Annotated in this window: 48 protein-coding genes and 1 pseudogene (2 of these 49 running past the window's edge); 30 read left to right on the top strand and 19 right to left on the bottom strand. The window is 70.7% G+C overall.

Annotated elements, in window-relative coordinates:
* Together ACFYR3_RS05985 and ACFYR3_RS05980 are read right to left on the bottom strand one after the other, a co-directional pair.
* On the bottom strand, positions 1 to 22 hold the beginning of the coding sequence (locus ACFYR3_RS05985) for an Ig-like domain-containing protein (RefSeq protein ID WP_389281701.1). The gene continues 1199 nt to the left of window position 1, outside the view; the window shows 22 of its 1221 coding nt (coding positions 1-22); its start codon is at positions 20 to 22; its stop codon lies beyond the left edge, outside the window.
* A gap of 285 nt (positions 23 to 307) precedes the next feature.
* Positions 308 to 1069 carry a 2'-5' RNA ligase family protein gene (locus tag ACFYR3_RS05980; RefSeq protein ID WP_389281699.1) on the bottom strand — a complete coding sequence of 254 codons (762 nt, stop codon included), beginning with the start codon at positions 1067 to 1069 and terminating at the stop codon, positions 308 to 310.
* Between the two features lie 400 nt (positions 1070 to 1469).
* Between ACFYR3_RS05980 and ACFYR3_RS05975 the strand changes: the two genes are divergently transcribed.
* Positions 1470 to 2216, top strand: a complete 747-nt coding sequence (locus tag ACFYR3_RS05975; protein WP_356782096.1) for an SGNH/GDSL hydrolase family protein — start codon at positions 1470 to 1472, stop codon at positions 2214 to 2216.
* Between the two features lie 248 nt (positions 2217 to 2464).
* On the top strand, positions 2465 to 5245 hold the full coding sequence (locus tag ACFYR3_RS05970) for a SpoIIE family protein phosphatase (protein ID WP_389281697.1): 2781 nt from the start codon (positions 2465 to 2467) through the stop codon (positions 5243 to 5245).
* Positions 5246 to 5296: 51 nt separating this feature from the next.
* Here ACFYR3_RS05970 and ACFYR3_RS05965 read toward each other — a convergent pair whose 3' ends face one another.
* The gene (locus ACFYR3_RS05965; protein WP_355849930.1) at positions 5297 to 6181 is read right to left on the bottom strand and encodes an ABC transporter substrate-binding protein; all 885 of its coding nucleotides are present in this window, start codon (positions 6179 to 6181) and stop codon (positions 5297 to 5299) included.
* 662 nt (positions 6182 to 6843) lie between these two features.
* Here ACFYR3_RS05965 and ACFYR3_RS05960 point away from each other — a divergent pair.
* The 5 genes from ACFYR3_RS05960 to ACFYR3_RS05940 all read left to right on the top strand — a co-directional run bounded on the left by ACFYR3_RS05960 (position 6844) and on the right by ACFYR3_RS05940 (position 14380).
* Positions 6844 to 9069 carry a DUF262 domain-containing protein gene (locus ACFYR3_RS05960; RefSeq protein ID WP_389281695.1) on the top strand — a complete coding sequence of 742 codons (2226 nt, stop codon included), beginning with the start codon at positions 6844 to 6846 and terminating at the stop codon, positions 9067 to 9069.
* Between the two features lie 640 nt (positions 9070 to 9709).
* Positions 9710 to 10963, top strand: a complete 1254-nt coding sequence (locus ACFYR3_RS05955) for a DUF3500 domain-containing protein (protein ID WP_389281693.1) — start codon at positions 9710 to 9712, stop codon at positions 10961 to 10963.
* Positions 10960 to 12384, top strand: coding sequence for a HupE/UreJ family protein (locus ACFYR3_RS05950; protein ID WP_355849936.1), 1425 nt, complete (start codon positions 10960 to 10962; stop codon positions 12382 to 12384). Before ACFYR3_RS05955 ends, ACFYR3_RS05950 begins: the two co-directional genes overlap by 4 nt.
* Before the next feature lie 332 nt (positions 12385 to 12716).
* On the top strand, positions 12717 to 13268 hold the full coding sequence (locus ACFYR3_RS05945) for a carbonic anhydrase (RefSeq protein WP_355849939.1): 552 nt from the start codon (positions 12717 to 12719) through the stop codon (positions 13266 to 13268).
* A 248-nt stretch (positions 13269 to 13516) separates the two neighbouring features.
* Complete coding sequence (locus ACFYR3_RS05940; protein ID WP_355849942.1) at positions 13517 to 14380, top strand: acyl-CoA dehydrogenase family protein; 864 nt, start codon at positions 13517 to 13519, stop codon at positions 14378 to 14380.
* Positions 14381 to 14447: 67 nt separating this feature from the next.
* Here ACFYR3_RS05940 and ACFYR3_RS05935 read toward each other — a convergent pair whose 3' ends face one another.
* Positions 14448 to 15137: a GntR family transcriptional regulator gene (locus tag ACFYR3_RS05935; RefSeq protein WP_355849945.1), complete on the bottom strand. Its 690-nt coding sequence runs from the start codon at positions 15135 to 15137 to the stop codon at positions 14448 to 14450.
* Between the two features lie 386 nt (positions 15138 to 15523).
* On the opposite strand from ACFYR3_RS05935, the gene ACFYR3_RS05930 reads away from it, so the two are divergent.
* From ACFYR3_RS05930 to ACFYR3_RS05910, 5 genes are all read left to right on the top strand, one after another.
* On the top strand, positions 15524 to 16003 hold the full coding sequence (locus ACFYR3_RS05930; protein ID WP_355849948.1) for an NAD(P)H-dependent oxidoreductase subunit E: 480 nt from the start codon (positions 15524 to 15526) through the stop codon (positions 16001 to 16003).
* Positions 16000 to 17613, top strand: coding sequence for an NADH-quinone oxidoreductase subunit NuoF (locus tag ACFYR3_RS05925; RefSeq protein WP_355849951.1), 1614 nt, complete (start codon positions 16000 to 16002; stop codon positions 17611 to 17613). Before ACFYR3_RS05930 ends, ACFYR3_RS05925 begins: the two co-directional genes overlap by 4 nt.
* Positions 17610 to 20504: a formate dehydrogenase subunit alpha gene (gene fdhF, locus ACFYR3_RS05920; protein ID WP_389281689.1), complete on the top strand. Its 2895-nt coding sequence runs from the start codon at positions 17610 to 17612 to the stop codon at positions 20502 to 20504. Before ACFYR3_RS05925 ends, fdhF begins: the two co-directional genes overlap by 4 nt.
* Position 20505: 1 nt before the next feature.
* Positions 20506 to 20718, top strand: coding sequence for a formate dehydrogenase subunit delta (locus tag ACFYR3_RS05915; protein WP_355849956.1), 213 nt, complete (start codon positions 20506 to 20508; stop codon positions 20716 to 20718).
* A gap of 122 nt (positions 20719 to 20840) precedes the next feature.
* Entirely contained in the window at positions 20841 to 21773 is a 933-nt protein-coding gene (locus ACFYR3_RS05910) for a LysR family transcriptional regulator (RefSeq protein ID WP_389281687.1), read from the top strand.
* A gap of 106 nt (positions 21774 to 21879) precedes the next feature.
* On the opposite strand, the gene ACFYR3_RS05905 is transcribed toward ACFYR3_RS05910, so the two are convergent.
* Entirely contained in the window at positions 21880 to 23469 is a 1590-nt protein-coding gene (locus tag ACFYR3_RS05905; RefSeq protein ID WP_389281685.1) for a FadD7 family fatty acid--CoA ligase, read from the bottom strand.
* Positions 23470 to 23764: 295 nt separating this feature from the next.
* On the opposite strand from ACFYR3_RS05905, the gene oxc reads away from it, so the two are divergent.
* Together oxc and frc are read left to right on the top strand one after the other, a co-directional pair.
* Positions 23765 to 25516, top strand: a complete 1752-nt coding sequence (oxc, locus tag ACFYR3_RS05900; RefSeq protein WP_355849964.1) for an oxalyl-CoA decarboxylase — start codon at positions 23765 to 23767, stop codon at positions 25514 to 25516.
* Positions 25517 to 25594: 78 nt separating this feature from the next.
* Positions 25595 to 26851 (top strand): formyl-CoA transferase, encoded by a 1257-nt coding sequence (frc, locus tag ACFYR3_RS05895; RefSeq protein ID WP_389281683.1) that lies wholly within the window; start codon positions 25595 to 25597, stop codon positions 26849 to 26851.
* A gap of 167 nt (positions 26852 to 27018) precedes the next feature.
* Here frc and ACFYR3_RS05890 read toward each other — a convergent pair whose 3' ends face one another.
* A complete protein-coding gene (locus ACFYR3_RS05890; RefSeq protein WP_389281681.1) occupies positions 27019 to 27459 on the bottom strand; it encodes a PAS domain S-box protein in 441 nt (146 codons plus the stop codon).
* Positions 27460 to 27602: 143 nt separating this feature from the next.
* Between ACFYR3_RS05890 and ACFYR3_RS05885 the strand changes: the two genes are divergently transcribed.
* Positions 27603 to 28004, top strand: coding sequence for a hypothetical protein (locus tag ACFYR3_RS05885; RefSeq protein WP_355849973.1), 402 nt, complete (start codon positions 27603 to 27605; stop codon positions 28002 to 28004).
* Between the two features lie 65 nt (positions 28005 to 28069).
* Here the strand turns inward: ACFYR3_RS05885 and ACFYR3_RS05880 are convergent, their stop codons facing one another.
* Positions 28070 to 29761: a protein kinase gene (locus ACFYR3_RS05880; RefSeq protein ID WP_389281679.1), complete on the bottom strand. Its 1692-nt coding sequence runs from the start codon at positions 29759 to 29761 to the stop codon at positions 28070 to 28072.
* 180 nt (positions 29762 to 29941) lie between these two features.
* Entirely contained in the window at positions 29942 to 30520 is a 579-nt protein-coding gene (locus tag ACFYR3_RS05875; RefSeq protein ID WP_355849979.1) for a helix-turn-helix domain-containing protein, read from the bottom strand.
* A 407-nt stretch (positions 30521 to 30927) separates the two neighbouring features.
* Here ACFYR3_RS05875 and ACFYR3_RS05870 point away from each other — a divergent pair, with 407 nt between their 5' ends.
* Positions 30928 to 32427 (top strand): MFS transporter, encoded by a 1500-nt coding sequence (locus tag ACFYR3_RS05870; RefSeq protein ID WP_389281676.1) that lies wholly within the window; start codon positions 30928 to 30930, stop codon positions 32425 to 32427.
* A 128-nt stretch (positions 32428 to 32555) separates the two neighbouring features.
* Here the strand turns inward: ACFYR3_RS05870 and ACFYR3_RS05865 are convergent, their stop codons facing one another.
* Both ACFYR3_RS05865 and ACFYR3_RS05860 read right to left on the bottom strand, forming a co-directional pair.
* On the bottom strand, positions 32556 to 34181 hold the full coding sequence (locus ACFYR3_RS05865; protein ID WP_389281674.1) for an aromatic amino acid ammonia-lyase: 1626 nt from the start codon (positions 34179 to 34181) through the stop codon (positions 32556 to 32558).
* Between the two features lie 99 nt (positions 34182 to 34280).
* Complete coding sequence (locus tag ACFYR3_RS05860; RefSeq protein ID WP_356782077.1) at positions 34281 to 35240, bottom strand: ABC transporter substrate-binding protein; 960 nt, start codon at positions 35238 to 35240, stop codon at positions 34281 to 34283.
* Positions 35241 to 35584: 344 nt separating this feature from the next.
* On the opposite strand from ACFYR3_RS05860, the gene ACFYR3_RS05855 reads away from it, so the two are divergent.
* Genes ACFYR3_RS05855 through ACFYR3_RS05835 form a run of 5 tightly spaced genes read left to right on the top strand, consistent with a single transcriptional unit; the run spans position 35585 to position 40000 of the window.
* A complete protein-coding gene (locus ACFYR3_RS05855; RefSeq protein WP_389281672.1) occupies positions 35585 to 38161 on the top strand; it encodes an ATP-binding protein in 2577 nt (858 codons plus the stop codon).
* Positions 38162 to 38163: 2 nt separating this feature from the next.
* Positions 38164 to 38637: a roadblock/LC7 domain-containing protein gene (locus ACFYR3_RS05850; protein WP_355850068.1), complete on the top strand. Its 474-nt coding sequence runs from the start codon at positions 38164 to 38166 to the stop codon at positions 38635 to 38637.
* 58 nt (positions 38638 to 38695) lie between these two features.
* Entirely contained in the window at positions 38696 to 39127 is a 432-nt protein-coding gene (locus ACFYR3_RS05845; protein WP_355849993.1) for a DUF742 domain-containing protein, read from the top strand.
* Positions 39078 to 39689 (top strand): ATP/GTP-binding protein, encoded by a 612-nt coding sequence (locus tag ACFYR3_RS05840; RefSeq protein WP_389281670.1) that lies wholly within the window; start codon positions 39078 to 39080, stop codon positions 39687 to 39689. Before ACFYR3_RS05845 ends, ACFYR3_RS05840 begins: the two co-directional genes overlap by 50 nt.
* Positions 39690 to 39733: 44 nt before the next feature.
* Entirely contained in the window at positions 39734 to 40000 is a 267-nt protein-coding gene (locus ACFYR3_RS05835) for a hypothetical protein (RefSeq protein WP_355849996.1), read from the top strand.
* 87 nt (positions 40001 to 40087) lie between these two features.
* On the opposite strand, the gene ACFYR3_RS05830 is transcribed toward ACFYR3_RS05835, so the two are convergent.
* The 5 genes from ACFYR3_RS05830 to ACFYR3_RS05810 form a co-directional block, all read right to left on the bottom strand.
* On the bottom strand, positions 40088 to 40762 hold the full coding sequence (locus ACFYR3_RS05830) for an ABC transporter permease (RefSeq protein WP_355849997.1): 675 nt from the start codon (positions 40760 to 40762) through the stop codon (positions 40088 to 40090).
* Positions 40759 to 41469, bottom strand: coding sequence for an ABC transporter permease subunit (locus ACFYR3_RS05825; protein ID WP_355850000.1), 711 nt, complete (start codon positions 41467 to 41469; stop codon positions 40759 to 40761). Before ACFYR3_RS05825 ends, ACFYR3_RS05830 begins: the two co-directional genes overlap by 4 nt.
* Positions 41466 to 42605, bottom strand: coding sequence for an ABC transporter ATP-binding protein (locus ACFYR3_RS05820; RefSeq protein WP_355850003.1), 1140 nt, complete (start codon positions 42603 to 42605; stop codon positions 41466 to 41468). Before ACFYR3_RS05820 ends, ACFYR3_RS05825 begins: the two co-directional genes overlap by 4 nt.
* A gap of 161 nt (positions 42606 to 42766) precedes the next feature.
* Positions 42767 to 43648 (bottom strand): DNA-3-methyladenine glycosylase 2 family protein, encoded by an 882-nt coding sequence (locus ACFYR3_RS05815; RefSeq protein WP_355850006.1) that lies wholly within the window; start codon positions 43646 to 43648, stop codon positions 42767 to 42769.
* 212 nt (positions 43649 to 43860) lie between these two features.
* On the bottom strand, positions 43861 to 44658 hold the full coding sequence (locus ACFYR3_RS05810) for a CDP-alcohol phosphatidyltransferase family protein (protein ID WP_355850009.1): 798 nt from the start codon (positions 44656 to 44658) through the stop codon (positions 43861 to 43863).
* 108 nt (positions 44659 to 44766) lie between these two features.
* Here ACFYR3_RS05810 and ACFYR3_RS05805 point away from each other — a divergent pair, with 108 nt between their 5' ends.
* The 5 genes and pseudogenes from ACFYR3_RS05805 to ACFYR3_RS05785 form a co-directional block, all read left to right on the top strand.
* On the top strand, positions 44767 to 45747 hold the full coding sequence (locus ACFYR3_RS05805) for a zinc-binding alcohol dehydrogenase (protein WP_389281666.1): 981 nt from the start codon (positions 44767 to 44769) through the stop codon (positions 45745 to 45747).
* Positions 45748 to 45884: 137 nt separating this feature from the next.
* Positions 45885 to 46283, top strand: a complete 399-nt coding sequence (locus tag ACFYR3_RS05800; RefSeq protein ID WP_355850014.1) for a 6-carboxytetrahydropterin synthase — start codon at positions 45885 to 45887, stop codon at positions 46281 to 46283.
* Positions 46280 to 47503, top strand: coding sequence for a glycosyltransferase family 4 protein (locus tag ACFYR3_RS05795; RefSeq protein WP_355850017.1), 1224 nt, complete (start codon positions 46280 to 46282; stop codon positions 47501 to 47503). The genes ACFYR3_RS05800 and ACFYR3_RS05795 overlap by 4 nt, the downstream gene beginning before the upstream one ends.
* Before the next feature lie 47 nt (positions 47504 to 47550).
* A complete protein-coding gene (locus ACFYR3_RS05790; protein ID WP_355850071.1) occupies positions 47551 to 48435 on the top strand; it encodes a class I SAM-dependent methyltransferase in 885 nt (294 codons plus the stop codon).
* A pseudogene (locus tag ACFYR3_RS05785) lies at positions 48354 to 49508 on the top strand (lysylphosphatidylglycerol synthase transmembrane domain-containing protein); the annotation flags it as partial. The gene ACFYR3_RS05790 and the pseudogene ACFYR3_RS05785, both read left to right, overlap by 82 nt.
* Positions 49509 to 49597: 89 nt before the next feature.
* Here ACFYR3_RS05785 and ACFYR3_RS05780 read toward each other — a convergent pair.
* Positions 49598 to 50359: a creatininase family protein gene (locus ACFYR3_RS05780; protein ID WP_355850074.1), complete on the bottom strand. Its 762-nt coding sequence runs from the start codon at positions 50357 to 50359 to the stop codon at positions 49598 to 49600.
* 39 nt (positions 50360 to 50398) lie between these two features.
* Between ACFYR3_RS05780 and ribA the strand changes: the two genes are divergently transcribed.
* The 3 genes from ribA to ACFYR3_RS05765 all read left to right on the top strand — a co-directional run bounded on the left by ribA (position 50399) and on the right by ACFYR3_RS05765 (position 53500).
* Entirely contained in the window at positions 50399 to 51106 is a 708-nt protein-coding gene (gene ribA / locus ACFYR3_RS05775; protein ID WP_355850020.1) for a GTP cyclohydrolase II, read from the top strand.
* Positions 51103 to 52089: an ornithine cyclodeaminase family protein gene (locus tag ACFYR3_RS05770; protein ID WP_355850023.1), complete on the top strand. Its 987-nt coding sequence runs from the start codon at positions 51103 to 51105 to the stop codon at positions 52087 to 52089. The genes ribA and ACFYR3_RS05770 overlap by 4 nt, the downstream gene beginning before the upstream one ends.
* Before the next feature lie 172 nt (positions 52090 to 52261).
* Positions 52262 to 53500 carry an MFS transporter gene (locus ACFYR3_RS05765; protein WP_355850026.1) on the top strand — a complete coding sequence of 413 codons (1239 nt, stop codon included), beginning with the start codon at positions 52262 to 52264 and terminating at the stop codon, positions 53498 to 53500.
* Between the two features lie 34 nt (positions 53501 to 53534).
* On the opposite strand, the gene ACFYR3_RS05760 is transcribed toward ACFYR3_RS05765, so the two are convergent.
* The 3 genes from ACFYR3_RS05760 to ACFYR3_RS05750 all read right to left on the bottom strand — a co-directional run bounded on the left by ACFYR3_RS05760 (position 53535) and on the right by ACFYR3_RS05750 (position 56884).
* Entirely contained in the window at positions 53535 to 54761 is a 1227-nt protein-coding gene (locus tag ACFYR3_RS05760; protein WP_355850029.1) for a serine hydrolase domain-containing protein, read from the bottom strand.
* A gap of 30 nt (positions 54762 to 54791) precedes the next feature.
* A complete protein-coding gene (locus tag ACFYR3_RS05755; RefSeq protein WP_389282010.1) occupies positions 54792 to 56219 on the bottom strand; it encodes an MFS transporter in 1428 nt (475 codons plus the stop codon).
* Positions 56220 to 56302: 83 nt separating this feature from the next.
* Positions 56303 to 56884 carry a TetR/AcrR family transcriptional regulator gene (locus tag ACFYR3_RS05750; RefSeq protein WP_355850032.1) on the bottom strand — a complete coding sequence of 194 codons (582 nt, stop codon included), beginning with the start codon at positions 56882 to 56884 and terminating at the stop codon, positions 56303 to 56305.
* 114 nt (positions 56885 to 56998) lie between these two features.
* On the opposite strand from ACFYR3_RS05750, the gene ACFYR3_RS05745 reads away from it, so the two are divergent.
* Positions 56999 to 57380 carry the 5' portion of a PPOX class F420-dependent oxidoreductase gene (locus tag ACFYR3_RS05745; protein WP_355850035.1) on the top strand. It continues 68 nt past the right edge of the window, so 382 of the gene's 450 nt are visible here — the first part of the coding sequence; the start codon lies at positions 56999 to 57001; its stop codon lies off the right edge, out of view.

The raw sequence follows: 57380 nt of genomic DNA, 5'->3' as shown, positions 1-57380 counted from the left end.
GTCGCTTGCGTACGGTGATCAAACGCTTCTCCCATGCCGCTGGTCGTTGAATCCCTCGAGCTGGTTGCCGAATGGGGACAATCAGCTCCAAAGAAGCATTTTTACGCATTGGTTCGCTTGGATGGGGTGGATTGTGGCGAGTTTCACGCGTTATGCGTGGGTCGTCGAGGCTCCGCTCGACGGCCGGACGGCGCGTGATCGATCAGCTCTCGCCGATCGGTGCGGGCCGTACGGTGATACGGAGGCGAGGGGTCCGGCGTGACCGGCTGGTGGTTATCTTTTCTCTTTCGCCACACCTGGCCGTGGCTCACCTGTCGGAGATCTCGGAGAGCCATGCCGTGTCCTCCGGGCCGGGCGCTTCGAGGCCGGGTGCGGGGAGCCGGCGGACCTCGCCCGTGCGCAGGGCGATCGTTGCGCGTGGCTGCATCGGCCCCTGACCCCTGCGCGAGAGCAGGACGAGTTCCCATACTGTCGCCGTCATGGCGTCGAGGCGGGTGGCGCAGTCGGCGCTGACGCGCCGCGGATCCCGGGTCCGGCCCAGGGACAGATGCGGAGTGAAGTTCTTGGCCCGCCCACGGCAGAGTGGAAACCGCTGCCGCAACACGTGGTGCAGGTCCTCCCACGGTGCCTTGCCGGCTGCCGTCGGATCGAGCCACACGGTGGCGTATGCCCTGTGCCGGAAGGTCCGCACCCCGTCCAGCAGGGCGGCGAAGGCCGGCGTCTCGGCCGTCGCCGCGGCGAGCAGCGGGGCGGCTCGCTCGAAGTCGGACTCGGGCACGAAGGGGAAGAGGACATTGACGTGCGGCGGCCAGCGGTGGATCTGCGGATCGTAATCCCGGCGGATGTCCTGGATCGGCGGCCACAGCTCTGCGGGCGGGATCCAGGCCACCGCTGTGCGGGCCGTCGGGGGCAGGCCGAGGACGCCGACGGGTTCTCCCCGGCCGAAGGCCGGGTCCGCTCGCGGGTTCCGCATCCGGCCGGCGCGCGATGCGCCGATGCGGTCCACCCCTGCCGCCCGGTCCCGCGGGTCCCGGCGGCCCGGTTCACCGATCTCGTCGCTGCTTCGCATCACGCGTCCTCTCCCGCCGTCACACCCCCTCCTCCAGGGTGCCGTTGGTCCTGTCCTTGACGGTTGCCCCTCACGCACCGCGATGGTTCTGGTGTGGTGCGTGACGAAGCTGCGGGCTCGCGGCTGGAGCGGCGGTTGCGTCGACTCGCGGCAGCGGTACCCGAGAGGGCCACGACCTTGCGGTCGCGGTACTCGTTTCGCCTCACGCCTCTCCCTTGCCCGGCGTCCGTGCGTGTTTCCGTGACGTTAAACGTGATGTTGAATACGGAAGCAGTTTTGACATGAACACTTCCGTTAGGTGGTTGCCTGTTGTACCAAATGAGGGCCAGCTTTTCCCGCTCAGGGAGGTCCTGTGAGACGCGTCAAATTGCGATCCACGCTTGTCGCCTTCGGTCTCGCGATGATGTTCGGCCTGGTGCTGACCGGACCGGCGCACGCCGCCGGGTCGGCCTATGTCGCGCTGGGGGATTCGTACTCGGCCGGCAACGGCGCAGGGAACTACGACAGTTCGAGCGGAAGCTGCCACCGCAGCCTCAGCGCCTACCCCTACCTGTGGAAAAACGCCCACGCACCGGCCTCGTTCGCCGACACTTCCTGCTCCGGCGCGGTCACCACGGATGTCACGAACGGCCAGCTCGCCCCGCTGAACTCCTCCACCGGCCTCGTCTCGCTCACCATCGGCGGCAACGACGCCGGTTTCTCGGACGTCATGACCACCTGCGCGACCGGCTCGGACACCGACTGCGTCAACCGGGTGAACACGGCCGAGAGCTACGCTCAGAACACCCTCCCCGCCCGCCTGGACGCCACCTACGACGCCATCCGCGCCAAGGCGCCCAACGCCAAGGTGGTCGTTCTGGGCTACCCGCACATGTATACGCTCAACGTCTTCTGCGTCGGCCTCAGCGCCACCAAGCACAGCAAGATCGACGAGGCTTCGGACGTCATCGACAGTGTCATCGCCGGCCGTGCCGCCGCCCACGGCTTCGTCTTCGGAGACGTCCGCACCGCGTTCGGCGGCCATGAGCTGTGCTCCAGCGACGGCTGGCTGCACTCCCTGGTGATCTCGCCGAGCTGGGAGTCGTACCACCCCACCGCCACCGGCCACGCCAGTGGCTACTACCCCGTCCTCAACGCCAACAGCTGACCTCCCCTGGGGCGAGTCGTCCGGGCTCGCCCCCGGACCTCCGCCGTCGAACGGCGGGCCGGACCCGGTCGGCCGTTCCGGCGGCCGGCCTCTGCGGAAAAGGCACGAATCGGCACTCGGACGAGTGCAGGCGGGGCGCGATCGAGATCGTGCGGTCGTCGGGTCGGGACGGTGACGACGCCGCTCGGGAAACCGGGATCGGCCGGTCCTGAGCCGCGCCGACCGGGCCGGTCACTGATACTGGGAAAATGGGCAAACTCGGGCGATTCGTCCCAGCGAGCCGAAGGGGCGACCGCGTGCCACCGAAGGCCGGGCCGCCGGAAGTCGGCCCGAAGGCCCGTCACCATTCGGCCGGCCGACGTGTGCTCTCGTGGCGGAAGCCGCGCAGCGTCGCCGGTCAGGTCTTCCTGCTGCAACTGGTGGTCGTCCTGCTCCTCATCGCCACGGCCCTGGTGGTGCTCGTGATCCAGGACCGAAACCGCGCGATCCAGGAAGCCGCCGACCGGTCACTGGTGGCGGCCGAGTCGTTCGCGAACGCCCCGGGCACCGCGGACGCGATGAAGAGCGATGACCCGACGGCGGCACTCCAGCCACATGCCGAGGCGGTGCGCAAGAAGACCGGCGTCGACTACGTCGTGGCGCTGAGCCCCTACGGCTTCCGGTGGACCCACCCGGACCCGGACCAGATCGGGAAGCACGTCTCCACCTCCTACGGCCAGGCGCTCGAAGGTGAACCCCACCAGACCACGTTCGACAGCAGTCTGGGGAAGGCGGTCGACTCGACGGTGGCCGTCTTCGACGAGAAGGGGACCGCGGTCGGCCTCGTCACCGTGGGGGTCACGGTGGACAAGGTGACCAGTGTGGTGCAGCGCCAACTGCCGGTGATCTTCGCCTCCGGTGGTGTCGCGCTGCTGCTGGCCGCGGGTGGGTCGGCACTGGTCAGCGGGCGCTTGCGGCGCCAGACCGGGGGCCTGGGGCCGGTGGAGATGACCCGCATGTACGAGCATCACGACGCGGTGCTGCACGCGGTCCGTGAAGGCGTGATCATTCTGGACGGTGACGGAAGGCTGCTGCTGGTCAACGACGAGGCCCGCCGGCTGCTCGCACTACCGCCGGAGGCCGAGGGCAGGCCGGTCACCGGACTCGGGCTGAACCCGGCCCTGGCCGGACTGCTGGGATCGGGTCGGGCGGCCACGGACAAGGTCTTCCTGGCCGGGGACATCCTGCTCGCGGTCAGCGTGCGGCCGGTGGGCCTGCAGGGGGGCAGCGTGGCCACCCTGCGGGACACCACGGAGCTGCGCGCCCTCGCGGGCCGGGCGGACGTGGCGGGCGGGCGCCTGCGACTGCTCTACGAGGCCAGCACGCGGATCGGCACCACCCTCGACATGAAACGCACCGCCGAGGAGCTGACCGAGGTGGCGGTCCCGCGCTTCGCCGACTTCGCCACCGTCGAGCTGGTGGAGGCCGTGCTGCAGGGTGGTGAGCCGACGGGGGCGAGTATGGAAATGCGCCGTGTCGCAGCCGCGGGTATCCGCGAGGACGCGCCCCTTCACAATGTCGGGACGCTTATGCGCTACGTGCCCGGCAACCCCGTGGTCATCGGTGTGACCACCGGCCGGCCGGTCCTGGTGGAGCAGCTCGCCATGGCCGACGGATGGCGGGCCCAGGACCCGGAGCGGGCCCAGGAGGTCATCGAATTCGGTATCCACTCCATGATCTCGGTGCCGCTCCGGGCCCGAGGCGAATTGCTGGGGGTCGTCGAGTTCTGGCGTTCCGAGCAGGACCCCTTCGAGCCGGACGACCTGTCCCCCGCCGAGGAACTCGCCGCCCGGGCGGCCGTGTGCATCGACAACGCGCGCCGGTACACCCGCGAGCACACCACGGCCGTCACCCTCCAGCGCAGCCTGCTGCCCGGCACGCTCCCCGAGCTGTCGGCGCTGGAGGTCGGGCACCGGTACCTGCCCGCCCAGGCGGGAGTGGGCGGTGACTGGTACGACGTCATCCCGCTGCCGGGGACCCGGGTGGCCCTGGTGGTCGGCGACGTCGTCGGACACGGTCTGCACGCCGCCGCGACGATGGGTCGCCTGAGGACCGCGGTGCACAACTTCGCCGCCCTGGACCTGCCTCCGGACGAGCTTCTCGCGCACCTGGACGACCTGATCACCCGGATCGACCAGGACGCGGCAGCCGTGGGCGACACCGAGGCCATCACGGGTGCCACCTGCCTGTACGCGGTCTACGATCCGGTCTCCGGGCGGTGTGTTCTCGCCCGGGCCGGTCATCCCGGTCCGGCGCTGGTCTCGCCCGACGGCTCCGTGACCTTCCCCGACATCCCCGTTGCCCCGCCACTCGGCGTGGGAGGAGGTCTGCCGGTCGAGACGGCCGAACTCCGGCTGGCCGCCGACAGCCGGCTGGTCCTCTACACCGACGGCCTGGTCGAGGCCCGCGGCCGCGACATCGACATCGGGCTCGGCATGCTGAAGGAAGCGCTCGCCGATACGGACGGCGCCACCCCGGACGACACCTGCCGGGTGGTGCTCGACGCGATGCTGCACACCAGGGCGAGTGACGACGTCGCCCTGCTCGTCGCGCGCACCCGGCTGCTCGACCCGGAACAGGTCGGGGAATGGGAGGTACCCGACGACCCCGCGGCCGTCCCCCGGATCCGCGCCGAGGCCACCCGCAGGCTGGAAGCCTGGGGGCTCGGCGAGGCCGCCTTCACGACCGAGCTGATTGTCAGCGAACTGGTGACGAACGCCATCCGGTACGGAGGGGGCCCCATCAGTCTGCGGCTGCTGCGCGACCGCGACAGCCTGATCTGCGAGGTCGCCGACGGCACCAGCACCTCCCCGCACCTGCGCCGCGCAACCCTCACCGACGAGGGGGGCCGTGGTCTGTTCCTCGTCGCGCAGATGTCCCGCCGCTGGGGGACCCGGTACACCGACCGAGGCAAGATCATCTGGGCTGAGCAGGCGCTGGACGCCGGAGCCGCCGGGGACCTGAGCGGTCTCCTGATGGCGGACCTGTGAAGCGGGACGGAACCGGACCGCCGCCCCGGCGGGTGCGTACGCCCGGCGCGTTCAGGAGCTGTTGTCGACCGTGAAGTACGGGATCTTGGCCGGGTCCTGGCCGAAAGCGGCCCCGAGGTAGACGGCCGACAGTTTGGTGAGCGTTCCGTCGTCGATCAGCTGCCTGATGACCCGGTCCAGCTCCTTCTTGTTCGCTGACCCCTTCGGGTACAGGGCGCCGTAACCCTGGTCGGTCCTGTACTGGCCCACGAGGCGCACCCTGCCCTCCCGCTTCTGGGGATACGCCAGCAGAATCGTCGTGTCGTGGACGACGGCGTCGATCTGTCCCTTCTCCAGCGCCGTGACCATGTCCGGGTCGTTGGGGAAGGCGGTGACGGGCTTGGTCGGCTTGAGGCGCTTCTTGACGAACTCCTCGCCTGTGGTGCCCTCGGCCACTCCGATGCGGACGTCACGGATGTTGTCTCCGTTGATCTTCTCGCCGTCCCTGATCAGCACTCCCAGGGTCGAGGAGAGGTAGGGCGGGGAGAACTCGGCGACCTTGCTCCGTTCCGGGGTGATCGTGATCTGCGCCAGTGCCAGGTCGAAGTCCTTGGTCCGGCCGGACACGACCTCCGGGAAGGGGGCGTTCTCCACCTTCACCCGGTCGAGTCCGGACCGGTAGGCGATGTTGGCGGCCATGCAGTACTCGTAGCCGCTCTTGATGGAGTCCGGTGTGTTGCCGCCGTTCCACCAGCCGGGCGCCGGCAGGGTCGTTTTGACCGTGAGGGCGCCCGCCGTTCTGGGGGACAGGTGAAACTCCCCGTGATGTCCCGAGACCGGGCAGTCGCCGTAGTGGGCCTTCGACGACGTCGAGCCGCCCTGGTCACAGGCCGATGTCGCGACGGTGAGCGCCACGCCGACAGCCAGAGAGACGATCGCTGCCGCGGCGCGCATCATTGCACCTCCGGTAGGGGCATACTCCTTGAGTCACCATAAAACACCCCGAACCATACGACCGCCGGAGCCACGTGGGAGGACCTCCGGGCGCGGGTCGGGTCACCCGTCTTCCGGCGGCGTCGCAGCGGCGGGCCGGAAGCGCGAGCCATTTCCCGGCCGCGCCGTGTCCCGTCCGGCTTGTGTCCCGGTCGTGCCGGACCCGGTCGCGCCGTGTCCCGGTCGTGCCGGACGCCGGTGTGATGAGCCGGGCGGCTGCCGGAAGAGGTCACGGAGCGGGGCTCCTCGGCGCTCCGCGACGAGGTCGCTTCTGACACTCTGCGCGCGCACCCTTCGAGGTCGGGACAGCGCTGACCGCGCTCAGCGTGCGCGGCGCCGCTGCGGCGCACGGTGTGCGCCGTCCGATCCGGTGCCGGTACCGGACCGGGCGGATCGCCGTTGAGGTACGGGGCGGCTTCGGGTTCCGGGATCGTACGGGTGACGGACGGGACTCCCGGGCCGGCACCGGCACTCTCCGGGCGGGCACCGGCGCTCTCGGGGCGGGCTCGTCCTGGCCGGGCGCTCCGGAAGTCCGGAGGTGTGGGTGACGTCATCCGGCCGTTCGGGAGGCTACGGCCGACCGGAAGGCGCGAGCGGCGGCCGACCCGGAGGTGCGGGCGGCGGCCGTGCTCAACAATGTGGACAACTTCGGGATCGTCTTCGACAAGGTCTTCGTGGACGAGATGGCCGACCGCTTCGACACCATCGCAGGGCATGGACCTGGACCAAAGTGGTCGGTGGGTGAAGGGAGTTCACCACCGGCCATCGAGCAGGAGACCGCATGCTCGTACGTGTGCCCGAGACCGGCCCAACTCGTGCCGTCGGCTGATAACTTCGTGCAATCGGTCGGACACGTTCTGGCGCGGAATGTCGCCAGGACCGGATGGACAGGCTCAACGACGGTGCAGATTTCGCAGGTCCTGGACAAGGTGGACGCGGGAGACATCGCGCTTCCCGAGTTCCAGCGTGGCTACGTCTGGACGCGCGACCAGGTGCGCGGGTTCTTCCAGTCCCTCTATCGCGGATACCCCATCGGCGGCTTCCTGACCTGGAGCACCAAGGCTGAAAGTGTCCAGACGCGGGGCGGGGGCTCGGGCCGGGACGGCTCGATCCATCTGTTGCTCGACGGTCAGCAGCGCGTCACCACTCTCTACGGAATCACCCGCGGCAGAGCTCCGGGCTTCTTCGAGGGCAACGCCTCGGCGCTGACAGGACTGCACTTCAACCTCCAGACGGAGGTCTTCGAGTTCTACGCTCCGGCGAAGATGAAGGACAATCCGCTCTGGGTGGATGTCACCGCGCTCTTCCGGAGCGGACTGGCCGGCCAGCTCCTCGCCGTGAACCAGTTGGCGAACGGGGACGCCGACCTGCAGGTCGTCTACATCGAGCGCCTGAACCGCATCACCCAGATAAAGGATCGCAGTGTCCACATCGATGAGGTGACCGGCGAGGACAAGACCATCGACGTGGTCGTGGAGATCTTCAACCGGGTGAACTCGGGCGGTACCAAACTCTCCAAAGGCGACCTCGCCCTGGCTGCCATCTGCGCGGCCTGGCCGGCTGCCCGGCCGACCATGAACCAGGCTCTCCAGAAATGGTCGACCGCGGGTTTCGGGTTCAAGCTCGACTGGCTGCTGCGCAACGTCAACGCCGTCATCACTGGTGAGGCGCAGTTCTCCAAGCTCGCCGACGTGGATGTTCAGGCGTTCCGGTCGGGACTCGCGGAGACCATCGACTCCGTGTCGTATCTGCTCAACTCGCTCGGCGGACGGCTGGGGCTCGACCACGGTGCGGTCCTGAGCGGCCGCGGTGCCTTCCCGGTGATGAGCCGACTGCTGCACCGCTACGGAGGCGCGTTCCCCGACGCCATGACGCGCGACCGCCTCTTCTACTGGTATGTGCACAGTTTCCTCTGGGGCCGTCACACGGGAGCCACCGAGACCGTCCTCAACCAGGATCTGCAGGCGCTCGACGACGGCGGGGTCGACCAGTTGATCAGCGTGCTGCGGCGCAGCCGCGGCGGCCACCTCGGGATCGGTTCGGACGACTTCGTCGGTTCCAGTATGGGTTCGCGGTTCTACCCGCTGCTCTACATGCTGACGCGGGTGTACGGCGCCCAGGACTTCGTCAGCGGAGTCCCGCTGCGGGACGGAATGCTGGGACGGCTCAGCTCACTCCAGGTGCACCACATTTTCCCCAAGGCGCTGCTCTACAAGCACGATTACGGCCGTGGAGAGGTGAACGCGGTCGCCAACTTCTGCCTCCTCACGCAGGACACGAACCTGAAGATCGGGGCGAGGGAGCCGGCTGAATACCTGGAAGAGATCGAGGCACGTATGCCAGGGGCGCTGGCGACCCAGTGGATCCCGATGGACCGCGACCTCTGGAAGGTGTCCAACTACCCCGACTTCATGGCCGCCCGGCGCGTTCTCCTGGCCCGTGCCGCGAACGAGTTTCTCCAGGGTCTGCACGACGGCCCGTCTCCGGTGGCGCTGGAGGACGTACGGGCGTCGCTGGCAACGACCTCGCTCGCGGACCCCTCCGGCACGGCCAAGGCCGACCCGGCCGACGAAGTTCCTGGCCTCCGCGTACTGCTGGCCGAGCTGCACGAAGCCGACCTGGCCGTACCGGAACTGGACAGTGAGGTCAGCGACGTGCACACCGGCGCCGCCATCACCGTGGCAGCAGCCTTCTGGCCACAGGGGTTGCGGGCGGAGGGCGGTGTGCCCGTCGTTCTGGTCCCGGACACGACCGAGGAGGAGCAGGCGGCACTCGAAGCCGGCGACTACCGCATCTTCCACAGCACCGAGGCGCTGCGCGCGTACGTCCGGAATCTATGCGCCGAGCAGTGAGTTCAGCGCCGACAAGCTGAGAGTGGGCGGGCGTGGGCCGGCGGCTGACAGCCCGTCGGCTGGAAGTTCTTCAGTTCCATGCGGCAGAGTCGAACGAGGGTGGCACCCGCGACGAGGGTGCCACCCTCGTTCGACGTGCCATGTGGTCGTGCGGTCCGGCTGCCCAGGTTCGTGGCCCGATCCCCGGCGATTACGCCTCGGCCGCAATAACAGGAAACTCTATTTGCGCGATAAGAGCAGCCTGTCAAATACATAAGCAAATTCCGTGAGTTCACGCCGTTCTGTGTGTGGCTCAAGAACGTCCTGTCCATATGACGGTGTATTGAAATTCCGGTAAGAGTGTCGGTAATGTTGTCAACAATCGTGCAGGGGTGGCCGGATGCCCTGTTGCGCGTTTCAGTCCTGCCTCCAACCGCTGACGAGCGGTCTGCAGGTGTGGGCAATTGTCCGGAATTCATGCGGACGCAAGTGATCTCGAAGTCGGCCGACGGGTGCTGCCCGTACGGCCGGGACGTCATTCCAGGTTCAAAAGGAGTGTTTCGTGAGTAGAGAAAGAACCCGTCAAGTGCGCACGCGACGGACTTGGCGAGGTATAGGGGGTGCCGTCGCAGCAATTGTGCTGGTCGGCGGTGGTTTCGCTGTGGCAAATGCCTCGGATGTGCAGACCGGTAAATCGGCCGCGGGCGTCAAGCGCCCGGTCGACCAGCATGCCACCGGCGCGAAGGCCGTTGTCAGTGCCGCCAACGCGTTCCTGAACACACTGGACGCCGACCAGCAGTCGGAGGTGCTGCTGGACTTCTCCGAGGCGAACGCGACGGCGTGGTCGAACCTGCCGTGCGGCTCGTCCTGTCGGCCCGGGATCCAGCTCGGTTCGCTGACGGACACTCAACTGGCCGCGGCCATGAAGGTGTTGAAGGTGGCCACGGGCAACGGCAAGGGCACCGGATACGACCAGATCACGCAGATCATCAAGGCCGACGACGTACTCGACGCGGCGCAGAACTCCAGCTCCGCGTCCGCGCCGACGCCTACGAGCACGGCGTCCGGCACGCCCTCGACGGACCCGTCCGCCTCCGCGGACCCGAGCTCGTCGGCCACGGACGCTCCGTCGGCCACGGACGCTCCGTCGGCCACGGACGCTCCGTCGGCCACGGACGTGCCGACGGGCACGGACGTGCCGACGGGCACCCCGCCGTCCGGCGGTCCCGGCGGCCCCGGCGGTGGCGGTGGCGCGTTCGGCTACGGCAGCGGTGTCTACTTCATGGCGTTCCTTGGCGCCCCCTCGGCGGACGGCACCTGGCAGTTGCACTTCGGCGGCCACCACCTCGCCGTGAACCTCACCTACCGGGACGGCAAGCCGGTGAGTGGCAGCCCGTTCTTCATCGGGGTCGAGCCGAGCACGTGGACGGCGGACGACGGCACCACGTACACGCCTCTGGCGAAGCAGCGAAACGGCCTGCTCGCGGTGACCGGCAGCCTGAACACGGAGCAGTTGACGAAGGCCAAGCTGTCCGAGTCGTTCAGCGACGTGCTCCTCGGTCCGGGCAAGGACGGCCAGTTCCCGGAGACCAAGGAAGGCATCCCGGTCAGCTCGCTCACACCCAAGCAGAAGCAGCTGGTTCTGCAGGCGATCCACCCCTGGGTCGCCAACGTGGACGACGCCACGGCGAAGCGGCTCATGAAGACGTACGAGCATGAGCTGAACCAGACCTACGTCGGCTACTCCGGCGGCACCGGCCTGGACAGCCAGGGCGACTACGTGCGGATCGACGGCCCCGGCGTGTGGATCGAGTTCGTCTGCCAGGGCGGCGTCGTCTTCCGGGGCCAGATCCACTACCACACCGTGTACCGGGACCACACCCGCGACTACGGAAGCGAGTTCTCCTTCTCATGAGCCGACCGCGAATCTGGCTGACCACAGCACTTCGCCTGGTGGCCGGGATCGCGATCGTGGTGCCGGCGGCGCTCCTGCTCGGAGCGTCGCCGGCCGTCGCGCACCCGATGCCGCATTCAGTGGTCCAGCTCGACGTGTACAAGGCCTCCGTCACCGCGCGGCTCGAACTGCCGCTCGGCGACTTGGCCACGGCCAGCGGGATCGATCTGACCAGCATCGAACCGTCGGCCCTGCCCGCCAAGGCCGAGGCCGTCCGCGCCTACCTCGGCAAGCACATCCGCCCGGCCACCCTCAAGGGCAAGGCCTGGCAGGTCGGCATCGGCGCGCTGAGCCTCAGCAGCACCCGGCAGACCTCCACCGGCCCGTACCGCGAGCTGGTCGCCAAGGCGGTGCTCACCCCTCCGCCCGGCGGCGACGTACGGCACTTCACCCTGAACTACGACGTGATCGTCCATCAGGTCGTGACCCATGTGACGCTCGTGACGGTACGCCAGGACTGGGCCGCCGGTCGGGTCGGCGGCGGAGGAGCCACCCAGGTCGGCTCGGTCGGTCTCGACATCCGGCACATGAAGGTCCTGCCGCTGACCGTCGACCTCGGCAAGGGCAGCGCCTGGCGTGGCTTCGTCGCCATGGTCGAACTCGGCGGCGAGCACATCCTCACCGGTACCGACCACCTGCTGTTCCTGCTCATCCTGCTCCTGCCCGCACCACTGCGGGCCACCGGACGACGCTGGCAGGGCCTGGTCGGCGTCCGCGCCGCGCTCTGGCGCATCGGCCGCATCACGATCGCCTTCACCGCCGGCCACTCCGTCGCCCTGGCCGCCACCGCCCTCGGCCGCCTGGAGATCCCCGGTCGGCCGGTCGAGGTCTTCATCGCCGCCAGCATCCTCGTCGGTGCCCTGCATGCGGTCCGCCCCCTGTTCCCGGGCCGGGAAGCGGTGGTCGCGGGCGTCTTCGGCCTCGGCCACGGCATGGCGTTCTCCATCGTGCTCGCCGAGATGCATCTGTCCACCGGACAGCTCGTGTTCAGCCTGTTCGGCTTCAACCTGGGCATCGAACTGGTCCAGCTCCTGCTGGTCTGTCTGGCCCTGCCCGCACTGCTGGTGATGGCACGGCTGCGGGTGCGGCCCGCGCTGCGGGTGGGCGGCGCGCTGCTCACCGCTACGGCGGCCGTCGGCTGGCTGGCCGACCGGCTCGGCATGCCCAACCCGGTCGCCCGGGCGGCCGACAGCGCCGGATCCCACACCACGCTGATGCTGGCCGCCCTCGCGCTGTCGGCGGTCGCCGCCACCGGCTGGGCGCTGTCCACCCGGTGGCGCGCGATGGGCGAACGAAGCGGCGGTGGCCGTCTCGTGGCACGGCCACGCATTGCTTTGCGCGGTCCGGGGCCGAGCCGGGCGCCGTCTCGCGGAGGAAGGTGAGGACGCGGGTCGGTCCTCGGGCCCTGGACAAGGAGCGGTGCCCGGTTCGAGAATACTGACCACCCCATATCGTATGCATAATGCGGATGCGGATTCGTTCGCGGTTGCCCAGGCCTTCGTGTGCCCAGGCCTTCCCGCTCGGGTCTTCGTGAGCCCAGGCCCTCCTGTGCCCCGAACCGCGGTGGGTGCCTGATGAGGCACCCCGTGGGAATGCATCACCGATGCGGTCGTGTCCACGGCGTTCCTCCTGTGGGCGCGACCGTGTGTCCGCGATCATGTTCGCGACGTGATGAGTGGTCTTTTCGATATCGACCGGAGTGAGGTAGCCCACCATGTCGACTCCAGCACCCCGTCTCGCCCAGCCCGCCAACCGTCTTCCGGGCGGCGGGACGGTCATCGACCGGCTCGTGACGGCCAACCGCGCGTACGCCGCCGGGTTCGTGGACCCAGGGATGGGTGCCAGCCCGGTCCAGCGGGTCGCGGTCGTGGCCTGCATGGACGCCCGGATCGACCTTCATGCCGCGCTCGGTCTCGAACTGGGTGACTGTCACACCGTCCGCAACGCGGGTGGCGTCGTCACCGACGACACGATCCGCTCCCTGACGATCAGTCAACGTGCCCTCGGTACCCGCAGCGTCATACTGATCCACCACACCGGCTGCGGTCTGCAGAGCCTCACCGAGGATTTCCGGCACGAGCTGGAGATGGAGGTCGGGCAGCGGCCGGCCTGGGCGGTGGAGGCCTTCCGTGACGTCGATCAGGACGTACGGCAGTCGATGCAGCGAGTGCGTACGTCACCGTTCCTGCCGCACACCGACGACGTCCGCGGCTTCGTCTTCGACGTCACGACGGGGTTGCTGCGGGAGATCGACCCGCGAGCCTGAGCCGTCCCTGCCCTCTTGCCGCCGGGCGGGCGTCCGCGGCAAGAGGGTTCCGTCTCCGGTCATTCGCACATCTCGAACTCCGCCCTTGAACTCCGTCCTTGAGCTCCTGGCTTGAGCTCCTGGTTTGAACTCCCTGCTTGAACCGCCCTCTTGGGATGCGCGCTGCGTTCCTCTGGCGCACCCTGAGGTGAGACGGCATGCTGTATGCAATTCCCGTGGGAGGTTGTTCCCGAGGAGGGGGTCACCCCGTGTCCTACCGCTCTTCTCTCTCCGCCGTACTGGCCGAAGTCGTCGCGCCGGCCGCCGAACCGACCGTCCGGGAAGGCAGGTTCCCCCGTGCCGCGGTCACGGCGCTCGGCCGCGCCGGGCTGCTCGGTCTCACCGTCTCCCCGGAGTTCGGCGGCGGCGGGCTCGGGCTGTCGGAGGCCGCCGACGTGGTCACGCGGACCGCGCGCGTCTGCCCCGCGACCGCTGCCGTGCTCGCGGCCCACTTCGCCGCGGTCGCCGCCATCGAGTCCCGCGGCGGATCCTGGGTGCGCGGCGAGATCGCCGCGGGACGGCACCTCGCAGGCCTCGCCCTGTCCGAGGGCGGACCCGGCGAGCAGGGGGTGGAGATTCCGTACGGGAGGTCTTGCTCGGTCGTGGCCCGCTTCGCCGATGTGGTCGCCCTGCGCGGCCGCAAGCGGCAGGTGGTGGCGGCGGGCGAGGCCGACAGCTATCTCTGGTCCTCCCGGCCGCTCGCCGGGCCGGACGGCCTGACGCTGTGGGTCGTTCCGGCGCAGGCGCCTGACCTGTTCGTCCCGGCCAGGCCCTGCGGGGGAGGGCCCAGCGGCAGCGCGACCTCCACCCTGTGCGCGGATCCGGTGCTGGTTCCCGCCGACGTGATGCTCGGACGGGACGGCGGAGGGCTCGACATCCTGCTGCGCACCGTGCGGCCGTGGCTGCTTGAGCTGAGGGTCGCCATCGGTGACGACCTCCTCGGGGCTGGTGACGTCCTGCTCGCGGTCGGCGATGACGTCCTCGGGCCCGGTGCCGACACCCTCCGGCCCGGAGTCGAGGGTCTCGCCCTCGGCTCCGACCGTCGCCCCGCCGACTCCCTCGCCTCGACGTGAACCCCGGCTCGGCCGACGACGTGACCCGGCGGACAGCGCGATGAGCCCTGCCCGAGGGCCCGTTCGGTCAGTCCTGGTTCGCTCCGGCGGCGAGCTGCTTGCGGTAGAAGCCGGTGGTGCGCTCGGTGTGCTTGCGCATGACCTCGCCGGCGCGGTCCGCGTCGCCCTTGGCGATGGCCCTGATGAGCTGGGCGTGCTCGTTCCAGGCCTCCTTGCCGCGGGGCCGGGCGATCGGCGTGTAGTACCAGCGCACCTTCTGGCTGACGCCGGCGATCAGTTCGGCCAGTACGGCGTTGTCGGCGACGGAGGTGATGACGGCGTGCAGAGCGGTGTTGGCCGCGACGAGTCGCTCGACATCATTCGCGGCGAGGGCGTCGACGCCTTCCTGGTGCAACTCCCAGAGTCTTTCTACGTCCTCGGGCTTGGCCTGCTGGGCGGCGAGTTGGGCCGAGTAGGTCTCAAGGACCGCGCGGACGCCGAGGAGTTGGGCGGCCTCCTCCTCGGTGGGGGAGTGGACGAAGGCGCCCTGGGCCGGGCGCAGATCGACCCAGCCGTCGGTCTGGAGTCGTTGCAGCGCCTCGCGTACGGGCTGGCGGCTGACCCCGAGATGTTCCGCGAGCTCTGCCTCGACGAGGTGCTGGCCGGGCTTGAGGGAGCCGCTGACGATCAGCTCGGTCAGGGCGTCGTACACGGCCTGTCGCAGCGGCGCCGGGCGGGTGACGCGCCGGGACGCGGCGGCGGTGAGTGCCTCACGCATGGGAGCCCCGTTCTGCCACCGGGCCCGCGGGGCCGACGGCTCTGCCAAGAGGTGGCCGCCGAGAGGGTCGCCGACGGCTGCGTCAGCATACAGGTTTTGGTATGCAAGATGGTGGGGTGCTTTCGGGAGGAATCCCAGCCCGGTCGGGGTGCCGCCCGAGCTGCCCGCTGCCCGCCCTCGGGCAGGTCGCAGGCGTGTTGCGACCGTACGGAGACGCCGGCCCTCCGTCCGCCGCCCCCCACCCTCTGTCCTTCCCTCGGTCAAGTCCCGACCCCGCGGCCGGGGTTGAGCTTGATTGAGTTCTGTATACAGAAGCCTGTATGGGGTAGTGTCTCAGTCTCCCGCAAGCATCGCCGGGGACCCGCGTGACGGAAGGCGGAGTGATCATGACGACCAGCGCGAGTGATGTGACGGTCGAGAGCGTGGTCCGGAGGGTGGCGGCCGGTCATCGGGGTCGGCGCGGCGCACTGTTGCCCGTACTGCACGCCGTACAGGCCGAGTTGGGTCATGTGCCGCAAGAGGCGATTCCGGTGCTCGCCGACGAGTTCAACCTCTCCCGGGCGGACGTCCACGGAGTGGTGACCTTCTATCACGACTTCCGCCGCGAGCCCGCCGGACGCACAACCGTGCGCATCTGCCGGGCCGAGGCCTGCCAGGCGCTCGGCGCCGAAGACCTGGTGACCTACGCCCGCGAGTCCGGACTGGCGCTGGGGGAGACGACCGCGGACGGTGCCGTGACCGTCGAGCAGGTCTTCTGCCTCGGCAATTGCGCCCTCGGCCCCTCGGCGGAGGTGAACGGCCGGCTGTACGGACGGGTCGGCCCGGCCCGGCTGGGCTCGATCCTCGAAGGGACGGTCTCCTCATGAACGACACCGGACACCCCGCGGCGACGGTCTACGTCCCCCGCGACTCGGCGGCCCGGTCCGTCGGCTCGGACGACGTCGCCGTGGCCCTTCAACAAGCCGCAGGGCACGGCGACTTCGCCCTCGACATCGTACGCAATGGATCACGCGGCATGCTCTGGCTGGAACCGCTCGTCGAGGTGGTGACCCCGCACGGCCGTGTCGGATACGGCCCCGTGGCCCCGTCCGACGTCGAGGACCTTCTCGCCGCGGGCATGCTCGACGGTGCCGACCATCCGCTGCGGCTCGGCGTCGTGGACGAACTCCCCTGGCTGGCCCGGCAGAACCGGATCACCTTCGCCCGGGTCGGCGTCACCGACCCGCTGTCGACCGAGGACTACGTGGCCCACGGCGGCCTCGCGGGGCTGCGCGCCGCACTGGAACGGCCGCCCGCGGACGTGGTCGCCGAGGTCACCGCGTCCGGACTGCGCGGCAGGGGCGGCGCGGGATTCCCGGCCGGCATCAAGTGGAAGACGGTCCTCGACTGTCCGGACGAGCTGAAGTTCGTCTGCTGCAACGCGGACGAGGGCGACAGCGGCACCTTCGCCGACCGGATGGTCATGGAGGGCGACCCGTTCATGCTCATCGAGGGCATGACGATCGCCGCGCACGCGGTCGGCGCCGGCGAGGGCTACCTCTACATCCGCTCGGAGTACCCGGACGCGGTGGCCACCATGCGGGCCGCGATCGGCATCGCTCGCGACCACGGCTGGCTCGGCAAGGGCATTCTCGGCTCCGCGCTCGACTTCGAGCTGCATGTCCGCGTCGGCGCCGGAGCGTACATCTGCGGCGAGGAGACCTCGATGCTGGAGAGTCTGGAGGGCAAGCGCGGCACGGTCCGCGCCAAGCCGCCGATCCCCGCGATCGAGGGCCTGTTCGGCAGACCGACCGTGGTGAACAACGTCCTCACGCTCGCGACGGTCCCCGTCGTGCTCGCGTCCGGCGCGCAGGGGTACGAGGAACTCGGCGTCGACCGCTCGCGCGGCACCCAGGTCTTCCAGCTCGGCGGCAACATCGCCCGCGGCGGCATCGTCGAGACCGCGTTCGGCGTCACGCTGCGCGAACTGGTCCAGGACTACGGCGGCGGCACGTTCTCCGGGCGCCCGGTGCGCACGGCGCAGGTCGGCGGCCCGCTCGGCGCCTATCTGCCGACGTCGATGTTCGACCTGCCCATGGACTACGAGGCTTTCGCGGAGGCCGGGGCGATGGTCGGCCACGGCGGCGTCGTCGTCTTCGACGACACCGTCGACATGGCCTCCCAGGCACGCTTCGCGATGGAGTTCTGCGCCGCGGAGTCCTGCGGCAAGTGCACGCCGTGCAGGGTCGGTTCGATACGCGGCGTCGAGGTCATCGACAAGATCGTGGCCGGCCGGCACGTGGACGAGAACCTGGCGCTCCTCGAGGACCTGTGCGACCTGATGACGGACGGTTCCCTGTGCGCGATGGGCGGGCTGACACCGATGCCCGTGCGGAGCGCACTCACTCACTTTCCCGACGACTTCCTCGCCCGCGAACCGGGCCAGGGAGCCGACTCCCGGCAGCCGAGCGGCGCGAGGACGGAGGGCACGGCATGACACTGCTCAAGGAACCCGACTTCGGAACTCCTGAACGGCCCGGCGAGGCCACGGTCTCGGTGGAGGTCGACGGGCTGCCGGTGACCGTCCCCGAGGGCACGTCGGTGATGCGCGCCGCCGCGCTCGTCGGGATCGACATACCCAAACTGTGCGCCACCGACAGCCTGGAGCCGTTCGGCTCCTGCCGGTTGTGCGTGGTGGAGATCGACGGCAGGCGGGGCACCCCGGCCTCCTGCACCACTCCGGTGGCGGACGGGATGAGGGTGTGCACCCAGACGCCGAAGGTGGAGAAGCTCCGTCAGGGAGTCATGGAGCTGTACATCTCCGACCACCCGCTCGACTGTCTGACCTGCCCGGCCAACGGCGACTGCGAACTGCAGGACATGGCGGGCGTGGTGGGCCTGCGACAGGTGCGGTACGGCTACGAGGGCGACAACCACCTCGACGCCGAGAAGGACACGTCCAACCCGTACTTCGACTTCGACCCCTCCAAGTGCATCGCCTGCTCCCGCTGCGTGCGCGCCTGCGGCGAGGTACAGGGCACGTTCGCGCTCACCATCGAGGGGCGCGGCTTCGACTCCAAGGTCTCGCCCGGCGCCGCCGAGACGTTCATGGACTCCGAGTGCGTCTCCTGCGGGGCCTGCGTCCAGGCCTGCCCGACCTCCACCCTCCAGGAGAAGTCGGTCGTCGAACTCGGCATGCCGACCCGGTCGGTGGTCACCACCTGCGCCTACTGCGGCGTGGGTTGCTCCTTCAAGGCCGAGCTGCGCGGCGACGAACTCGTCCGGATGGTGCCGTACAAGGACGGCGGCGCGAACGAGGGCCACTCCTGCGTGAAGGGCCGCTTCGCGTTCGGCTACGCCACCCACCCCGACCGGGTGCTCCGGCCCATGGTCCGGGACAGGATCACCGATCCCTGGCGCGAGGTCGAGTGGGACGAGGCGATCGGCACGGTGGCCCGTCGGATGCGGGACATCCAGAGCCGGTACGGGCCGAGTTCGATCGGCGCGATCTCCTCGTCGCGGTGCACCAACGAAGAGGTGTACGTCGTCCAGAAGATGGTGCGCGCCGCGTTCGGCAACAACAACGTGGACACCTGCGCCCGCGTCTGTCACTCCCCGACGGGATACGGACTCAAGCAGACCTTCGGCGAGTCGGCCGGCACCCAGGACTTCCGCTCCGTGGCGGAGGCCGACGTCATCATGGTGATCGGGGCCAACCCCACCGACGGGCACCCGGTGTTCGCCTCCCGGATGAAGCGACGCCTGCGTGAGGGCGCGGAGTTGATCGTCGTCGACCCGCGCCGCATCGACCTGGTGCGCTCCCCGCACGTCGAGGCCGCCCATCACCTCCAGCTCAGGCCCAGCACGAATGTCGCCGTCGTCAACGCCATGGCCCACGTGGTCGTCACCGAGGGCCTGGTCGACCGTTCCTTCGTGGACCGCAGGTGCGAAGGGTTCGACGAGTGGGCCCAGTTCGTCGCCCGGCCGGAGAACAGCCCGGAGGCCACCGAGGAGATCAGTGGCGTCCCCGCCGCACAACTGCGGTCCGCCGCGCGGCTGTACGCGAAGGCGCCGAACGGGGCGATCTACTACGGTCTCGGTGTCACCGAGCACAGCCAGGGCTCGACCATGGTCATGGGAATGGCCAACCTCGCGATGGCGTGCGGCAACATCGGCCGCGACGGCGTCGGCGTCAACCCGCTGCGCGGTCAGAACAACGTGCAGGGCTCCTGCGACATGGGCTCCTTCCCGCACGAACTGCCCGGCTACCGCCATGTCTCCGACGACGCCGTGCGCGAAGTGTTCGAGAACCTGTGGGGAGGCACACTCCTCGCCGAACCGGGGCTGCGTATCCCCAACATGTTCGACGCCGCGATCGACGGCACCTTCCGCGGACTGTTCGTGCACGGCGAGGACATCGCCCAGTCCGACCCCAACCTCCAGCACGTCACCGCCGCGCTCGAAGCGATGGAACTCGTCGTCGTACAGGACTTGTTCCTCAACGAGACCGCCAAGTTCGCGCATGTCTTCCTGCCCGGCGCGTCCTTCCTGGAGAAGGACGGCACGTTCACCAACGCCGAGCGCCGGATCAACCGGGTGCGCGCCGTGATGAAGCCGAAGACGGGCAAGCACGAGTGGCAGATCGTGTGCGAGATCGCCACCGCCATGGGTTACCCGATGGCGTACGACCGTCCGAGCCGGATCATGGACGAGATCGCCTCGGTCACCCCGACGTTCACCGGCGTCTCCTTCGAGCTGCTCGACAAACTGGGCAGCGTGCAGTGGCCGTGCAACGCCTCGGCGCCCGAGGGGACACCGGTGATGCACGTGGACGAATTCGTGCGCGGCAAGGGCAAGTTCGTCGTCACCGCGTACGTGCCGACCAACGAACGCAGCACCCGGCGCTTCCCGCTGGTGCTCACCATCGGGCGCATCCTCAGTCAGTACAACGTCGGCGCGCAGACCCGGCGTACCGGTAACGTCGCCTGGCATCCCGAGGACATCCTGGAGCTGCACCCGCACGACGCCGAGGTACGCGGTATCACCGACGGCTCGCTGGTGACGCTGGCCAGCCGGGTCGGGCGGACGACCCTGCGGGCGGAGATCTCCGACCGGATGCCGGCCGGCGTCGTCTACACCACCTTCCACCACCCCGTGACCGGCGCCAACGTGGTGACCACCGAGAACTCGGACTGGGCGACCAACTGCCCCGAGTACAAGGTGACCGCCGTACAGGTCGGGCTCGCGCATCCTCTCGGGCACGGCGACGAGACGCCGGAACGGGCCGGGAACGAGACGCCGGAACGGGCCAAGAACGGGACGCCGGTGCGGGCCGAGGACCAGGATCCGGTGCGGGCCGCGGACGACGTCCTCACGGTGGTGGACTGACATGACGGCGACCGCGCCACCGGAACGCCGCATGGCGAACGACATCGCGTTGAACCTCGGCCACCTGCCTGGGGAGTCGGCCGCCGAGGCGATCGCGGGTCACATCGGCCGCTTCTGGGACCCGCGGATGCGTTCCCGGCTCCTCGCGTACGTCGACGCCGGAGCCGACGGGCTGCACCCGCTGGTGATCGCGGCCGTACGGCTTCTGCGCTGAGCGCGACCGTGCGCGGAGGGAGGCGGGACACGGCCGGCTCGGTAGGCTCTGGATGATCACGGGGCAGCCGGCCGGTCCGTCCGCGGTGCCGGTGGGCGGCGCGAGCGAGAGAGGAGCCGTTCATGCTGTTCCGGCAGCTCGAGTACTTCGTGGCGGTGGCCAGGGAGCGGCACTTCGCGCGCGCGGCGGAGTCCTGTTACGTCTCGCAGCCGGCGCTCTCGGCGGCGATCGCCAAGCTGGAGCGGGAGTTGAACGTCACGCTCATCAACCGCGGCCACAACTACCAGGGCCTCACCCCCGAAGGCGAACGGCTCGTCGTATGGGCCAAGCGGATCCTCGCCGAACAGGACGCGTTCAAGGCCGAGGTGGCCGCCGTGCAGTCGGGCATCACCGGGACGCTCCGCCTCGGAACGGACCCCACGGCCTCGACGACTCTGGCGATGCCCGTGGCCGCGTTCTGCGCGGCGCATCCGCTGGCCAAGGTGCAGGTCCGCTCCCGCCTGTCGACGAAGGAACTCCACCGCCAGCTGCGCGACTTCGAGCTGGATGTGGCGATCGCCCATTTCGATCCGGGCGACCAGGAGGGCCTTCAGGTGGTCCCCCTGTACCAGGAGAGGTACATGCTGCTGGTCTCCGACGACCAGCTCATGTCCCAGGCCTCCACCATGACCTGGGCGGACGCGGCCCAACTGCCGCTCGCGCTGCTGACCCCCGACATGCGCATCCGCCAGATCATCGACGGTGTCTTCGCGGACAAGGGCTTCGTGGTGACGCCACAGGTGGAGACCGACTCCATCGCCGCGCTGTACGCGCATGTCGGCGGCGGCGACTGGGCCAGCATCGTTCCGCACACCTGGCTGCGCGCGATGCCTGTGGTCGGCAGGACGCGCGCGCTGCCGCTGGTCGACCCGGAAGCGGGCGCCCAGGTCTCGGTGGCGATCCACGCGGCGACCCCCGGTTCGGTCGCCGCGCGGGCCTTCGTGAACGCGGCGACGGGCCTGGCGCTGGACGACTTCTTCGGGAAGCCCCTGCCCCACGAGCGTCGCGTGCGGTGAACGGCGCGGCGTGCGATGGACGGCGCAGCCGGCCGGGCGGGCGGTGACACGGCCGAGCGGGCGTCGCGGGCGCCGGCCCGGCGGACAGCGCGGAAGGCCGCTGCCGTCAGGGAACGTACCGGGCCGCCACCGCGCGCCGGTCGAGACCGCCCTTGGCGGTGTGCGGCAGCGCGGCGACGAGTTGCAGCCGCTCGGGCACCTCGAAGGCCGCCAGCCGGTCGCGGCAGTACCGCAGGATCTCCTCCGGTCCGACGGCGTCGCCCTCGCGGACGGCCACGACAGCGCCGACCCGCTGCCCGTACACGGAATCGGGGAGCGCGAACACGGCCGCCTCGGCGACCCCGGGACATCCGGCGAGGACGTCCTCCACATGCTCCGGGGAGATCTTCTCGCCGCCACGGTCGATGATGTTGTCGAGCCGTCCCGTGAGGGAGAGACTGCCGTCCGCGTCCAGGGACCCCAGGTCGCCGGTGCGCAGCCAGCCGCCCGCGAAACTGCGTGCCGTCCGCGCCGGTTCGGCGAGATAGCCGCGGGCGACCGTGGGCCCGCGCAGCCACACCTCGCCCTGGACCCCGGCCGGGCAGGGCCGCCCGCTCCGGTCCGCCACACGCACCTCCACCCCGGTGGGCCTGCCGACCGACCCTTGCTTGAGGGGGCCGTGCTCCGGAAGCGGTTCACTGGTTGCCTGGTGCGTGGACTCGGTCATGCCGTACGCCGAGAGCAGCGGCGCGCCGAACGTGCGCTCAAGAGCCCTCTGCGTGGCCGGGTTCAGCGGGGCGCTGCAACTGCGCACGAAACGCAGGGGCGGTACCTGCGGGACCGGATACTCGAACTCCGCCCGGTCGAGCAGGATTTCATGAAGGGTCGGGACCGCCGTGAACCAGGTGGCGCCCGCGGCCCGCATGTCGTCCCAGAACGTCCGAGCGGAGAACCGCCCGCGTGCGGGCAGTAGGACGCACCCTCCGCCGGCCAGTGACGCCAGCAGCGCCGCGAACAGCCCGTGGCCGTGGAAGAACGGCATCACCGCCACCGTCGCGTCATCGGGCCCCAGTGCGTAGGCGGCGCAGATGCCCCGTACGGACGCGGCGACGTTGGCATTGGTCAGCGGGACCGTCCTGGCCCGGCCGGTGGTCCCGGCGGTGTACAGGACCAGGGCATCGTCCGGCAGCAATTCCCGCGCCGCGCTGCGTACTTGACGAGTCGGCGCGCCGGTGTCGAGGACGACCGACGCCGTCCCGGCCCGGGAGGCGTCCACCCGCACGGGCCAGGCGGGAACCCGTGGCGCCGCGACCGGCGGTGCGTCGGCCACCGGCGGACCGACCAGGACCGCCGGTGCGCCGAGCGCGTCGAGCCGGGCGGACAACTCCGGTTCCGGCAGCGCGGGGTCGAGCGGCGCGACCACCAGCCCGGCCCGTGCCGCACCGAGCAACGCGACAACGAACTCGGCGGTGTTGGCACCGATCAGACCGATCGCGTCGCCTCGACGCAGCCCGGTGGAGCCGAGCCGCGCGGCCATACTGTCCGCCAGGGCGTCGAGGGCCCGGTACGAGAGATGCACCCGGTCCCCGCCGACGATCAGGGCCCGGGCGTACGGGCGTTCGCGCACCTGCCGGTCCAGGAGGCCGGCGAGTCCGGTGACCGCCGGGGGCCGGTACCCGTCCGCGTCGCGCACCGATGCCGCGGCCGGAACGGCCATGACCGCACCCCCTCACGCCAGGTTCGATGAAGCGTCGGCCGCCCGCCGCGGCGGTCCACCGCTTCGGCGAAGCGGCCCTCTGCGAGCCTGCGGCGGCGCCCGGCACACGTCCAATACGTACTGGCGAACAGCCGATAGCAGCTGTCTATCAAGGGAGTTGCGAGGCCCGGACCTGCCGTCGATAGACGCTGCTTATCGGCTGGTCGCCGATGGGTCTTGGACGCGGGCGAGCGGGCTGCGGAAGGTGAGAGGAGCAGCCGCAGAGGCAGGACCTGCCCAAGGAGGACCTCGGACCATGACCGCCCCCTCGACACCGGAGACCGCGGCGAACGCCGACGCACCGACCGAGCTCACCGACGGGTACCACCTGGTCGTCGACGCGCTGAGGATGAACGACGTCGACACCGTCTACGGGGTCGTCGGCATCCCGATCACCGACCTGGCCCGCCTGGCGCAGGCGCGCGGCATCCGCTACATCGGCTTCCGGCACGAGAGCAACGCGGGCCACGCGGCCGCGGCGGCCGGCTACCTCACCAAGAAGCCCGGTATCTGCCTGACCGTGTCAGCGCCGGGCTTCCTCAACGGTCTGGTCGCGCTGGCCAACGCCACCACCAACTGCTTCCCCATGGTCCAGATCTCCGGCTCCAGCGAGCGGCACCTGGTCGACCTCAGGCAGGGCGACTACGAGGAGATGGACCAGCTCGCCGCCGCGCAGCCGTTCTGCAAGGCCGCCTACCGGGTGGGCCGCGTGGAGGACATCGGCCGGGGCATGGCCCGCGCGCTGCGCACCGCGGTCTCCGGGCGCCCCGGCGGTGTGTATCTCGACATCCCGGCCGCGGTGCTCGGCTCCATCATGGACGCGGAGGCGGGCGCGAGGACGCTGAGCCGCCTCGTCGACCCCGCGCCGCGCCAGCTCCCGGGGCCCGAGGCGGTGGACCGCGCGATCGAGCTTCTCGCGGGCGCCGAACGGCCGTTGGTGGTGCTCGGCAAGGGCGCCGCGTACGCGCAGGCGGACGACCGCATCCGCGAGTTCGTCGAGTCCACCGGCATTCCCTACATCCCGATGTCGATGGCCAAGGGCCTGCTGCCCGACGACCACCCGCAGTCGGCGGCCACCGCCCGTTCGCTGGCCCTGAAGAAGGCCGACGTCGTGGTGCTCGTCGGCGCCCGCCTCAACTGGCTGCTGAACCACGGCGAGGCACCGCAGTGGAACCCCGACGCCCGGTTCATCCAAGTGGACATTGAGGCAAGGGAGATGGACAGCAACCAGCCCATCGCGGCCCCGCTCGTCGGAGACATCGAGTCGGTGCTCGACGCGATCGCCGAGCGGGCCAAGCCCGGCCGGATCGCGGCACCCGCCGCCTGGCGCGAGGAACTGGCCGCGCGGTCGGCGCAGAACGTGGCGAAGATGGCGGAGCGACTGAAGGCGGATCCGCACCCCATGCAGTTCATGGGCGCTCTGAAGGCCGTACGTGACGTCGTGCGCGGGCGCCCGGAGACGTACATCGTCAACGAGGGCGCGAACGCGCTGGACATCGCGCGCAACGTCATCGACATGCACGTGCCGCGGCACCGCCTCGACAGCGGCACCTGGGGTGTCATGGGCATCGGCATGGGCTACGCGATCGCCGCCGCCGTCGAGAGCGGCGCACCGGTGGTGGCCGTCGAGGGCGACAGCGCCTTCGGGTTCAGCGGCATGGAGCTGGAGACGATCTGCCGCTACAGGCTGCCCGTCGTCACGGTCGTCATGAACAACGGCGGTGTCTACCGCGGTGACGACGTGAATCCCGTCGGCGACGCCCCCTCGCCGACCACCCTCATGCTCGCGGCCCGCCACGACCGGATGATCGAGGCGTTCGGCGGCAAGGGCTACCGCGCCACCACGCCCGCCGAGGTCACCGCCGCCCTCACCGAGGCACTGGCCTCCGGCGGCCCCGCGCTCATCGACTGCGTGATCGACCCCTCCGCCGGGACCGAGAGCGGCCACATCGCGCACCTGAACCCGAAGGGCATCACCGTCGGCAACATCACGCCTGCCAGGAAGTGATCCCCGAACTCCCCGCCCGAACTCCCCGCCCGTGCAGCCGACTTCCGCACCGAGATCATTCACGAGAAGGAATCCACCATGAGTGAAAAGCCGCTCGCCGGAATCAAGGTGATCGACTTCACCGGCGTCCAGGCCGGTCCCGCGTGCACGCAGCTGCTCGCCTGGTTCGGCGCCGACGTCATCAAGGTCGAGCGCGTCGACGGAGGCGATGTGACGCGCCGTCAACTCCGCGACATCCCCGACCTCGACGCCCTCTACTTCACCATGCTGAACAGCAACAAGCGGTCCCTGGCCATCGACACCAAGTCCCCCGAGGGCAAGGAGGTCATGGAGAAGCTCATCCGTGAGGCCGACCTGCTGGTCGAGAACTTCGCGCCGGGGGCCATGGACCGGATGGGCCTCGGCTGGGACCACATCCACGCGCTCAACCCGCGCCTGATCTTCGGCTCCGTCAAGGGCTTCAACGACGACTCCAAGTGGAACGACCTCAAGGTGTACGAGAACGTCGCCCAGGCCGCCGGTGGCGCCGCGTCCACCACCGGGTTCTGGGACGGACCGCCCACCATCAGCGGCTCGGCGCTCGGCGACAGCAACAGCGGAATGCACCTGATGATCGGCCTCTTGACGGCGATCATCCAGCGCAACGCGACCGGGCTCGGCCAGAAGGTCTCCGTGTCCATGCAGGACGCCGTGCTCAACCTGACCCGGGTCAAGCTGCGCGACCAGCAGCGCCTGGAACGCGTCGGGTACCTGGAGGAGTATCCGCAGTACCCGAACGGCGAGTTCGGCGAGGCGGTGCCGCGCGGGGGCAACGCGGGCGGCGGTGGACAGCCCGGCTGGGTCCTGAAGTGCAAGGGCTGGGAGACCGACCCCAACGCCTACATCTACTTCACCGTCCAGGAACAGAACTGGGTCCGCACCTGCGAGGCCATCGGCCGGCCGGAGTGGGCCGAGGACCCGGAGTACGACACCGCCCTGGCGCGCCAGCCGCACATCATGGACATCTTCGGCGAGATCGAGAAGTGGCTGGCGGACAAGACCAAGTACGAGGCGGTCGACATCCTGCGCACCTACGAGGTGCCGTGCGCGCCCGTGCTCAGCATGAAGGAACTCGCCGAGGACCCCGACATGCGCAGGAGCGGCACGATCGTCGAGGTCGAGCAGAAGGAGCGCGGCACCTATCTGACGGTGGGCAGCCCGATCAAGTTCTCCGGATTCAAGCCCGAGATCACCGGCGCACCGCTGCTCGGCGAGCACACCGACGACGTGCTCGCGGACCTCGGCTACGACGCGGACGCCATCCGCAGGCTGCACGAGGGCAAGGTCGTCGCCTGACCCCGACGCCCGACTGCCTCGCACTCCCGAGTGCCCTGCACACTCGGCCCTGCACACTCAAGTGCCCCGCGAACGGCATCCGTTCGCGGGGCACTTGGGCGTGGAGAGGGTCACATGGCCGCTCGCGGCGCGGCATTCGTCGGTCACACGGTCACAAGTCCGCGCGTTCAGACGGTGGCGCGGTCCGCGCCGGCCTCGGACCGGCGCCGCATCATCTCCCGCTCCCTGGCGCGCCGCGCGGTGACGTCCCGGATGACGGCCCCCACGTACGAGGAGCCGTCGGGCCCGGCCAGCAGTACGACGCTGAACTCGATGGACAGCGTCCTGCCGTCCGCCGCCAGCGCGGGAACCGTCAGGAGGTCCGCCTCGCCGTACTTGGTGGTGCCCTTCTCCATGGCCGTGCGGAAGCCGTCCCAATGACGACGGCGGTGCTTCTCCGGGATGATGACGTCCAGGCTGCGGCCGTCCGCCTCGGCCGCCGAGAACCCGAAGATGCGCTCGGCGCCCCGGTTCCAGTAGCGGATCAGCCCTTCACTGTCGATGATCACAACGCCGTCGGGCGCCTCGGCGGCCATACCCAGCACCACTGCGGGCTCCAGCTTGTCCATGTCGCCTCCGAACCGGGGCCATTGGTGGCGACAGTATACAGAATCCCGGACTGGAGATCCCTTGTGTGCGGGGGCTGTTGGCGATGGGGAGTGATGCCGCGGGCCGCTGGTGGTCGGGTTGCCGCGTGTGGGATCGTCTCGCGGTGACCGAAACCCCTGTTGGAGAGACCGCTTCGGGGCGACCCGACGACCGCACGGCGTCCGTTCTGCGCTTCGCGACGGAGATCGTGGCCTGGGTGGCCACCCCCTGGGCCCTGTCCGGCCACTCGTGGGCGCTCGCCGTGCTCTCGGTCGTGGTGCTGATAGGCCTGCCGACCGTGTTCGCCACACCGGGGGACAAGAGCAACGTCCTTGTTCCAGTGCCGGGTTGGGTGACCGTGCTGCTGGTGCTTCTGCAACTCGTCGCGGCGGTGGTGTGCTCGTGGCTGGCCTGGTCCGGCTGGGCGGCGGGTCCGGTCACCGTGCTGGCCGCCGCCACCTGCGTCACGGAGTTGCGACGCTGGCGGTGGCTGTGCCGCACCGGGTCCGCCCGGTCGATCACCTGATTTCGACGGAGGCGACGACGCGACGGACTCGTGGCACCGGAGAGGGAACCAGGTGTGACATCACGTCACCCGGCGACTCCGAAGTGGCTGTTCGTGGTCCGCCCGTCGTCCGTGACCGCCGCGGCGACGCAGCGGAACACCCGTAGCCCCTCGGCCCATTGCGCAGCGGTCGGCGGCAGGACGTCCACGTTCCAACGGGCGCTGTCCGCACGGCCGGTGGACGTCAGGGAGTTCCGCATGACCTGCTGCGAACACAGGGTTCGTACGGCGGGATGCTTGGCGAGATCTCGCGCGTTGTACGTCATCCCGTCCTTGGGCAGCGGGGCGATGGCGAAGGTCTCCCACACGTGCTCGATGTGACAGTCGGCGCGGCTGACGGTGATCGACCCCGAGATGTCGGTGATGCCGCTCCAGCACTCGGGGGTCGTGACACAGCGGCCGCCCACCCCCTCGACGTCGGCGGCGGCACAGCCGCGGGAGGTGGTCCGTACACCGCCGAAGGCCGCGTCGCCGTCCGGCGTGCCCTTGCCCGTGGTGCTCGGGGACGGGGACCCGGCGGGCGAGGAGCCGGGGCCGGCCGGCGACCCGTACTCATGGATCACCACGGTGACGGACATGCTCACCGTGACCACGGCCGCCAGCACGCCGATCAGTCCGGGCCGCCACCGAGAAGACCTGCGGTCCCCGGGCTCCGCGATCGTGCTCGCCCCGCCGGCGGAGGCGGGCCCGCCGTGCTCGTCGTCTGTCCGGCCGACCTCCGGGCCCGGCCCGCCGCTCCCGGCCGCGTGACCGGGTCGACCGTCCGGTGGTGCCAGGCCCGAAGACGGCGGGGGAACGGTGCCGGGCGGTGCGTACGGCGTGGGCGGCGCGTCCCGGTGCGCGGGAACGGTGGTGGCCGTGCGGGGCGCCGGCCCGAACCCGCCCCGGTCGCGGCTGTCGACGTCGACGGCGGCCAGGGCGTCCCGCAACGTCCCCGCGTCCGGCGTCCGGGACGCCGGATCCGTCGCCAGGGCGTGTCTGAGCACCTCGTTGAAGGCACTCGGCACTCCCGGCAGATCGGCGTAGGGCCAGGTGTGCCGGACGATGAGTTCCGCGAGACTGAGCTGAGTGCCGTCGTCGGGGTGGTGCGGCGGGCGGCCCCGCAGCAGGGCATAGAGCGTCGCGGCGAGTGAGTAGACGTCGCCGGTCGTCGTGGGCTCGGCCAGGTGGAAGGCCTCGGGCGGCGCGTACGCCGGGGTCAGCGCCTCGCGGGTCACCGACAGTTCACGGTCGGGCCGGGGCATGGCGGCCAGTCCGAAGTCGGTGAGCGCGGCGGCGCCGTACCGGTTGACCATGATGTTGCCCGGCTTGATGTCGCGGTGCAGTACCCCGGCAGCGTGCGCCGCGGCCAGCGCGTCGGCGATACCCAGCCCGATGTCGCGGGCCTCCCTGACGGTGAGCGGTCCGTGGCGGTGCAGGCGATCACCGAGCGAGCCGCCGGGACAGAGCTCCATGACCATGTACGGGCGGTCGTCACCGAGGACGCCCGCGTCGTAGACCGGGACCACATGTGGATGCCCGGACAGCCGACCCGCCGCGGTGACCTCACGCAGGAAGCGCTGCCGGTCACGGTCCGAGGTCAGAGTCCTGCTGTCCACCTTCAGTGCGACTTCCCGGCTCACCGCCGACTGGTGCGCCCGGTAGACCGTGGCGAAGCCGCCTCGGCCCAGGACCTCCTGGATCTCGTACCCGGAGAGTTCCACGTGTTCATACCGCATGGTGCCGTCATCCCCCAGCGTGCAACTCCCCACGGCAGAACGTCAGACCGGGGGCCGCGCCGACTCTAGCCCAGCCGTGCGAGCCGGTGGGGCCGGTGCCGGTCGCGCGATCGCCGGGGGACAAAGGGGAGCGGGTGCCTGGCCCCTGGCACCGCCCGTGACCGAATCCCGGGACCCGGCTCAGCGGGCGGTGCGGACCCCGTCCAGCGCCACCGAGAGGACGCGGTCGCGCTGGGCGTCGTCCAGGAAGTTCGTCGCCGTGATCCCGGAGACCATGCGCAGCAGGTCGTCGAAGTCCATGTCGGCCCGCGCCTCGCCCGCCTTCTGCGTGCGCTCGAAGAGGGGGCCGCCGGCCGCGTACATCGATTCCCGGCAGGCCAGGAAGATCTCCGACTCGCCGTTGAGTGCCTCGCGAATGGCCCGCTTCGTGACCGTGTAGTCCACGAAACGGCGCAGCCATGACGTCAGCGCCACCCATGGTTCCTGGTCGGCGACCTCCTCGGCGACCCGGCACAGCTCGTCGACCTCGCCCGCGTAGACACTCTCGAAGAGATGGCGGCGGGTCGGGAAGTTCCGGTACAGCGTGCCGATGCCCACGCCCGCACGACGGGCCACGTCCTCCAGGGAGGCCTCCGCGCCGCTCTCCGCGAACGCCTCGCGGGCGGCCGCCAGCAGCGCGTCGTAGTTGCGGGCCGCGTCCTTACGGTGCGGGCGCCGGGACGCGACGATCTCGCTGACGGGGAACGGCTGTGCCGTCACTGCTGCCTCCCGGCTGGATCGAGGTTGAAGCGGAGGTATGCCTCCGCTACAGTGGAGGGGTACCTCCACTTTACCAGTCGGGGTGCGTTCGGCGTGGACGCGTGCGGCCGCACGCGCAGCCGACGCGTTCGTACCCCCGCCGGCCCGTCCTCGACTTTCGGCGGGCTGCGGCTACAGCGCAGCCCTGCCCCTGACCGTTCATTCGGCGACGTCCGTTCAGTGAACGCCCCCTCGGCGACCGTCCATTCCGCGGCCGCCCATTCATCGAACGTCCAGTCCGCGACCGCCCTCGCGGCCGTCGGTGTGCCCGGCGCCGCCGCGCGATCCAGACACCCCGCCCCAACCCGCCCATCCCGTACGACCGTGGCCCGACGACCTCGGCCGCATCCTGTCCGGAGAGGCTTTTCATGCCCCGCACGTCCACCCGCCTCACCTTCGCGGTCCTCGCGACCGGTGCCGGTGTGTTCGCCATGCTGCAGTCGCTGATCGCGCCGGCGCTGCCGACCGTCCAGCACGCGATGCACACCTCTCAGTCCACCGCGACCTGGGTGATGACCGCCTATCTGCTGTCCGCCTCGATCTTCACGCCCATCCTCGGCCGGGTCGGCGACCTGATCGGCAAGAAGCGCACCCTCGTCGCCGTCCTCCTGACCGTCCTGGCCGGCTGTCTGCTCGCCGCACTCGCGCCCACCATCGGCGTACTGATCGTCGCCCGGGTCGTGCAGGGCGTCGGCGGAGCCCTGTTCCCGCTGTCCTTCGGCATCATCCGGGACGAGTTCGCCGCGTCCCAGGTGAGCGGCAGCATCAGCAACCTGTCCGCGGTGATCGCAGCCGGTGGGGGAGTCGGCATGGTGGCGGCCGGTCCGATCGTGACCGCGCTCGACTACCGCTGGTTGTTCTGGATCCCCGTCGGCGTCGTCGCGGTCACCGCGCTGATCGCCCTGCGCTACGTCCCCGAGTCGCCCAACCGAGCCCAGGGCCAGGTAAATTGGCTCGGTGCCGCGCTGCTGTCGGGCTGGCTGGTCGCCCTTCTGCTGCCGCTCAGCCAGGCGAGTCACTGGGGCTGGGGATCGGTCAAGGTGATCGGTCTGTTCGCCGCGGCCGTGCTGCTCTTCGCGCTCTGGCTGCGCTCCGAGGCCCGCTCCCGCAGCCCGCTCATCGACCTGCGCATCATGCGGCTGCCCGCCGTGTGGACCACCAACGCCGCCGCGCTGCTGTTCGGCGCGGGCATGTACGCGATCTGGTCCTTCCTCCCCGGGTTCGTCCAGACCCCGACCCGGGCCGGCTACGGCTTCGGCGCGAGCGTGACCGCCGCCGGGCTGCTCATGCTGCCGATGCTGATCGCGATGTTCTGCTCGGGCGTGCTGAGCGGTCGGCTGGAGCCCGTCCTCGGTGCCAAGAAACTGCTGGTCGCCGGTGCGGCGCTCGGCGCGGTCGCCTGTGGGTTCCTCGCCCTCTGGCACGACCGGCCGTGGCAGGTCGCCTTCGCGGCGGGTGTCTTCGGCCTCGGCATCGGACTCGCCTTCGCCGCGATGGCCAACCTCATCGTCGGCAGCGTCCCGGCCGAACAGACCGGCGCCGCGACCGGGATGAACGCCAACATCCGCACCATCGGCGGGTCCGTCGGCGCCGCGGTCACCAGCGTCCTGGTGACCGGCAGGCTCCAGTCCTCGGGCCTGCCGTACGAGTCCGGGTACACCCACGGGTTCACCCTGCTCGCCCTGCTCTGCCTGGCCGCCGCACTGGCCGCACTCCTCGTCCCAGCCCGGCGCGCGGTACGGCTGTCCGGCGCGCCCCGGGCTTCGGGACGGACCATGAGCGGCGATGCCGATGCCGATGCCGATGTCGATGCCGCTTCCGCAGCCACGACCGACGCCGAGGCCGTCGCGCCGGGCGCGCGGAGCTGACGGGACCGACGGGGTACGGCACGGGGACAGGTCCGGCACCGGCTCTGGTTCGGTGCCGGACCCGTCCGCGGGTGGTCCGCGTCCGGCGCTGCTCCGGGCCCGGACCGGCTTCGCCGGCCGGAGGTCTCTCAGTCGTCGCCGGTCAGTTCCGCGAACTCGTCGAGCAGCGCCGCCGCCTCCGTCACATCGTCCGTGAGGGGGCGGTCCCGCATGTCCGGATCCAGCGCCGCCGCCGCGCGGACGTAGGCGCGGCCCGCCGGGGTGTCCGGGGCGGGCGGCGTGCCGCGAAGTCGCAACGCCCGTACTGCGGCCACGAGTTCGCAGGCCAGGACCAGCCGGTACGCCTGTGCCAGCCGCAACGACTTGCGGGCCGCCTGGGTCGCGAAGGTCGCCGCCTCCTCCAGGCCCTGGGACAGCACCACGTGTCCGAGCGCGGCCGGAGCGGCACACGCCTGTATCTCGGCGAGGGCGGAGGCTGCGCTGTACTCAAGGATCATCATTCCCGACCCGGCCGAGGACTCGTCGGCCAAGTAGGAGCGCAGCCCGGTGAGTTCGGGACGGCCGAGGGCGGAGAGCCGAGCCGCCGACAGCCGGGCCGTGCCGAGCACGGCGAGGCCCAGTTGGTCGAGCGCGAGAGTGAGCGGCGCCGTGAAGAAGCCGCCGTGGTGCCGTGCGACAGGAGCGCCCGTGGTCTCGTCCCAGCCGATGAGAGGGTTCTCGGTGGCGGAGTTGAGATCGATCGACAGCACTCGCTCCAGGCCGGACCAGGCTTCGATCGCGGGGCCGTGAGCCTGCGGGAAGCAGCGGAAGCCGAAGGGGTCCTGCACCCGCGCCGGCGCCGCGCTCGGCAGCCCCGGTACGGCCGTTCCGCTCCCGGCCGCCACGCCGAGCAGTTCCCGGACACGGGCCGCCACCTGTGCGACCGCCGGGTGCGGATGGGCCGCGTGGACCTCGGGTGCGTACGGCTCCAGGGAGCCGCCCACCGCGTGCAGGGAGAGCGCGGCCACCGGATGCGCGGCGCGGAGCGGGACGCTGAGGTCGTGACAGGCGAGCGCGGACTGTCCGAGGGTGAGGGCGTTGCTGCTCAACAGGGCGAGTGCGTCTCCGCGTTGCATGGGCAGACTTGCCGGGAAGGGGCTCCCGGGGAACGGGCTCTCGGCGAGCGGGCCCTCGGGGAGGGAACTCCCGGAGCCCGCCCGGTCCCGTACCCAGGTGCCGTGGCCGAAGAGGGCGAGCCCCAGCTGGGCCAGCGCCGTCAGATCGCCGGTGCCCACGGAACCGTACTCGGGGACCCGGGGATGCACTCCCGCCCGGAGCGCGTCCGCGACGGCCACCGCGATCTCCGGCCCCAACCCCGATCCCCCGGCGAGGAGTTGGTTGGCGCGCACCACCATCATCGCGCGGACGTGGCGCGCCGGAAGGGGTTCGCCCACGCCGCCCGCGTGACTCAGCAGCAGCCGCAGATCATGGCCGGCGCCGTCGTGTTCCTCGACGACGAGCCCCCGGTGCGCTCCGACGCCGGTACTGCGCCCGTAGACCCGGGCACCCTCGGCGGCCAGCCGGCGCGCGGCGCGCCGACTGCGCTCCATCGACTCAAGTGCCGCCGGATGCAAGAAGGGTGGCATCGCTCCGTCGGCGATCCGGGCCACCGTGTCGGCATCGAGACCGCGGCCGTGGAGGGCGGCACCGGGCGGTGTGGTGCCGTCGGCCGGGCCGCCGGAGGCCACGTCCGCGTCGGCCGTGCGCTTGAGCATGACGGACGTTCACTCCTTGGCCGTTCGCCGCCGGAAGGCCGGGCCGGGGGATGGACCCCCGGCCCGCAGGCACCCGTCAACCGGCTGCCGGTACCGACGTCAGCCGAGTTCCGCCGAGGCCAGCCAGTTCTTCGCCACGTCCAGCGGGTCCTTGTTGCCGTCCTGCACCTCGCTGTTGAGCTTCACGAGGGCTTCGGTGTCGAGCTTCGCCGAGAGGTCATTGAGGACGGAAACTCCGGCCGCCGGCAGATCGCTCTTGTATGTCAGCGGAGTTACATTCTCGAATCCGAAAAGATTCTTGGGATCCTGCAGCACGACAAACTTGTTCTTGCTGATTCCGGGGTCCGTGGTGAAAATATCCGCGGCCTGGATGTTGTTGCCCTTCAGGGCCGCCACGGTGAGCGGACCGCCCGCGTCCAGTGCCTTGAAGGTCTTGAAATCGAGACCGTATACGGACTTCAGGCCCTTGAGGCCCTGCTGCCGGGTCTGGAACTCGGGGGACCCTCCGATGACCAGGTCCTTCGCCACCTCGGCGAGGTCGGTGATGCTCGACTCGGCCGTGAGGCTGTACTTCTTCGCCGTGGCCTCGTTGAGGGCGATCGCGTCCTTGTCCTGGGCCTTCGACGGAATCAACAGGGAGAGCTTCGGGTCGAGTTTGGCCGAGATGGCCTGGCTGGTCTCGTCGACGGACGCCGGAGCGGCCTTGGCGTCCAGGTATGCGAGCAGTGCGCCGTTGTACTCCGGCAGGACCGTGATCGTTCCGTTCTTGATCAGGCCGTACGTGGTCTCGCGACTGCCGATGTTCAGCTTGTAACTGACCTTGATGCCCTTGGATTTGAGGGCCTCGCCGTAGATGTCGGCGAGCAGGATGCTCTCGGGGAAGTTGTTGGAACCGACGACGACCGTACCGCCCTTGGCGGCATCACCCGTCAACGGGTTCTTGTCGGACGAGTCGTTGGAGGAACCGCAGCCAGTCAGCGCGGCCGCGGCTACAACCAGCAGGGAAACAGCGTAGGTTGCGGAGGTTCGAGTGCTTCTGGCGATGGTCACGTTGTTCATCCAGACTTGGCAATCGGTGGGGCGGTGGTGGCCGGTGGGCGCGGGTGGTGACGGTCCTGACGATCCAATCGAGCCGCCTCAACTACCGTCAAGACACGAATAGATCACTGATGGGGACCGTACAGCTTCAGCCCGTAGGCGCAACGTGACCGAAATCCGAGCGAACCAGGCGTCCGGGCGTGCCACTTTTCGGTTGATCATGGCCGTACTCTTACGGCAGCCGCTAGTGTTGGCCGCGTCGAGGGCCCCCTTCCACTTGTCGGCCCGATCGCGCTGTTCGTGACCTTTGATCCAGGCAGGCCTGCCAATGGGCTTCCAACGGGGAATGAAGTCAAGGAGGTTGGGTGCCCGCGCACAGAAAAGCCGACTCGGGGCAGCCGTCGACGGCTCTTCGGGCCGGCCGGACCCCATCTCTGCTGGACCGCTGGCCTTTCCGCCGGAAACTCAATGTTCTGGTGATCGTGCCGCTCGCCGTCATCTCCGCGATGCTCGCCTATGTCGTCTCCGGTGAAATGGACCGGGCGCAGTCGGCCGCCGACACCGCCCAACTCGTGCGCGACAGCGCGCAGGTGACCAAGCTCATCGACGCCGTGCAGACCGAGCACCGGCAGGCACTCCTGGTCTCCCTGCGCTACGAGGCGGCCCGCTCGGGGGAGAGCCCGCCCGACACCGCCGCCTATCTGGCCGCGCAGGAGAAGGTCGGTACCCGCATCGATGCCGTGCGGGCCGCCTACAGCGACCGGCTGCCCGAGGGCGAGGCCCAGGCCCTGAAGGAGCTGGAGGGCCTGGACAGCCTCCGCAAGACGGTCGAGCAGGGGCCGATCCCCGCCGACAACATCGACCCGGCGTACGGATCGGTTATCGAAGGCCTCATCGACGGCCTCGGCCTCGGCCAGTCGGGCGGCGAGTCCTCCGCGTCCGCGGCCAATCTGCTCGACGCCCTGCTGCGCGCCGACACCGCCCACGCCTCCTTCGAGACCAGCGTCTTCGCCGCCCGTACCCGCGACGCGAACGCGCTCATCGAGTTCACCGGCGCCGTCGGCGACTACGACCAGTACACCTACCAGGCCGAGCGGTTCACCCGGTTCGCCGGCTCGGAACAGGGCACCGACCTCGCCGAGATCGAGCACAGCCCGTACCAGAGCGTCATCACCCAGCAGTGGGCCGCGCTCCAGGTCGACACCGGCGCGCTGGTCGCCGAGAACGCGACGGAGCTGCGTACCGCGCTCGACGAGGCGCTGCGCGCCGGTCCCACCTATGAGCGGCAGGCCGACAACCGGCTGAAGATCGTCCAGTCGCTGATCGGCGAGATCGCAGCGGACGCCCAGTCCGCGTCGAACGTCGCCTGGTGGCGGGTGGCCTGGCTGATCGCCGGCAGCCTGCTCGCCTTCGCCGCCTGGCTGCTGTTCTCCGTGCTGACCCGCCGTTCCGTGGTGCGGACCGTACGCACCCTCACGGCGGCGGCCCAGCATGTGGCCCGCGCCGCCGCGAGCGAGCTCGCCCGGGTCGCGGACGACGACGCCGACGACGCGAGCCCGCCGCGGCTGGAAGCCGTTCCGGTGCCGGTGCGCGACGAGATCGGTGAACTGGCGGAAGCGTTCAACCAGGTTCAGGTCACCGCGAGCGCGCTGCTCGAACGCCAGGTCGTCAGCCGGCGCAACATCGCCGAGATGTTCGGCAACGTCGGACGCCGGGTCAGTAACCTGACGGCCCGTCAACTCGCCCTGATCGACTCGGTGGAGCGCGGCGAGACCGACCCGGAAGTGCTGGACCGGCTGTACCGCATCGACCACATCGCCGTCCGTCTCCAGCGCAACGCCGACAGCCTCATGCTGCTCGCCGGGATCAGTGAGACCGGCCTCAACACCGAACCGATGCGGCTCAGCAACATCGTCCGCGCCGCGCTCGGCCAGATCGAGGGCTACCAGCGCGTCACCCCGCACGCCGAGGGCGATGTCACCGTCGTCCCCGACATCGTGGGCGACCTGACGCTGATGCTCGCCGAACTCCTGGAGAACGCCGTGATGTTCTCCCCGGCGACCAGCGGTGTCGAAGTGGTCCTGCGGCCCCGGCACGGAGGGGGCGGAGCCCTCGTCGAGATCATCGACCACGGCCTCGGCATGAGTCCCGAGCGGCTGGAACAGGAGAACGCCCGGCTGATCCGGCGCGAACGCCTCGACCTGGCGCCGACGGAGGTCCTCGGCCTGTTCGTGGTCGGCGGCCTGTCCCGGCGCTGGGGCATCGAGGTCGTCCTGTCCCGCACCCCGGGCGGCGGCGTCACCGCCACCGTCGCGGTGCCCACGTCCCACCTCGTGCTCGGCGACCCGGGCCCCTCGGTGGCGCGGGCCCCGAGCATCCGGCCGCCCGCGCGCCGCTCCGGCCCGAGCGAGCCGCGCCCGGCGCGGGTCGAGGCGCCGCCCGGACCCGCGGGTCTGCCCCGCAGGGTGCCCGCGTGGTCCCAGAGCGCCCAGTCCGACCAGCTCGCCCAGTCCCCCGGCCACGCCCGCCGTTCGGAAGCGGCGAACGACACCGGCGCCGAGCGTGCGACGACGCACGGCGGCGCCCGGCCCGGCACCGGAGCCGATTCGGCACCCACGGGCCCGGCGCGGTCCGGCGACGCAGGTCCGCTGCGCCGCCGGGTTCGCGGGGCGACCCTGTCGGCCGGCACGGCGTCGAGCCGGCTGCCGAGGCCCAAGGAGCCCCCGACCCACCGCAGGCCGCCCTCCTGGCAGCCCACGGACGCCGAGGCGGCGCGCTCCGAGCTCGACGAGTTCGAGGCCGCCGTCCTGCGGGCCGACCGCGAGAGCGCGGCCGAGAACCACCCGACCGGGGCGACCCGGCAGGGCGGCAGGCCCGACGGCCGGACCGAACCCAACACCCAGAACAGAAGACCCTCTTCCCCGGAAGGCATGAGCACGTGACCATGTGGACAGGCGAGCCGGAGTCCCGAACAGCGGAACCCGCGGCGGACGTGAAGACTGCCGCCGCCGACTTCAACTGGCTGCTCAATCGATTCGCCACCGAGACAGCCGGGGTCGTCGACGTGATCGGTGTCTCCTCCGACGGACTGCTCATCGCGGTCTCCCAACTGCGCGGCCAGGCCGACTCCGAGCGGCTCGCGGCGATCGTCTCCGGAATCACCAGCCTCGCCATGGGCGCCTCCGGCAACTACGGCCTCGGCAGCCTCAACAAGGTCATCATCGACCTGGAGGAAGGGCACGTCCTGGTGTCCGCCCTCGGCGCGGGAGCGGTGCTCGGGGTGGTCGCCTCGAAGGAGGCGAAGCTCGGCAACATCGCGTACGAGATGACGCTCTTCGCCAACCGGGCCGGCGCGGTGCTGAGCCCGCAGTTGGTGATGGAGCTGAAGAACACTGTGGGCATCGCACCGACAGGTTGACGTCCGACGGTGCGTCACATGACCGGTGACGCCCGGCGAGGTGAAGGGGGAGGACGTGATGACGTCCGGCGAGCCATTGGCCGGCGGCGACGCCGAATGGGGAGTGGAGCGCCCCGCCTCGGTCGTCCGGCCGTTCCTGCTGACCGCGGGGCGGATCGCCGGGGGAGACAGTCTCGTACCGCCGATCCCGATCGAGACGCAGGTGGTGGCCACCGATGTGGGGCTGGCGGCGCTGGACGCCTTCATCTTCGACCAGCACCGCGACATCATCACGGTCTGCCGTCAGCCGCAGTCGCTCGCGGAGATCGCGGCCAAACTCCGGATGCACTTGAATGTGATCCGGGTACTCGCCGACGATCTGCGCGCCGACGGTCAACTGGCCCTGTACGCACCGCAGGTTCACTCCAACCGCGATGTCACCGTTCTGCGAAGGGTTATCGATGGTCTCCGAGCTATCCCCGACTCCCGGGGCGCGATCCGTGAGGGCTGACGACGAGCGGCCCCGGCCGCCGCTGCCGGTGAAGATGGTGATCGCGGGCGGCTTCGGCGTGGGCAAGACCACGACGGTGGGGGCCATTTCGGAGATCGAGCCGCTGACCACCGAGGCGTCCATCACCTCGGTCGCCGCCGGTGTCGACGACCTCACCCACACTCCGGAGAAGGTGACGACGACCGTCGCCATGGACTTCGGCTGTGTCACCCTCGATCCGACGCTGAAGCTCTACCTGTTCGGCACCCCCGGCCAGGAGCGGTTCGGGTTCATGTGGGACGACCTCGTCGAGGGCGCGCTCGGCGGGCTCGTCATCGTCGACACCCGACGCCTCGACGACTGCTACGCGGCCGTCGACTACTTCGAGCACCGCGAGATCCCCTTCGCGGTGGCGGTCAACGCCTTCGACGGCAAACTCGAACACGATCTGGACGACGTACGGTGGGCCCTCGACGTCGCCGACCACGTCCCACTGACCGTCTTCGACGCCCGCGACCGGGGATCCGTACGCGACGCCCTGCTCGTCGTCCTCGAACACGCCCTGGCGAGGGCCGAGCGCTAGCGAGAAGCCTCCCACCACAGCGTCGGACGGCATAGGGAGAACGGGTGAACAGACCGGCCCCGGGCCATGCCCCGGTCCTGTACGCCATGTCGGCGACCTGCACGGCCATAGGCGCCCTGCTGTGGGTGCGCGGCTGGAGCAGTTCGCCCCCCAGGGCCTATGCGGGCTTCCTGGCTGCCGACGGTTACACCCCGTCGGCCTGGCGGGTGTGGTCGCGGGCAGTGCCCGACGAACGTCTTGGCCTGTACCTCGTCGCGGCCGGGCTGGTGCCGGCCGTGGCGGCGCGCATGATCTCCGTCCGGCGGGGCTGAGCGGCGCAGGTTGTGTCAAGTGGAGCGTGTTCCGGAAGCGGGGACGGCCCGAGGCCGTCCCCGCACCGGTTGCAGGTGGCCGGGGTGCTACGCGGCCCGGCGTCTGCGTACGCCGGGGGAGACCGCCAGTTTGCCGAGGGCCCAGAACAGCAGCAGGACGAGCAGCGCGAGGAGAGCCGTGAGGGCCGCTCCGCCGACCACCTTCTCGTAGTCGTGCTGGTAGAGGCCGTCCAGGATGTACCTGCCGACCCCGCCGAGGGACACATAGGCCGCGATCGTCGCCGTCGAGACGATCTGGATCGTCGCCGAGCGCAGCCCGCTGAGGATCAGCGGCAGCGCCGCCGGGACCTCGACCTGGAACAGGATCTGTGTCTCCGGCATGCCCATGCCGCGGGCGGCGTCGACGGGGGACGGGTCCACGGTGCGGATCGCCTCGTAGGTGGTGATGAGGATCGGCGGGATCGCCAGCACCACGAGCGGGATCATCACGGGCACGATGCCGAGACCCAGCCAGACGAACATCAGGACCAGCAGACCGAAGGTCGGCAGCGCGCGGGCGCCGGTGGCCAGAAAGGCCAGCGCGTTGCCGCCGCGTCCGGTGTGTCCGGTGATCAGACCGATCGGCAGACCGATGGCCGCGGCGATCGCGAGGGCCGCGGCCGTGTACTGGATGTGCTCCCACACGCGCTGTGGGATGCCGTCGTAGCCGTGCCAGTGGGAGCCGTCGCTGAAGAAGGACTGCATGAAGTTGAGTACGTTCACGACACGCCCTCCGGGGTAGGGGCGGTGGCGTCCATGGCGGTGGCCCCGGAGCGTCCGGCCGCGCCGCCGGACGGCGGCTGCCAGGGGGTGAGGAACCGGCGCAGCAGGACCAGCACGGCGTCGATCAGGATCGCGAGGACGGCGGTGGTGACCACCGAGGTCACGGCGAGCCGGGGACGGCCGTACAACTGCGCGGTGGTCAGCAGATTTCCGAACGCCCCTTGGTTGCCGATCAGCGCGCCGACGCTCACCAGGCTGATGCTGGAGGCGACCGCCACCCGCAGTCCGGCCATGATCGCCGGTACGGCGATGGGCAGTTGGACCTGGAAGTAGCGGCGCGCGAGGCCGATGCCCATGGCCGAGGCGGCGGCGTTCGTCTCCTCGGGCACCGAGTTGATGCCGTCGACGACCGCCGGTACGAGCACGACCAGGCTGTACAGGCACAGCGGGATCATCACGGTCAGCTGGGACAGCCCGGTGTAGTCGATGAGCACCACGAAGAAGGCGATCGACGGGATCGCGTAGAGCACCGTCGAGGTCCACAGCACCGGCGCGTAGAGCCAGTCGAAGTGGGCGCACAACAGGCCGACGGGCAGCGCCAGCAGGAGTCCCACCAGGACCGGGACGAGCGCCTCCTGCAGATGGATGGCGATCAGGCCGCCATAGCTGTGCTGGAGGTCGCTCGGTATGTCGAAGAACCCGTTCATCGCCCGGCCTTCGCCGGCGACGTCTCCTGAGGGGCGTCCGCCGCCCGTCGCTGCCGGGCCAGCCGGATCGCCGCGGCGACCGTCTCCTGCCCGGCGACCCCGAGCACCTGCCCGGAGGCGTCGACGCCGACCGCCCGGCCGGTCGGCGACAGCACGGCCCGGTCCAGAGCGACCCGCAGAGAGTCACGGCCCACCTCGAAGCTCGGGCCGTACGGTTCGAGGTCCTTGATGTCTCCGTCCCAGGTGCCGGGGTCGGCCCAGCCGAGCGGTTTGCCGTCGGCGTCGGTCACCAGGACGGGCGTCCCCTCCGGGTCGCGTCCGGCGATCTCCCGCCAGTCGGAGCCGACGGGGAAGACCCGGGAGCGGTCGAGTTCGAGATCGCGGGTGGAGAGGAACGACAGCCCGCGGATGCCCCGGTCGGCGCCGAGGAACTGTTCGACGAACGGATCGGCCGGCGCCGAGAGGATCTCGTCGGGGGTGGCGAACTGGGCGAGCTTGCCGCCGGTGCGCAGCACGGCGATGCGGTCGCCGATGGTGATCGCCTCGTCCATGTCGTGGGTGACGAACACGATGGCCTTGCCCAGTTCGCCCTGGATGCGCAGCAACTCCTCCTGCAGGCCGCGGCGGACGACCGGGTCGACCGCCGAGAACGGCTCGTCCATGAGCAGAATGGGCGGGTCCGCCGCCAACGCGCGGGCGACGCCGACCCGTTGCTGCTGGCCGCCGGAGAGCTGGTACGGATAGCGGCGGGCCATGGCCGGGTCGAGACCGACCCGTTCCATCAGTTCCGCCGCGCGGTCCCGGGCGCGCTGCTTGGACCAGCCGAGCAGCCGGGGAACGGTGGCGATGTTGTCGAGGATCGTCCGGTGCTGGAAGAGACCGGCGTTCTGGATGACGTAACCCATGGAGCGGCGCAGGGCGTTGACCGGCTTGCTCCGGATGTCCTCGCCGTCGACGCGGATCGTGCCGCCGCTCGGCTCGATCATGCGGTTGATCATGCGGAGCGTGGTGGTCTTGCCGCAGCCCGAAGGTCCGACGAGAACGGTGATGGAGTGGTTCGGTATCTGGAGGGACAGGCGATCGACGGCCACCGTGCCGTCGGCGTATCGCTTGCTGACATCTTCGATGGCTATCAAGCGTCGAAACCCTTCGGAACGGCCTTGCTCGCGCGTGGCGCGATCACGTGCACGAGGGTGCGTAGTCTAGCCAGTTGATGTTCGTTCCCGGTCATGACAGGTCGTGAATGTCGGGCAGACGTCCGATTTCCCTCGGCGCGCGCAGGTGGGGCGGACGTTTGTCATCCCGTGCGCGTCCCGGTCGTACGAGTCCTTTCGGCGCCCAGGCGTTCGCCGCGCTGGACCCGCAGATGGAGCGCGGCCCAGGTGCGGTACGGCCGCCAGTTCTCCGAGATCTCGGACACTTCGCGCTCCGGCCCGTACTGCTCGGTGATCTCCGCGGCGAGCCTGCGTTCCTGGGTCGGCAGGACGTCGGGGTGGTTCGCGCCACGGACGACGACGAGTTCGGCGGCGAAGGCGCCCAGCCCCTTGACCTGTTGGACCTGGCGCATCGCGTCCCGCGGTTCCAGGGACCGCAGTTGGGCGGCGTCGAGCACTCCGTCGAGAGCGGCCCGGGCGACGGCGTGCAGGTATTCGGTCTTGCGCCAGGGCAGTTCGACGTCCAGCCGGAGCAGGGCCTCGGGCGCCGGGAACGCGCCGCCGGTGCCGTAGCCGGAGACGAGGTCGTCGCGCATGCCGCGGGCCGCGTTCCTCCCGGTGCGCTGGGTCAGCACCGCCCAGCCGGCGGCCTCGTACGGTGAATGGAAGCCGCACGGGCGAAGCCCCGGCCGGCGGGCCTGGATCCGGCCGATCACCGGGTCGCGGTCGCCGACTCCTGGCCAGCCGCGGGCGTCGACGTCCAGGGACAGGAAGCGGCGCACCTGCTCGGCGGCGGCGTCCAGATCGCCGTCCCCCGTGACCGCGACCCGGGCGGTCGACCCGCTCTGTGTCACCTCCGCCGCGACCCGGTGCCAGTCGGCGTCGGCGTGGAAGACGGTACGCAGCGCCGCGCCCGCACCTCCGGTCTCAGCAGGGGGCACGGGTGCCATCTCCTCCCAGAACTCCCGGCTGTTCTCCAGAGACCAGGGACCTGCCACCTCGAACTCGACCGTGTGCCGCGCCATGTCCAACCTCCCGCTCGGGACACGTTCACCGTGTCTGCGAGCACCACTGTGGAGGCGATACCTGACAATTTCCGTCAGCTATTCCGGCGGTTCCGTATCCGGTCGACCAGGGTGGAAGGGGGGAAACGGGGGGCGGACCGCATGACGCGTGGCGTCGAGGCCGGCTCCTGCATGTCACCCGTCGAGGCCAGGCACCCGCACGGGAGGGTGATTCAGCCCTCGGAGCGCGCCGGGGCCGAAGCCGCGCCGACCAGCTCCCGCGGCCGCTCGTGCGACACGGTCCGCTCGACGGGCCCACGGCCGCCCTGCCGCCACAGCCACGCGATGTCGCGGCCGAACGACCACACGAGCAGCGCGAGGGCCGTCAGCACGGCCGCCATGTTCACGTCGTACGGCAGGACGTCGGCGCCCGCGACCAGCAGGATGACGCCCTGCAGGGCCGCCACCGTCTTGCGCGCCATGCTCGGCGGCAGCTCGCCGTTCAGCCACGGCATCACCCGGGCCGCCGCGACGAACGCGTACCGCATCGTGCCGATCAGCAGCACCCACGGACCGAGCGACATCCCGACGTACACGCTCAGCACCAGGATCAGGAACGCGTCCACCTCCATGTCGAAGCGGGCGCCCAGGGCGGAGGACGTGCCGGTCCGCCGGGCGACCTTGCCGTCGACGCCGTCGAGGATCAGGGCGACCGCCGTCAGACCGACCAGCAGACTCACCGGCGGCGAGCTCTGGAAGGAGTCCGCGACCAGCGCGGTGACGCCGCCCACCAGGATCGCGCGGCCGAGCGTGACCCGATTGGCGGGTCCGAAGGAGCGGGGCTGCGAGCGCCGCAGCGCGCGGGTGAGCACCGCCCAGGTGGCGATCGCGAAAGCCAGACCGGTCAGCCAGCCCGCGGGCCCCATCCCGATCGCCGAGCCCAGCAGGGCCAGCAGCAGGAGCTGCACGCCGGCTCCCACCATGGTCTCCTGCTGGGGGAGCCTCGCGCCGTACATGTTGTTCAGGGCCACCGCAGATCCTCCGGCCGAATGACAGATTCGATCAACGCCGCGTACCGTGTGCGCGACTTGTCACTGCTCCGTACGTGAAGATCTGCTGAATCGTTCAGGGGGACGCTCATGGAACTCACAGCTCACGCCTTCTGGCTCGCATCGCCGGGCCACGGTGAGATCCGGGACGTCACCCTGTCCGCGCCCACGGAGGGGGAGGTGCTGGTCCGCACGCTCTACTCCGGAGTCAGCAGGGGCACCGAGACCCTCGTGTTCCGCGGGGGAGTCCCGGAGAACCAGCACGCCTCGATGCGCGCGCCCTTCCAGGACGGGGATTTCCCCGCGCCCGTGAAATACGGCTATCTGAGTGTCGGCCGGGTGGAGGAAGGACCCGGGCATCTGCTCGGGCGCACGGTCTTCTGCCTCTACCCGCACCAGACGCGGTACGTCGTCCCGGTGAGCGCCGTGACGGTCGTACCCGAGTCCGTGCCAGCCTCCCGCGCCATCCTCGCCGGCACCGTCGAGACCGCCGTGAACGCCCTGTGGGATGCCGCCCCGCTGATCGGCGACCGGATCGCCGTGGTCGGCGGCGGCATGGTCGGCTGCTCGGTGGCCGCGCTGCTCGCCCGCTTCCCCGGAGTGCGGGTCCAGCTCGTCGACGCCGACCCGGCACGCGGTGCCGTCGCCCGCGCCCTCGGCATCGACTTCGCGCTCCCCGAGGACGCCGAGGGCGAACTCGACCTCGTCGTGCACGCCAGCGCCACCGAGGCCGGACTCACCCGCTCCCTCGACCTGCTCGCCCGCGAGGGGACCGTCATCGAGCTGAGCTGGTACGGAGACCGCCGGGTCGCTCTGCCGCTCGGCGAGGCCTTCCATTCCCGCCGGTTGACCCTGCGCAGCAGCCAGGTGGGTTCCGTTTCCCCCTCCGGCCGGGCCGGAAGGACGTACGCCGACCGTCTGGCGCTCGCCCTGGACCTCCTCGCCGAACCGGCCTTCGACGCGCTGATCACCGGCGAGTGCGCCTTCGGGGAACTTCCGGACGTGATGGGGAAACTGGCCTCCGGATCGATACCCGCCCTGTGTCACCGTGTCGCCTACGAAGACGTTTGAGCCGACGAGAACCGGCCTGACCTCTACGGACTCCGAAGAAAGGGCGACAGGCGGCTGAACAAGGTGAACAGGACAGCCGTACTACACGACGTGATCCCGGCAGAGGATCAGACGCACCGCACCTGGAGGGTCGTCCGTTGTTCAGCATCACCGTCCGCGATCACCTGATGATCGCCCACAGCTTCCGTGGCGAGGTCTTCGGACCCGCGCAGCGCCTGCACGGGGCGACGTTCCTGGTGGACGCCACCTTCCGCCGCGCCGAGCTGGACGACGACAACATCGTCGTCGACATCGGACTTGCCACGCAGGAGCTCGGCGCCGTCGTCAGCGAGTTGAACTATCGCAATCTCGACAGCGAGCCGGACTTCAAGGACACCAACACCTCGACCGAGTTCCTGGCGAAGGTCGTCGCCGACCGGCTCGCGAGCCGTGTGCACGCCGGAGCCCTGGGCGAAGGTGCCCACGGCCTCGCCGGCATCACGGTCACTCTGCACGAGTCGCACATCGCCTGGGCGAGTTACGAGCGTGCCCTGTGACCGACGTGACCCTGGACAAGGCGTCCCCACCGTCCGGCCGTTCCGCCACGACCGCCGGACCGGGTGCCCTGAACTACGTGCCCGTGCAGAACGCGGCCATCAAGAACGCCGAGATCATTCCCATGTCCCTGCGCTCCGTGCACTTCGTCATGCCGGGCGGCGTCGACGACCCGGCCGCGCCGAGCGGCGGCAACGCCTACGACCGCCGGCTCTGCCTCGACCTGCCCGGCTTCGGCTGGCAGGTCCACCGGCACATCGTCCCCGGTGAGTGGCCCCGCCCCGGCGCCGCCGCCCGTACGGAACTCGCCCGGACCCTGGCCGACCTGCCCGACGGCACGGTCGTCCTGCTCGACGGGATCGTCGCCTGCGGAGTCCCCGAGATCGTCGCCCCCGAGGCCGACCGACTGCGTCTCGTCGTCCTCGTCCATCTGCCGCTCGGCGACGAGACCGGACTCGAGCCCGCCGTGGCCGCCGAGCTGGACGCCCTGGAACGTACGACCCTGCGGGCCGTGTCGGCCGTCGTCGCCACCAGCGAATGGGCCGTCCGCCGGCTCGTCGCCCACCACGGCCTCGCCCCCGACCGCGTCCATGTCGCCGCGCCCGGCGCCGACATCGCGCCGCTCGCCTCCGGCACCGACGGCGTCTCGCGGCTGCTGTGCGTCGCCGCGGTGACCCCGCGCAAGGGCCAGCACCGGCTCGTCGAAGCCCTCGCGACCGTCACCGACCTGCCCTGGAGCTGCGTCTGCGTCGGCGGCCTCGGCCAGGACCCGGCCTACGTCGACCACCTGCGCTCCCTGATCGCGAAGTACGGCCTCGATGACCGGCTGCACCTCGCCGGACCGCAGGCCGGCGCCGAACTCGACGCCAGCTACGCCGCCGCCGACCTCATGGTCCTCACCTCGTACGCGGAGACCTACGGCATGGCCGTCACCGAGGCCCTCGCCCGGGGCATCCCCGTGCTGGCCACGGACGTCGGCGGTCTGCCCGAGGCGGTCGGACGCGCCCCCGACGGCGGCGTGCCCGGCATCCTCGTCCCCCCGGAGGACCCGGCGGCGCTCGCCGCCGAGCTGCGCGGCTGGTTCGGCGAGGCCGACGTGCGCCGCCGGCTGAAGGCCGCCGCCCGCGGACGGCGCGCCGCGCTCGACGGCTGGGCGACCACGGCGCGCAGCCTGGCCGGTGTGCTCGGCCGGCTGCCCCACGAACCCCGGAGGGCGGCGTGAGTACCGCGACGACTCCCGCGGGCGGGCCGGACTCCGGCATCCCCGAGATGAAGGTGAGGACCGCCGTGCCCGGTCAGCGAGTCGGGGATCCGGACGCCGACGAGGTGCGCTACGCACCCCAGTGGCTCCAGCTGCGCGAACCCGCCGACGCCGCCGCGCGGGCGGCCGACCTGCTCGACCCGCTGCGCATCCGGCTGGCCAACCGGCCGGTGCGCGGCGGCGACCTGGTCATCCACGACCTCGGGTGCGGCACCGGCTCCATGGGCCGCTGGCTGGCGCCCCGGCTCGACGGCGCCCAGCACTGGATCCTGCACGACCGGGACCCGTACCTCCTGCACTTCGCCACCGTCGGGGCGCCCAAGGCGGCGGCCGACGGCAGCCACGTCGCCATCACCACCCAGCGCGGTGACATCGGCCGGCTGACCGCGGACGCCCTGGCCGGAGCCTCCCTGGTGACCGCGTCGGCGCTGCTCGACGTGCTCACCGTCGAGGAGATCGACCGGCTCGCGGCGGCCTGCGCCGCCGCCGGGGTACCGGCCCTGCTGACGCTGTCCGTCGCCGGCCGGGTCGAACTCACCCCGGCCGACCCGCTGGACGCCGAGATCGCCGAGGCGTTCAACACCCACCAGCGGCGCGGCGAACTGCTCGGCCCGGACGCCATCACGGCCGCCTGCGAGGCGTTCGCCCGCTACGGCGCGACCGTACGGGTGCACCCGAGCCCCTGGCGGCTCGGCCCCGACGAGGCCGCCCTCACCGCGGAGTGGCTGCGCGGCTGGGTCGGCGCGGCGGTGGAACAGCGCCCCGAGCTGGCGGAACGAGCGGAGGCGTATCTCGACTCCCGTCTGACGGCGTGTGCCGCGGGCGAGTTGCGGGTGGTCGTCCACCACAGCGATGTGCTGGCCCTGCCCCACCCGTCCGGGGGTGCGGTGTGAGCGCGGGCCTGGAGACGGTGGGGGTGGCCTCCGCTCCGGCGGCCCCGGCCCCGGATCTCGACGGCCCGCCCCTGAACACCGCCGCGGAGTCCGGCGTATCTGCCTCGCAGGCATCGGACCCCGCGGGCACCGAGCCGGTGTCCGGCCGGGCCGGGGACTCCGTGAGCCCCACGGCCGACGGAACCTCCCAGGGCTCCCGGGCCCGGCTCGCCTTCCGTCGTGTCCGCAAGCACCTCGGCACCGTCGCCGGCGTCCTCATCCTCGGAGTGCTGCTCTGGCGGCTGGGTACCGGGGTGTTCATGGACGGGCTGCGGCGGATCGACGGGACCACACTGGCGGCGGCCATCGGCATCGGGCTGCTCACCACAGTGTTCAGCGCCTGGCGGTGGTGCCTGGTCGCCCGCGAGCTGCGCATCCGGCTCCCGCTGGGCGCGGCCGTCGCGGACTACTACCGCGCGCTGTTCCTGAACGCCGCACTGCCCGGCGGAGTCCTCGGCGATGTGCACCGGGCCGTGCGGCACGGGCAGAGCGCCGGTGACATCGGCCGGGGCGTGCGCGCGGTGGTGCTCGAACGCACCGCGGGACAAGCCGTGTTGGTGGCCGTCGGCGCGGCGGTACTGCTCACCCAGCCGTCACCGGCGCTCCAGCAGTCCCGCGAGGTCGCGCTGATCCTCGCGATCGTCCTGGCGGCCGGCGCGGTGACCTTCGGCGTCGTCCGCAGGCGCCGCACCCCCTCCGCCTCCGGGCGGTACGGCGCAGTCCGAGGCGCGCTCGTCGAGGCGCGGGGTGCCCTGCTGGCCCGGCGCAGCTGGCCCGGTGTGACGCTCGCCTCGGTCATGGTGCTCGCAGGTCACCTGGCGATGTTCGTGCTCGCCGCGCGGGCCGCCGGATCGACCGCGTCCGTCGTCCGGTTGATGCCGCTCGCCCTGCTCGCCCTGCTCGCCATGGGGCTGCCGCTCAACGTCGGCGGCTGGGGTCCCCGCGAGGGCGCCACCGCCTGGGCGTTCGGCGCCGCCGGGCTCGGCGCCGGCATGGGCCTCACCGTCGCGGTGATCTACGGCGTACTCAGCTTCGCGGCGAGCCTGCCCGGCGCCGTGGTCCTGGTCGTCCGGTGGGGTGCCGCGCTCCGGCGCCCCCGCGAGGAGAGCGCGGGAGGGCCCGATCAGTGCAGCGTCTCGGACGTCACCAGGGAGAAATACGCTCCGAAGGCCTCGGTCAGCCCGGCGAGGAGTTCCTTCCCCTTCTCGGCGCCGGCCATCGAGGGACGGCCGATGACCCCGGACTCGGTATAGGCCGACATGCCGAGGGTGAGCAGATGCCGACGGTCGTCGGCGACGAAATCGGAGGTCTCATAACCGTCTTTGACGCATTCCGGATGGGCATGCAGGAGAATGGACGTCTCGATTTCTCCCGCATGCATATCGGTGAGCAACGACGTCTGCACACCGGCCCGTTCACACGCGCCTTCCCAGTCCTCCATGGCCGGGAAAAGCGCCATGCGCGTACCGGTGCCCGCGGATTCCTGGACTACATTGCCCAGTACGTAATTCCCTCCGTGACCGTTGACCACCACCAGGGTGTCGACGCCCGATCGCCGCAACGAGGCGGCGATGTCGCGGACCACGGCGTAAAGGGTCACGGACGAAATGCTGACGGTGCCCGGCCAGGCGGCGTGCTCGTGCGAGCAGGAGATCGTCACCGGAGGAAGAAGTTGCACCGGATAGGCGTCCGCGATCTCCCGCGCGATGGCGCACGCCACGAGTGTGTCGGTCGTCAGGGGCAGGTAGGCACCGTGCTGTTCGAGGCTGCCGACGGGAAGGACGGCGACCTGGCGGGCGACACCGGCCCCCCGCTCGCGGACATCCTCCGTGGTGTCCAGTGACAGCACACCGGACACCGTCGCGCGCGTTCCCGAACTACTCATGTTTTCACGGCCCTTTCGACTCTGCTTAGGAACCAGATCATGACAGATAACTTTGGCGTACTCGGCGGGAATGCCCACCTCACAGGTGTCGAACGAGTCGTGATTGCCCCACTGCCCACCGAGTACGGCGATTTCCAGGCCGTGGGCTACTTCGACCACGACCGCGGCGAGGAACAAGTCGTCCTCGTCTACGGCGACTTGGACACCCTCAGGGAAGGGGACGTGCTCACCCGGCTGCATTCCGAATGCCTCACCGGCGACGCCTTCGGATCGCAGCACTGCGAGTGCGGTCCCCAGCTCACGGCCTCGCTGCGCGCCATCGTGGCCGAGGGCCGCGGCGTCCTCGTCTACCTCCGGGGCCACGAGGGCCGGGGCATCGGCCTGCTCGCCAAGCTGAAGGCGATGAAGCTCCAGGCGGAGGGGCTCGACACCGTCGAGGCGAACCTCGCCCTCGGACTGCCGGTGGACGCCCGCGACTACCGGGTGGCGGCGGAGATGCTGCACGACCTCGGCGTACGGTCCGTTCGGCTGCTGTCCAACAACCCGCGCAAGCGCGAGTCGCTGCTGCGCCACGGCATCAAGGTCGCCGAGCAGGTGCCGCTGCTGATACCGCCGTGCGAGGACAACCTCAGCTATCTCCTGACCAAGCGGGAGCGCCTCGACCACTACCTGCCCCACCTGGACAGCGAGGAGTGGGCCAAAGCGATCTTTTGCGAATCGGCGAAAACGGTTATCACTGAGGAGTGACGGAAGACGACCTCGCCCCGCTGTTCCTCTCACGCGAGCAGGTGACACGGCTGCTGGACACCGACGCGGCGATCGCCTCGCAGCGCGCGGCCTTCACCGCGCTCGGTGACGGCACCGCGGAACTGCCCGGCAAGATCATGCACGCCGGCCGCTTCGACGACAGCGTCGTGTTCGCGTACCTGGCACGCCTGTCCGCGGACACCGGGGCGGTCGCCAAGTTCGGCAGCGTCAATCCCGGCAACGCGGCGGCCGGGCTGCCGTCCGTCCATGCGGTGATCAACGCGCTCGACCCGGTCACCGGGCGGCTCGTCGCCGTCATGGACGGCACCGCCGTGACGACCCTGCGCACGGCCGCCGCGAGCGCGGTCGCCTTCGACGTGCTGGCCGGCGCCGACAGCGCGGAACTGGGCCTGATCGGCTCCGGCACCCAGGCCCTCGCCCACGCGCGGGCCGTCGCCCGGGTGCGCGAGCTGCGGTCCGTACGGCTGTGGAGCCCGCACCCCGGCCGACGGGCACGGGCGGCGCGGCGGCTCGCGGCCGAGCTCGGCGTCGCCGTCGAGGCCGTCGACTCGGCGGAGGAGGCCGTGGCCGGGCTGCCGATGGTCGCCGCCTGCACCCTCAGCGCCACGCCGGTCGTCCGGGGTGCCTGGCTGGCCCCGGGCTGCACCGTCGTCAGCGTCGGATCCTTCGAGCCCACCCGCAGCGAGGTCGACGCGGAGGTGCTCCGGCGGGCCGCCGCGGTGGTCGTCGACGATCCGCGGACGGCGGCCGAACACGCCGGGCCGGTGGTGGACGCGCTGCGGGAGGGCCGGCTCGCCCGGGGGGACCTGATCGCGCTCGGCGATGTCCTCACCGGCCGGCAGCGGGCCCGCATGCGGCCCGAGGACATCGTCTTCTACAACAGCGTCGGGCTCGGCGTCCAGGACGCCGCGGCGGCGTGGGCCGTCATCCACGCGGCCCGGGCGGCGCGGCCCGGCGCGTGACCTCCGCGCCCCTGGCCGGACCCGGTGCCACGGGTACGAACATTGTCGGCCACTCGGTTGGCCGGGCCGTCCCGGAGTCCTCGGCCTCCGACCTCAACCCCGTATGATCGCCGCGCACTTGGAGCCGCTCGACGGGATCGGACGGGCCCCCTCCGGGTGGTGAGGGAGGACCATGAAGACGGCGGCGCAGGTGTCGGCGACCCGGACGGCCCCCTGGCACAGCGCCGCATTCCGGCGGTTCGTGCTGGCCAATCTGATCTCGGCGACGGGATCGGCGATGGCGCCGCTCGCGCTCGCCTACGCGGTGATAGGAGAGGGCGGCGGCGCCGGATCGCTCGGCCTGGTGCTGGCCGTGAACACCGTTCCGACGGTCGCCTTCCTGCTGGTGGGCGGGGTGCTCGCGGACCGGATGTCCCGCAGTCGGATCCTGCTGGTGGGCAACCTGATCGCGGCGGCGGCGCAAGGGGCGCTCGCCGTCATCGTGCTGAGCGGCACGGCCTCGACCGGCTCCATCGCCGCCTGCGGCTTCCTCTCGGGAGTCGCCGTGGCGATCGCCGTGCCCGCCAGTCAGGGCGTGGTGAACCAGCTGGTGGCGCCGGAGCACCTGCAGCAGGCCAACGCGCTGGTCAGGCTGCCGACCAATGCCGTACGGGTGCTCGGGCCCGTGGTGGGCGGTCTTGTCGTCGCGCTCGCCGGACCGGGATGGGCGCTGACCTGGGACGCCCTCACCTTCCTGATCGCGGCCCTGCTGCTGAACGGGTTGCGCCTGGACGCCCCCGTCACCGCCGACAGCCCCCTGAGTGATCTGCGGACGGGCTGGGCCGGATTCCGATCCCGCACCTGGCTCTGGACATACACGGTGGCCGGGATGGTCGTGGTCGCCGCCTGGCTGGCCGGGTTCCAGATGCTCGGACCGGTCCTCGCCGCGCGGCTGTACTCCGGCGCGAGCTCCTGGGGCCTGGTGCAGGGAGCGTTCGCGCTCGGGCTGCTGGCGGGCGCGCTGGTGTGCCTGTGGTGGAAACCGTACCGGCTGCTCGTCGTCGCCGTGAGCGGCGCCTCCCTGCTCTTTCTGCCGCTGACGGCGATGGGGCTCGGACTGCCCCTGCCCGCCGTCCTGTTCGGCGCACTCCTCGCAGGTGTCGGCCTGGACGTCGCGATCGTCGCGTGGACCACGGCCTTCCAACTGCACATTCCCGAGAACGAGTTGGGGCGAGCCGCCTCCTTCAACAGTGTCGGGGAGCGCTGCGCGGTTCCGCTCGGCTACCTGCTCGCCGCCCTGGCCGCGGGCGCCTGGTCCGACCGGGATGTGCTCCTGGTGTGCGCGGGGCTGATCGTCGTCACTACGGTGCTCAACCTGTGCGTACGGGACGTGTACCGCGTCAATCGGACGACGGAGAAGCCGCCCCGGTAGCGCGGAAGCCGAGTCGAGCCTTCCCCACCGGTCATCAGGCCCGTACCGCCTCGTGCACCAGCCGCTTGAGCTCCGGGAAGACCGAGTTGGAGGCCGTCGGGCGGAGTTGGCTCAGGAACTGCACGGTCAGGTCGCGTCGGGGGTCGACCCAGAAGGTCGTGGTGGCCACTCCGCTCCAGCCGAACGCGCCCTGGCTGGAAGGGGCCCGGGTGATCGCCGGGTCCACCACGACGGAGACGCCCAGGCCGAAACCGAGGCCCGCGTTGCCGGGTTCCTGGTGGACAGGGCTGCCGAAGGAGCGGCGGTCGGCGTTGCCGGGCAGGTGGTTGGCCGCCATCAGGTCCACGGTCCCGGGGCGGAGCAGACGGGTGCCGTCGAGTTCGCCGCGTCGCCGGAGCATCTCCATGAAGCGGTGGTAGTCGTGGGCCGTGGCGACCATCCCGCCGCTCCCGGACAGGAAGCGGGGCCTGCCGTGCAGCGGGAGCCCGGCGATCGGGGTGAGCTCCCCTTCGTCGTCCTCCCCGTACAACTCGGCCAGCCTGAGCGACTGTTCGTCCGTGACCTGGAAACCGGCGTCCGTCATCCCGAGCGGGCCGAGGATCCGCTCGTGGAGGAAGTCGTCGAGATCCTGGCCCGACACCACCTCGATGACTCGGCCGAGGACATTGGTGGCGACCGAGTAGTTCCACCGGGTGCCCGGCTCGAACTGGAGCGGCAGCCGGGCGTACACCTCGCAGGTCTCGGCCAGGTCGGCGCCCGGTGCCACCGAGGACTTCAGACCGGCGGCCCGGTAGAGCTCGTCGACGGGATGCGCGTGGTAGAAACCGAAGGTCAGGCCCGCTGTGTGGGTCAGCAAGTGGCGGATGAGAATGGGCTGTTCGGCCGGCCGCGTCGTCGTGCCGGTCCCCGCCCCGCCGACGTACACCCGTGGCTCGGCGAAGGCCGGAAGGAAGTCGGCCACGCGGTCGTCGAGTCCGAGGCGGCCCTCTTCGAGGAGCATCAGCGCGGCGACCGACGTGACCGGCTTCGTCATGGAGTAGATCCGCCACAACGTGTCGCTCTGCACCGGGAGTCCGGCGGCACGGTCGCGTCGGCCGTACGTGGTGAGGTGGGCGACCTGGCCGTGCCGGGAGACGGCGACCAGGTAGCCGGGCAGCCGGCCCTCGTCGACCAGACGGGCGAAATGCCGGTCGAGGCGTTCCAGCGCCTCGGCGTCGAGGCCGACCGATCCCGGCTCGACTTCCTGTCGCAGATGTCCCATGGCTCTCCTCCGGGCTGCGGCTCGTGTCCTTCATCGTCCCAAACGGGCTGGTGACGCGTCGTTCGGGCTCCCCTGGACGGGGCTCGAGGTGTCCTTGTGCCCCGGAAGCCGCAGGGCGAGCAGCATTCCCGTCGCGGAGAATGCCGCGAGTGCGACCAGCGGGGGGCCGACAGCGGCGCCGGGCGTCACCGCCGTCAGCGTGGCCGCCACCGCGATCCCCAGTGTGGGCCCGACGTTCATCGCCGTCTGCTGCAATCCGCCCGCCACACCGGCCGACGCCGCGGACACGTGCCGTACGACGACCGCCGTCGCGGTCACCATCACCGTCGCGAAACCGGCTCCCAGCAACAGGAAGCCCGCTGCGACGGGCACGGCCGTGGACGTCTCGTCGAGCCGGGCCAGGAGCAGGACACCGAGCGTGAGGACGAGCGTTCCGGCCAAGGTCGTCCGCCGCGGGCCGAGCCTGCGCAGCAGAACGGCGGCGACGGGGGCTCCGAGCACCATCATCACGCCGCCCGGCAGGGCCCGCAGGCTGGTCTCCAGCGGGTCGAGACCCAGGGTCCGCTGGAGGAAGTAGCTGGCGACGAACAGCGTGCCGAGCATGGCGGCGGAAGCGGCCACCAGAATGCCGAGCGCCGCGCCGATGGTCGCCGAACCGAGGACCTCGGACGGCACGAGGGGGTTCGCGGCCCGGCGTTCCCGGCGCACGAACGCGGCGCCCGAGGCCGCCACCACGGCCAGTCCGGCCACGGTCGACACCGGCCGGCCGGTGTCGGGTACGGCGACCAGCGTGTGCACCAGGGCGACCAGGGCCACGGTGAGCAGACAGGCGCCCGGTACATCGAGGCCGTGCCCCCCTGCGGGGCGGACGGTCCCTGTCTCCGGGTCGGCCGACGCCCGGACGGTTCCGGTTTCCGGGTCGGCCGGCGCCCGGACGGTGATCGCCGCCGCGCCCATCAGCAGCGCGGGCAGCACGTTGAGGAAGAAGACGGACCGCCATCCGAAGTGGCCGACCAGCGCGCCGCCGAGCAGCGGACCGGCGGCCGCGGCGAGACCGATGGCGCTCGTCCGCAGCGCGATGGGCATCCCGAGCCGGTCGGGCGGGTACGCGGCGCGCAGCATGCCGAGCGTGGCCGGTTGCAGCAGTGCGCCGAACACGCCCTGAGCGACCCGCAGTGCGATCACCCAGCCGATCCCGGGCGCGACGCCGATCCCCGCCGACGCCGCCCCGAAGCCCAGGATGCCGAGGGCGAAGACCCGTCGGTGCCCGTAGCGGTCCCCGAGGCGTCCGGCGAAGACCAACAGGCCCGCCACGGCGATGAGATAGCTGGTGCTGGTCCACTGGACCTGCGCGAACGAGGCGTCCAGGTCGCGTTGCAGCGTGGGCTGCGCGACGGTGAGGACCGTGCCGTCGAGGGCGACGATCACGGCACCGACGACGCTGCTCGCGAGAGTGATCCGGCGGTGCGCGACCGCGGGGGCGGGATGCTGCGCGGCCGACGTGGCGGGGCGGCGGGCGGTGCCGCCCGAGCCGGGCGTGTTCACCGCTCCTCCGGGCCGAGGTGCGCGTCGAGCGCCGCGTGCAGCAGCGGTACGCAGTCGTCCGCGCCCGTCGTGAGCTTCAGGCTTCCCCAGCCCCAGAGTTGGGCGATGCCGTGCAGGTTCGCCCACAGGGCACCCGCGAGGATCCGGGCGTCGGCCTCCGGGCGCACCCGGCCGACGAGGTCCACCAGCACCCCGAACATCGGCAGGCTGGTCTCACGGAGCCCCAACCGATTGCTCTCCAACAGGTCGTGACGGAACATCAGCTCGTACATACCGCGCTGGGTCAGCGCGAAGTCCAGGTAGACCTCCGCCAGGGCGGTGAGCCGGGCACGGGGGCCGCTTTCGCCGCCGCCGACGGCCTTCGCCGCCCGGCCCTGGAGGTCGGTGAAGCCGCGCCGCGCGATGGCGGACAGCAGCTCCAGATGGGTCGGGAAGTAGCGGCGCGGGGCGCCGTGCGAGACCCCGGCCCGGCGGGCGATCTCCCGCAGTGTCAGCGCCTGCGCGCCCTCTGTCGTCACGAGATCGACTCCGACGTCGATCAGGCGTGTCCTCAGGTCGGCAGGCTCCAGCTCGCTCATGGACAGTGTCTACCAGGCGCGAGTAGACACTGTCTACTCGCGTGCCGGGCCGGATGGAGCCAAAGAGACCGTCGGCGCGGGATGACGTGCCGGATCCGGAGCGTTGACACTCATATGACTGAGGAAGCGACCCAGGACGCCACGCAGGACGCACTGCTCAAGCTGCTCTCCGAGTACAAGGGCGGGGTGCTCGTCACCCTCAAGAAGGACGGTCGGCCCCAGCTGTCGAACGTCAGCCACGTCTACTACCCCGACGAGGGGGTCATCCGCGTGTCGCTCACCGACGACCGCGCCAAGACCCGCAACCTGCGCCGGGACCCGCGGGCCTCGTACCACGTCACCAGCGCGGACCGGTGGGCGTACACGGTGGTCGAGGGGACGGCCGAGCTGACGCCCGTCGCCGGGGATCCGCACGACGACACGGTCGAGGAGCTCATCCGGGTCTACCGGGACGTCCTCGGCGAACACCCCGACTGGGACGAATACCGTGCCGCCA

Origin of the sequence: Streptomyces sp. NPDC005784, assembly GCF_042871525.1 — a bacterium.
Lineage (GTDB): Bacteria > Actinomycetota > Actinomycetes > Streptomycetales > Streptomycetaceae > Streptomyces.
This window is presented reverse-complemented; position numbering and strand designations above follow the sequence as displayed.

Coding starts and splice junctions, on each gene's coding strand:
- ACFYR3_RS05980 (WP_389281699.1), bottom strand. CDS start 1,069: ATGCGAAGCAGCGACGAGATCGGTGAACCGGGCCGCCGGGACCCGCGG.
- ACFYR3_RS05975 (WP_356782096.1), top strand. CDS start 1,470: ATGATGTTCGGCCTGGTGCTGACCGGACCGGCGCACGCCGCCGGGTCG.
- ACFYR3_RS05970 (WP_389281697.1), top strand. CDS start 2,465: ATGGGCAAACTCGGGCGATTCGTCCCAGCGAGCCGAAGGGGCGACCGC.
- ACFYR3_RS05965 (WP_355849930.1), bottom strand. CDS start 6,181: ATGATGCGCGCCGCGGCAGCGATCGTCTCTCTGGCTGTCGGCGTGGCG.
- ACFYR3_RS05950 (WP_355849936.1), top strand. CDS start 10,960: ATGAGCCGACCGCGAATCTGGCTGACCACAGCACTTCGCCTGGTGGCC.
- ACFYR3_RS05945 (WP_355849939.1), top strand. CDS start 12,717: ATGTCGACTCCAGCACCCCGTCTCGCCCAGCCCGCCAACCGTCTTCCG.
- ACFYR3_RS05935 (WP_355849945.1), bottom strand. CDS start 15,137: ATGCGTGAGGCACTCACCGCCGCCGCGTCCCGGCGCGTCACCCGCCCG.
- ACFYR3_RS05930 (WP_355849948.1), top strand. CDS start 15,524: ATGACGACCAGCGCGAGTGATGTGACGGTCGAGAGCGTGGTCCGGAGG.
- ACFYR3_RS05925 (WP_355849951.1), top strand. CDS start 16,000: ATGAACGACACCGGACACCCCGCGGCGACGGTCTACGTCCCCCGCGAC.
- fdhF (WP_389281689.1), top strand. CDS start 17,610: ATGACACTGCTCAAGGAACCCGACTTCGGAACTCCTGAACGGCCCGGC.
- ACFYR3_RS05915 (WP_355849956.1), top strand. CDS start 20,506: ATGACGGCGACCGCGCCACCGGAACGCCGCATGGCGAACGACATCGCG.
- ACFYR3_RS05910 (WP_389281687.1), top strand. CDS start 20,841: ATGCTGTTCCGGCAGCTCGAGTACTTCGTGGCGGTGGCCAGGGAGCGG.
- ACFYR3_RS05905 (WP_389281685.1), bottom strand. CDS start 23,469: ATGGCCGTTCCGGCCGCGGCATCGGTGCGCGACGCGGACGGGTACCGG.
- oxc (WP_355849964.1), top strand. CDS start 23,765: ATGACCGCCCCCTCGACACCGGAGACCGCGGCGAACGCCGACGCACCG.
- frc (WP_389281683.1), top strand. CDS start 25,595: ATGAGTGAAAAGCCGCTCGCCGGAATCAAGGTGATCGACTTCACCGGC.
- ACFYR3_RS05890 (WP_389281681.1), bottom strand. CDS start 27,459: ATGGACAAGCTGGAGCCCGCAGTGGTGCTGGGTATGGCCGCCGAGGCG.
- ACFYR3_RS05880 (WP_389281679.1), bottom strand. CDS start 29,761: ATGCGGTATGAACACGTGGAACTCTCCGGGTACGAGATCCAGGAGGTC.
- ACFYR3_RS05870 (WP_389281676.1), top strand. CDS start 30,928: ATGCCCCGCACGTCCACCCGCCTCACCTTCGCGGTCCTCGCGACCGGT.
- ACFYR3_RS05865 (WP_389281674.1), bottom strand. CDS start 34,181: ATGCTCAAGCGCACGGCCGACGCGGACGTGGCCTCCGGCGGCCCGGCC.
- ACFYR3_RS05860 (WP_356782077.1), bottom strand. CDS start 35,240: ATGAACAACGTGACCATCGCCAGAAGCACTCGAACCTCCGCAACCTAC.
- ACFYR3_RS05850 (WP_355850068.1), top strand. CDS start 38,164: ATGTGGACAGGCGAGCCGGAGTCCCGAACAGCGGAACCCGCGGCGGAC.
- ACFYR3_RS05845 (WP_355849993.1), top strand. CDS start 38,696: ATGACGTCCGGCGAGCCATTGGCCGGCGGCGACGCCGAATGGGGAGTG.
- ACFYR3_RS05840 (WP_389281670.1), top strand. CDS start 39,078: ATGGTCTCCGAGCTATCCCCGACTCCCGGGGCGCGATCCGTGAGGGCT.
- ACFYR3_RS05825 (WP_355850000.1), bottom strand. CDS start 41,469: ATGAACGGGTTCTTCGACATACCGAGCGACCTCCAGCACAGCTATGGC.
- ACFYR3_RS05815 (WP_355850006.1), bottom strand. CDS start 43,648: ATGGCGCGGCACACGGTCGAGTTCGAGGTGGCAGGTCCCTGGTCTCTG.
- ACFYR3_RS05805 (WP_389281666.1), top strand. CDS start 44,767: ATGGAACTCACAGCTCACGCCTTCTGGCTCGCATCGCCGGGCCACGGT.
- ACFYR3_RS05790 (WP_355850071.1), top strand. CDS start 47,551: ATGAAGGTGAGGACCGCCGTGCCCGGTCAGCGAGTCGGGGATCCGGAC.
- ACFYR3_RS05780 (WP_355850074.1), bottom strand. CDS start 50,359: ATGAGTAGTTCGGGAACGCGCGCGACGGTGTCCGGTGTGCTGTCACTG.
- ribA (WP_355850020.1), top strand. CDS start 50,399: ATGACAGATAACTTTGGCGTACTCGGCGGGAATGCCCACCTCACAGGT.
- ACFYR3_RS05765 (WP_355850026.1), top strand. CDS start 52,262: ATGAAGACGGCGGCGCAGGTGTCGGCGACCCGGACGGCCCCCTGGCAC.
- ACFYR3_RS05760 (WP_355850029.1), bottom strand. CDS start 54,761: ATGGGACATCTGCGACAGGAAGTCGAGCCGGGATCGGTCGGCCTCGAC.
- ACFYR3_RS05750 (WP_355850032.1), bottom strand. CDS start 56,884: ATGAGCGAGCTGGAGCCTGCCGACCTGAGGACACGCCTGATCGACGTC.